Origin of the sequence: Streptomyces sp. NPDC052052, assembly GCF_040680455.1 — a bacterium.
Lineage (GTDB): Bacteria > Actinomycetota > Actinomycetes > Streptomycetales > Streptomycetaceae > Streptomyces.
In genome coordinates, this window is record NZ_JBFAWU010000008.1 from 1 (window position 1) to 57,671 (window position 57,671).

At 70.5% G+C, this 57,671-nt stretch carries 41 protein-coding genes (1 of these 41 running past the window's edge); 16 read left to right on the top strand and 25 right to left on the bottom strand.

Annotation, left to right across the window (positions count from 1 at the left end; genetic code table 11):
- The 7 genes from AB0L71_RS11575 to AB0L71_RS11605 all read right to left on the bottom strand — a co-directional run.
- On the bottom strand, nt 1–1,912 hold a 1,912-nt coding region (locus AB0L71_RS11575; RefSeq protein ID WP_365240997.1), incomplete at its 3' end, for a condensation domain-containing protein.
- A gap of 106 nt (nt 1,913–2,018) precedes the next feature.
- The gene (locus tag AB0L71_RS11580) at nt 2,019–3,023 is read right to left on the bottom strand and encodes a TauD/TfdA family dioxygenase (RefSeq protein ID WP_365240999.1); all 1,005 of its coding nucleotides are present in this window, start codon (nt 3,021–3,023) and stop codon (nt 2,019–2,021) included.
- A 127-nt stretch (nt 3,024–3,150) separates the two neighbouring features.
- Nucleotides 3,151–3,906, bottom strand: a complete 756-nt coding sequence (locus tag AB0L71_RS11585) for an SDR family oxidoreductase (protein WP_365241001.1) — start codon at nt 3,904–3,906, stop codon at nt 3,151–3,153.
- A 112-nt stretch (nt 3,907–4,018) separates the two neighbouring features.
- Complete coding sequence (locus AB0L71_RS11590; RefSeq protein ID WP_365241003.1) at nt 4,019–10,288, bottom strand: amino acid adenylation domain-containing protein; 6,270 nt, start codon at nt 10,286–10,288, stop codon at nt 4,019–4,021.
- Between the two features lie 235 nt (nt 10,289–10,523).
- Nucleotides 10,524–11,303 carry an alpha/beta fold hydrolase gene (locus tag AB0L71_RS11595; RefSeq protein ID WP_365241005.1) on the bottom strand — a complete coding sequence of 260 codons (780 nt, stop codon included), beginning with the start codon at nt 11,301–11,303 and terminating at the stop codon, nt 10,524–10,526.
- A 3-nt stretch (nt 11,304–11,306) separates the two neighbouring features.
- Nucleotides 11,307–15,905 (bottom strand): amino acid adenylation domain-containing protein, encoded by a 4,599-nt coding sequence (locus AB0L71_RS11600; protein WP_365241008.1) that lies wholly within the window; start codon nt 15,903–15,905, stop codon nt 11,307–11,309.
- Nucleotides 15,895–17,199 (bottom strand): cytochrome P450, encoded by a 1,305-nt coding sequence (locus AB0L71_RS11605; RefSeq protein WP_365241011.1) that lies wholly within the window; start codon nt 17,197–17,199, stop codon nt 15,895–15,897. The genes AB0L71_RS11600 and AB0L71_RS11605 overlap by 11 nt, the downstream gene beginning before the upstream one ends.
- Nucleotides 17,200–17,462: 263 nt before the next feature.
- On the opposite strand from AB0L71_RS11605, the gene AB0L71_RS11610 reads away from it, so the two are divergent.
- A complete protein-coding gene (locus AB0L71_RS11610; protein WP_365241014.1) occupies nt 17,463–18,815 on the top strand; it encodes an MFS transporter in 1,353 nt (450 codons plus the stop codon).
- Nucleotides 18,816–18,924: 109 nt separating this feature from the next.
- On the opposite strand, the gene AB0L71_RS11615 is transcribed toward AB0L71_RS11610, so the two are convergent.
- Both AB0L71_RS11615 and AB0L71_RS11620 read right to left on the bottom strand, forming a co-directional pair.
- Nucleotides 18,925–20,163 (bottom strand): helix-turn-helix domain-containing protein, encoded by a 1,239-nt coding sequence (locus AB0L71_RS11615; RefSeq protein ID WP_365241017.1) that lies wholly within the window; start codon nt 20,161–20,163, stop codon nt 18,925–18,927.
- A gap of 206 nt (nt 20,164–20,369) precedes the next feature.
- The gene (locus AB0L71_RS11620; protein WP_365241019.1) at nt 20,370–21,056 is read right to left on the bottom strand and encodes an alpha/beta fold hydrolase; all 687 of its coding nucleotides are present in this window, start codon (nt 21,054–21,056) and stop codon (nt 20,370–20,372) included.
- A 319-nt stretch (nt 21,057–21,375) separates the two neighbouring features.
- Between AB0L71_RS11620 and AB0L71_RS11625 the strand changes: the two genes are divergently transcribed.
- Complete coding sequence (locus AB0L71_RS11625; RefSeq protein ID WP_365241022.1) at nt 21,376–21,768, top strand: hypothetical protein; 393 nt, start codon at nt 21,376–21,378, stop codon at nt 21,766–21,768.
- A 135-nt stretch (nt 21,769–21,903) separates the two neighbouring features.
- The gene (locus tag AB0L71_RS11630; protein ID WP_365241025.1) at nt 21,904–22,056 is read left to right on the top strand and encodes a hypothetical protein; all 153 of its coding nucleotides are present in this window, start codon (nt 21,904–21,906) and stop codon (nt 22,054–22,056) included.
- Between the two features lie 113 nt (nt 22,057–22,169).
- Here AB0L71_RS11630 and AB0L71_RS11635 read toward each other — a convergent pair whose 3' ends face one another.
- Nucleotides 22,170–25,211: a BTAD domain-containing putative transcriptional regulator gene (locus AB0L71_RS11635; RefSeq protein WP_365241027.1), complete on the bottom strand. Its 3,042-nt coding sequence runs from the start codon at nt 25,209–25,211 to the stop codon at nt 22,170–22,172.
- Between the two features lie 529 nt (nt 25,212–25,740).
- On the opposite strand from AB0L71_RS11635, the gene AB0L71_RS11640 reads away from it, so the two are divergent.
- Nucleotides 25,741–27,681 (top strand): multicopper oxidase, encoded by a 1,941-nt coding sequence (locus AB0L71_RS11640; RefSeq protein WP_365241029.1) that lies wholly within the window; start codon nt 25,741–25,743, stop codon nt 27,679–27,681.
- Between the two features lie 56 nt (nt 27,682–27,737).
- Here AB0L71_RS11640 and AB0L71_RS11645 read toward each other — a convergent pair whose 3' ends face one another.
- A complete protein-coding gene (locus AB0L71_RS11645; protein WP_365241031.1) occupies nt 27,738–28,406 on the bottom strand; it encodes a lysophospholipid acyltransferase family protein in 669 nt (222 codons plus the stop codon).
- Between the two features lie 127 nt (nt 28,407–28,533).
- A complete protein-coding gene (locus AB0L71_RS11650; RefSeq protein WP_365241034.1) occupies nt 28,534–31,074 on the bottom strand; it encodes an AAA family ATPase in 2,541 nt (846 codons plus the stop codon).
- 594 nt (nt 31,075–31,668) lie between these two features.
- On the opposite strand from AB0L71_RS11650, the gene AB0L71_RS11655 reads away from it, so the two are divergent.
- Entirely contained in the window at nt 31,669–32,823 is a 1,155-nt protein-coding gene (locus AB0L71_RS11655) for a DUF3103 family protein (RefSeq protein ID WP_365241036.1), read from the top strand.
- 208 nt (nt 32,824–33,031) lie between these two features.
- Here AB0L71_RS11655 and AB0L71_RS11660 read toward each other — a convergent pair whose 3' ends face one another.
- The 10 genes from AB0L71_RS11660 to AB0L71_RS11705 all read right to left on the bottom strand — a co-directional run bounded on the left by AB0L71_RS11660 (nt 33,032) and on the right by AB0L71_RS11705 (nt 44,349).
- A complete protein-coding gene (locus AB0L71_RS11660; protein ID WP_365241039.1) occupies nt 33,032–33,796 on the bottom strand; it encodes an ABC transporter ATP-binding protein in 765 nt (254 codons plus the stop codon).
- On the bottom strand, nt 33,793–34,593 hold the full coding sequence (locus AB0L71_RS11665) for an ABC transporter ATP-binding protein (protein ID WP_365241042.1): 801 nt from the start codon (nt 34,591–34,593) through the stop codon (nt 33,793–33,795). The genes AB0L71_RS11660 and AB0L71_RS11665 overlap by 4 nt, the downstream gene beginning before the upstream one ends.
- Complete coding sequence (locus AB0L71_RS11670; protein ID WP_365241045.1) at nt 34,590–35,453, bottom strand: ABC transporter permease; 864 nt, start codon at nt 35,451–35,453, stop codon at nt 34,590–34,592. Before AB0L71_RS11670 ends, AB0L71_RS11665 begins: the two co-directional genes overlap by 4 nt.
- Nucleotides 35,450–36,415, bottom strand: coding sequence for an ABC transporter permease (locus AB0L71_RS11675; RefSeq protein ID WP_365241047.1), 966 nt, complete (start codon nt 36,413–36,415; stop codon nt 35,450–35,452). The genes AB0L71_RS11670 and AB0L71_RS11675 overlap by 4 nt, the downstream gene beginning before the upstream one ends.
- On the bottom strand, nt 36,415–37,935 hold the full coding sequence (locus AB0L71_RS11680) for an ABC transporter substrate-binding protein (RefSeq protein WP_365241049.1): 1,521 nt from the start codon (nt 37,933–37,935) through the stop codon (nt 36,415–36,417). Before AB0L71_RS11680 ends, AB0L71_RS11675 begins: the two co-directional genes overlap by 1 nt.
- Before the next feature lie 47 nt (nt 37,936–37,982).
- Nucleotides 37,983–38,714: a DUF1684 domain-containing protein gene (locus AB0L71_RS11685; protein WP_365241052.1), complete on the bottom strand. Its 732-nt coding sequence runs from the start codon at nt 38,712–38,714 to the stop codon at nt 37,983–37,985.
- A 231-nt stretch (nt 38,715–38,945) separates the two neighbouring features.
- Entirely contained in the window at nt 38,946–39,128 is a 183-nt protein-coding gene (locus tag AB0L71_RS11690; RefSeq protein ID WP_365241055.1) for a DUF6480 family protein, read from the bottom strand.
- Nucleotides 39,129–39,304: 176 nt separating this feature from the next.
- A complete protein-coding gene (locus AB0L71_RS11695) occupies nt 39,305–42,013 on the bottom strand; it encodes a M4 family metallopeptidase (protein ID WP_365241058.1) in 2,709 nt (902 codons plus the stop codon).
- A gap of 426 nt (nt 42,014–42,439) precedes the next feature.
- Nucleotides 42,440–42,946 carry a DUF6584 family protein gene (locus AB0L71_RS11700; protein WP_365241061.1) on the bottom strand — a complete coding sequence of 169 codons (507 nt, stop codon included), beginning with the start codon at nt 42,944–42,946 and terminating at the stop codon, nt 42,440–42,442.
- A 269-nt stretch (nt 42,947–43,215) separates the two neighbouring features.
- Nucleotides 43,216–44,349: a glutathione-independent formaldehyde dehydrogenase gene (locus tag AB0L71_RS11705; protein ID WP_365241063.1), complete on the bottom strand. Its 1,134-nt coding sequence runs from the start codon at nt 44,347–44,349 to the stop codon at nt 43,216–43,218.
- A gap of 182 nt (nt 44,350–44,531) precedes the next feature.
- Here AB0L71_RS11705 and AB0L71_RS11710 point away from each other — a divergent pair, with 182 nt between their 5' ends.
- The 4 genes from AB0L71_RS11710 to AB0L71_RS11725 all read left to right on the top strand — a co-directional run bounded on the left by AB0L71_RS11710 (nt 44,532) and on the right by AB0L71_RS11725 (nt 48,656).
- Nucleotides 44,532–44,723: a hypothetical protein gene (locus AB0L71_RS11710; RefSeq protein ID WP_365241066.1), complete on the top strand. Its 192-nt coding sequence runs from the start codon at nt 44,532–44,534 to the stop codon at nt 44,721–44,723.
- A 126-nt stretch (nt 44,724–44,849) separates the two neighbouring features.
- Entirely contained in the window at nt 44,850–45,530 is a 681-nt protein-coding gene (locus AB0L71_RS11715; protein WP_365241068.1) for a TetR family transcriptional regulator, read from the top strand.
- Nucleotides 45,527–46,981 (top strand): FAD-dependent monooxygenase, encoded by a 1,455-nt coding sequence (locus AB0L71_RS11720; protein WP_365241070.1) that lies wholly within the window; start codon nt 45,527–45,529, stop codon nt 46,979–46,981. The genes AB0L71_RS11715 and AB0L71_RS11720 overlap by 4 nt, the downstream gene beginning before the upstream one ends.
- A gap of 229 nt (nt 46,982–47,210) precedes the next feature.
- Entirely contained in the window at nt 47,211–48,656 is a 1,446-nt protein-coding gene (locus AB0L71_RS11725) for a glyceraldehyde-3-phosphate dehydrogenase (protein WP_365241072.1), read from the top strand.
- Between the two features lie 167 nt (nt 48,657–48,823).
- Here the strand turns inward: AB0L71_RS11725 and AB0L71_RS11730 are convergent, their stop codons facing one another.
- Complete coding sequence (locus tag AB0L71_RS11730; protein ID WP_365241075.1) at nt 48,824–49,060, bottom strand: hypothetical protein; 237 nt, start codon at nt 49,058–49,060, stop codon at nt 48,824–48,826.
- A 348-nt stretch (nt 49,061–49,408) separates the two neighbouring features.
- Here AB0L71_RS11730 and AB0L71_RS11735 point away from each other — a divergent pair, with 348 nt between their 5' ends.
- The 4 genes from AB0L71_RS11735 to AB0L71_RS11750 all read left to right on the top strand — a co-directional run bounded on the left by AB0L71_RS11735 (nt 49,409) and on the right by AB0L71_RS11750 (nt 52,460).
- A complete protein-coding gene (locus tag AB0L71_RS11735; RefSeq protein WP_365241077.1) occupies nt 49,409–49,615 on the top strand; it encodes a DUF5988 family protein in 207 nt (68 codons plus the stop codon).
- Between the two features lie 488 nt (nt 49,616–50,103).
- Entirely contained in the window at nt 50,104–50,823 is a 720-nt protein-coding gene (locus tag AB0L71_RS11740) for a peptidoglycan recognition protein (protein WP_365241520.1), read from the top strand.
- Nucleotides 50,824–51,204: 381 nt separating this feature from the next.
- Nucleotides 51,205–51,813: a GPP34 family phosphoprotein gene (locus AB0L71_RS11745; RefSeq protein WP_365241080.1), complete on the top strand. Its 609-nt coding sequence runs from the start codon at nt 51,205–51,207 to the stop codon at nt 51,811–51,813.
- Nucleotides 51,814–52,013: 200 nt separating this feature from the next.
- Nucleotides 52,014–52,460 (top strand): MarR family transcriptional regulator, encoded by a 447-nt coding sequence (locus tag AB0L71_RS11750; RefSeq protein WP_365241082.1) that lies wholly within the window; start codon nt 52,014–52,016, stop codon nt 52,458–52,460.
- A 237-nt stretch (nt 52,461–52,697) separates the two neighbouring features.
- On the opposite strand, the gene AB0L71_RS11755 is transcribed toward AB0L71_RS11750, so the two are convergent.
- Entirely contained in the window at nt 52,698–53,333 is a 636-nt protein-coding gene (locus tag AB0L71_RS11755) for a hypothetical protein (protein WP_365241085.1), read from the bottom strand.
- Between the two features lie 584 nt (nt 53,334–53,917).
- The gene (locus AB0L71_RS11760; RefSeq protein WP_365241523.1) at nt 53,918–54,349 is read right to left on the bottom strand and encodes a nuclear transport factor 2 family protein; all 432 of its coding nucleotides are present in this window, start codon (nt 54,347–54,349) and stop codon (nt 53,918–53,920) included.
- Nucleotides 54,350–54,694: 345 nt separating this feature from the next.
- Between AB0L71_RS11760 and AB0L71_RS11765 the strand changes: the two genes are divergently transcribed.
- The 3 genes from AB0L71_RS11765 to AB0L71_RS11775 form a co-directional block, all read left to right on the top strand.
- Complete coding sequence (locus AB0L71_RS11765) at nt 54,695–55,171, top strand: GNAT family N-acetyltransferase (RefSeq protein ID WP_365241087.1); 477 nt, start codon at nt 54,695–54,697, stop codon at nt 55,169–55,171.
- 223 nt (nt 55,172–55,394) lie between these two features.
- A complete protein-coding gene (locus AB0L71_RS11770; RefSeq protein WP_365241090.1) occupies nt 55,395–56,081 on the top strand; it encodes a YoaK family protein in 687 nt (228 codons plus the stop codon).
- Between the two features lie 251 nt (nt 56,082–56,332).
- Nucleotides 56,333–57,671: the 5' portion of a SpoIIE family protein phosphatase gene (locus tag AB0L71_RS11775; protein ID WP_365241093.1), read on the top strand. Its footprint extends 107 nt past the window's final position; only the first 1,339 of its 1,446 coding nucleotides appear in the window; it begins with the start codon at nt 56,333–56,335; the stop codon falls past the right edge of the window.

Consider the following 57,671-nt stretch of genomic DNA (forward strand, 5'->3'; position numbering starts at 1 on the left):
CCACCCCCGCCGCAACCAACTCCCTCGCCCACCGATTCGCCCGCGCATCCAACTCCCCATACGACCAACACACCTCACCATCCACCACCGCCACCACATCAGGAACCCGCGCCACCTGCGCCTCGAACGCCCCCGACACCGTCTCCCCACCAACCACAACACCCGTGTCATTCCACCCCACCAACACCTGCGACCGCTCCACCCCCAACAACACATCCGTCCGACCCACCAACCGACCCGGATCCACCGCCACCACACCCAACAACCCCACCAACCGCTCCACCAACACCCCCACAAACACCGCATCGAACAACTCGGAGCGGTAGCTGATCTCGTAGGAGAGTCCCTCACCGGGGAAGACGGCGAGAGTGAGCGGATAGTGGGCGAAGCCACGGGAGCCGGCCCCCTCGTCGGGCAGCAGGCCGTGGTCACGGCCCTCCAGGAAGGGCGCGTCCCAGAAGTCGTGGGGAGCCTGGTCCTGGGTGTAGTTCTCGAACACCACGGAGGTGTCGAAGAGGTCGCCGAGCCCGGCGCGGCGCTGGATCTGCGCCAGACCGGCGTAGTGGTACGGGGTGAGGGATGCCTGCCGGCGCTGGAGGTCGGCGAGCAGGTCCTCCAGGGGCTGTTCCGGGTCCAGCCGCACCCGCACCGGCACGGTATTGATCAGCAGACCCACGATCTCCTCGACACCCGCCACCTCCGGCGAGCGCCCCGACACCGTCGCACCGAAGACGACATCCTGCCGCCCCGTGAGACTCGACAACAGCAGCGCCCACGCACCCTGCACCACCGTGTTCAGCGTCAGCCCCCGAGCACGCGCCACCGCACTCAGCCGCGCCGTCGTCTCCGCATCGAGCGACCCCAGGACACGGTCCGGGAGGGCGATGGCCGTGGTGGGCGCGCCCGGTGCGACCAGGGTCGGCTCCTCGAAGCCGGCCAGATCCTCGGTCCAGGCGTCCAGGGCGGCGCCCTCGTCCTGCGCGGACAGCCAGGCCAGGTAGTCCCGGAACGGGACCACCGGCGCGAGACCGCTCGCGTCACCACGCGCCGCGTACATCCCGAACACCTCATCCAGCGCCCGGGCCATCGACCAGCCGTCCCACAGGATGTGATGACTCGTCAGCACCACCACATGCCGGTCGGCCGCAAGCCGCACCAGAGCCACCCGCATCAGCGGCGGCACCACCGGATCGAAGCGCAGGGACCGGTCGGCGGTGAGCAGCTCCGCAATGCGGTGCCGCTGCTCGGCGTCCGGGAGGTCACCGAGGTCGATCTCCTGCCACGGCACCGTCGGCTTTTCGCACACCACCTGGAGCGGCTCGCCGGAGCTGCGCACCAGGAAGCCGGCGCGCAGGCTCGCGTGCCGTGCCAGGAGTCCGTCGAACGCCGCCCGCAGTCGCGCCGGCTCCACCTCGCCGGTCAGCACGACAGGGGCCTGGATCAGGTAGGGGTCGGCCTTCTTCTCGTCGTACAGGGCGTGGAAGAGCAGGCCCTCCTGGAGCGGGGTGAGCGGCCACACGTCCTCCACCGGACCGGCCGCAGCGAAGGCGGCGTCAGCCTCCGTGCGGGCCTCGGCGTCGAGTTCCACCAGGGGGCCGGCATCGGCCACGAAGCCGGAGCCGCCCTCCACCTCGGTGGCGGACTCGGCCAGTGCCGCGACCGTCTCGCCCTCGAAGATGTCCTGGTACTCCAGGTGCAGTCCGGCCTTGCGTGCCCGGGTCACGAGCTCGATCGAGGTGACGGAGTCGCCGCCCAGCTCGAAGAAGCTGTCGTGGATGTCGATGTCGGTCTCGTCGAGCACCTCGGCGAAGAGGCGGAGCAGCAGTTCCTGGCGTTCGGTGCGGTACACACGGCCGTCCGCCGTGCCCTGGGGCTCCGGTGCCTGCGTGTTCTGCACGGCGGGCTCATTCATTTCGACTGTGTCCCTCTCATGATCGGCGTGCCGTCGACGTGAAGGTGTCGGCGTGTGTGTGGTGGGGCCGCTGGGCGGCGCGGGGCACGGGGACGTGCCCCGACGGTCAGAACAGGACTCTGCTGAGCGGCTTGAAGCCGTCGGCCGCGAGGCCCTCGCCGACGACGATCTTTCGCAGCCAGCGGTCGGTACCGTCGTAGCGGGCGCTGAAGGAGCCGCGGGCGTGGACGACACTGCGGTTGTCGAGGATGAGCAGGGTTCCCTGGGCGGCGATGAGCGGGCGCTGCACTCGTTCGAGTTCGGTGTGGAGCGTGGTCAGGGCACGGGCCGATTCCGGGTCCTCGCCGACGCATCGCATGAAGGGGATGTCGATGCGGATGCGTGGATTGCGCTCGTCCCCGAACAGCACCGGGACGGGTTCGGGGCGATCGCGCATCTCGATGGCGCGCCGCAGCATCGGTTCGTCGGGCGCCCGCAGTTCGAGCTGCCTGATGTGCTCGTCGTCGGGGAGGATGTGGAAGCGCTTCTCCGACAGCAGCCGGCGGTCCTGCTCGCTGAGCCGGATGTCCCGTACGGCGGCCACGTAGGTGGGGACGACGTCGGGGTTGCGTACGCCGAAGAGCATCAGGTAGTCGGGGGCGTCGGGGCGGAACGCGTCGTCGGTGTGGAACTGGAGGAAGGCGTCGCTGCCGTGGCCGCTCTCCCGGTGCTCGTCGCCCCGGATCGGGAAGATGTCCTGCACCATGCGGCCGTACTGGAGGGTCGCCCAGGCGAACGGCTCGCCGAGCGCCGTGGCGCACATGGCGTGGAAGATGTCGTTCTCCACGGTCGAGTCGTAGCCGTCGGGACGTTCCCAGTGGTCGGGCGTCGGCCCGACGGTGGCCTCGTCGACCGGGAATCCGTGGATCTGGCAGACGGTCGAGCCGGGGTCGTCGCGATAGTCCGTGAGGAAGGTCCGCAGACCGGCCGGCAGCAGATCGTCGCAGTCGGGGAACTTGTCGTAGAACTCCGGCTCCACCGGCGAGGCCCCGGCGCTCCCGAGCTCGGCGACGGCGTCCCTCAGTTCGAGGATCTCGGCTTCGTCCAGCGTGTACGTCTTCAGGTCTTTCATGAAACTCTCCGATCTTCAGGTGCGCCCTGAATTGCGGTCCGGCAGCGGCCGGAGAATTCCTCGTGGCCGTTTCCGGAAAACCCGGGAACGAGGTCGGGGCCAGGCGATGGCGGGGGACGTCTTCCGGTCAGCAGACGGCTTTTTCCGGTACGGTCGCGGTACCGAATTCTGCGGTGGTGGAACCTGCGATCTCGCCACCGTCGATGATGAGTTCCTGGCCGGTGAAGAATCGGGCCGCGGGTGAGGCCAGGTAATGGAACGCCTCGGCGATCTCGGCGGGGTCCGCGTGCCGGCCGGCGGGAATACCGGAATTCACCTCGTCCAGCATCTTCGGCGTGTACTCGGCCAACTGCATCGGTGTCAGCACGGCCCCCGGGGAGACGCAGGCCACCTGGATGTGAGGGCTGAGCTCGAGGGCGAAGGTCCGGCACAGCGCGGCGACCCCGGCCTTGCTGGCGTTGTAGTCGGCGTAGCGGGGGAAGGCGCGGTGGCCATTGACCGAGCCGGTGGCCAGCAGGACTCCCCCGCCGTCGGCGACCATGTACCGGGCGGCCGCCCGCCACAGAGCGAGCACGCCGAGCAGATTGACGTCGAGGATGCGGCGGGCCTCGGCCTCCTGGATGTCGAGGACGCCGTGCCGGACGCTGATGCCCGCGTTCGCGATCACCACGTCCAGCCGGCCCTGCTCGGCATGCACACGGGCCACGGCCTCGTCCACGGCGTCCCAGTCGGACACGTCCGTCTCGTACCAGGTGACGTTCTCCGTGGGCGCCGCCGGCGGGCGGACATCCAGGCCGAAGACCCGGTCACCGGACCCGGCGAAACGCCTCGCTGTCGCCTCACCGATTCCGCTCGACGCTCCGGATATCACGACGGTTCGCATGGCCGGGTTCCTTTCTTCATCGTTCTCCGGTTCCTTCCCGTCAGCTTTCGCATCCATTTCAGAGTGTCATTCGGCCGCATTCCGCAACAGGCAGTACTTCCGGCAAGTCGCATCAGAAAACGACCGGCCCGGAAACACTTTCCGCCTGCCTCGCGATACGGTCGGCAATTCCGGCGACCGTGCGACCGAGGTAGATCTCCCGCACGTCGAGGCGGATTCCGGTCTCCGTGCGCACCCGCCCGGCCAGTCGGAGTGCGCGCAGGGAATCGCCGCCCCGTTGGAAGAAGTCGTCGTCCGGCCCGACCCCGGTGACGCCGAGCACGTCGGCGACGAGCGCCGGGAGCCACGCCGGGCAGGCCGGTGTGCCGGCGGGAAGGGCGGCCGGGAGGGCCGGCTCGGACACCGCGGGCTCCGGCGCGGAACCGAGCAGGCGGTCCAGGGGCGTGCCGGGGTCGGCGGCGAAGGCGGCGAGTGCGGTCCGCAGGTGCGTCAGCGCCTCTCGGGCCCGGGCCACCGGGACGATCTCGGCGCGGTGAGTGATCTCCAGGAACAGCCGGTCGCCGGGGACCGCCATGAGTTTCAGCGGGTAGTGGTAGGCGTCCCGGCCGGAGAAACCGGTGATGCGCGGGGCGGACGTCGGCAGCGGCGACGTGTCCACCGTGCGCGGGAAGTTCTCGAAGACCATCGACGTGTCGTACAGCGGGCCGAGACCGGCGATTCGCTGCACGGCCGCCGGGCCCAGGTGGGCGTGCGGGGCCAGTGCGATCTGCTCGTTCTGCACCCGGCCGAGCAGCGCCGCGAGCGTGTCCGCGGGCTCCAGCCGGACCCGCAGCGGCACCGTACTGAGCAGCAGGCCGACCATCTCCTCCACGCCGGGCAGTTCCGGCGGCCGCACCGAGACCGTCACACCGAACACGACGTCACGGCGGCCGGTGAGCCTGTGCAGGGCCAGCGCCCAGGCGCCCTGCACCACGGTGTTGAGGGTCAGTCCGCAGGCACGGGCCCGGGCGGCCACCGCTGCGGTCAGCTCCTCGGGCAGCTCTTCCACCACCCGCTCCGGCAGGGTCGGGAGAGCCTCCGGGCCGGCGTCGGGCGCCACCAGGGTGGGGCCGGTGAGCCCGTCCAGCGCGCCCCGCCAGGCGTCCTCGGCGGCGGCGGTGTCCTGCGCGGCGAGCCATTCGTAGTAGGGGCGCACCCGCGCCGTCGGCTCCTGAACCGGGCCGGTGTCCTGCTGCGTCCACCGCGTGAACAGGTCCTGGGTGATCAGGGAGACCGACCAGCCGTCGGCCAGCAGGTGGTGGCTGGTGAAGACCAGGGCATGGGTGTCGGGGCCGGTCCGCAGCAGCGTGAAGCGCATCAGCGGCGCGGTCTCCAGGTCGAACCCGCGCCTGCGGTCCTCGTCGAGGAATGTGGTCAGCCGTCGCCGTGTCTCCGCCTCGCCGCCGCGTCCCCCGTCCCACGGGTCGGCCTCCTGCCACGGGACGTGGACGCTGCCCGGGACGAGCTGCACCGGGGTGCCGTTCGCGGTCTGCACGAAGGCGGCCCGCAGCGCGGGATGCCGGTCGGCCAGGGCCTGGCAGGCGGCGCGCAGCCGCTCGGCCCGTACGTCCCCCTCGATCTCCACGACGAGCTGTACGTGGTAGACGTCCACGGCCCGCCGGTCGTAGTGGTGGTGGAAGAACAGCCCCTCCTGCACCGGGGTCAGCGGCAGGACGTCGGTCAGCCCGGCGGGCCCCTGGGCGGACTCCAGCTTCTGCAGTTCCTCCTGGCCGAGGACGACGGGCAGCACGTCCGAGGGGGTCAGACCACCCGCGCCGGGCCGGGCGCCGTGGGCGACCAGCGCGCGGAGCGCCGTCAGCCACGCCTCACCCAGCTCACTCATGTCCGCCTCGCTGAACAGCGCGTCCGGCCAGGTGAGGGAGGCGGCCAGGGACGGGCCCGACGGCAGGTCCTCGGCCACCGCGGTGATCTCCAAAGCGTGCGGCATCGCGAGGCCGGGGTCGGCTCCCAGCGGCAGCACGTCCGACTCGGCGGCCGGCTCCCAGTCACCGTCGGCCGAACCCGCGAAACGGCCAAGGTAGTTGAAGCCGATCTGCGGCACGGGAAGGGGGGCCAGCACGGGGCCCGTGACGGGGTTCAGGTGGCGCAGCATCCCGTGGCCGAGCCCATGGCCGGGGACCGCACGCAGTTGCTCCTTGACGCGTTTCAGTGCGGCGTCCGCACCGGTCGCGTCCAGGTGTCCTGACTCGGCCGGGCCGGGGTCGATCCGTACCGGGTAGAGGCTGGTGAACCAGCCCACGGTGCGGGAGAGGTCCAGGTCGTCGGCGATCTCCTCGCGTCCGTGCCCCTCCAGGTCCACCACGAGACCGGAGCCGGATCCGTGTCCGCGGGTGCGCCGCCAAGCCCCGACCGCCAGGGCCAGTGCGGTCAGCAGCACGTCATCGACGCCCGCCCGGTACGCGGCCGGAACGGTGGTGAGCAGCGGTTCGGTGTCCTCCGGCGCGAGCCGCAGGGTGAGGGAGCGCGCGGTGCCGAACACGTCCCGGGCCGGATCGAGCGACCGTCCGGTCAGAGCGACCTCGGCACCAGGCCGCACCACCTGTTGCCAGTAGGGGAGTTCCGCAACCCTCGCAGGATCGGTGGCGGCCTCGGCGAGCCGGCGGCCCCAGGTGCGCAGGGAGGTCGGTACCGGGTCGAGCACGGGCGTCTCCCCCCGGCCGGCCGCCTCCCAGGCGGTGCGCAGGTCGGGGAGGAGGATCCGCCAGGAGACGCCGTCCACCACCAGGTGGTGCGCCACCAGGAGCAGCCGTCCCGGTTCCCGCGCGCCCGCGTCGAACCACACGAACCGCACCATGTGCCCGTCGTCGGGCCGGAGTTCGCCGACCGCTCGCTCGGCGGCAGCGGCGACCGCGGCGCGCAGCCCGGCCGCGTCGAGGCCCTCGACAGGCACCCGGCGCACGCAGTCCTCGGAGCGCACCTGCCCGCACGGGTCGATCCGGAGCGCCCACGCGCCGTCCCGGGCGGTGCGGCGCATGCGCAGCGCGTCGTGGCGGTCGAGGAGCGCCTGCGCCGCGGCGGCCGCCTGCCCGGGTGCGGCAGCGGGCGGCACCCGGACGAGCGTCGCCTGGTGGAAGGCGTCGCTGGTGCCTTCGAGGGTGCGCAGCCAGTGCGTGATGGGCATGGCGGGCAGTTCCCCGGTGCCGTCGTCGTGACACGGAGCGGAGTGCTCCTCGACCGGCCGGGCGACGCGGGCGAGCGCCGCGACCGTGCGGTGGGTGAACACGTCCTTCGCGGTGAACACCAGCCCGGCGCGGCGGGCCCGCGCGACCAGTTGAATGGAGATGATGGAGTCGCCGCCGAGCTCGAAGAAGCTTTCCGACGCGCCCACTTCGGATACCCCGAGCACCTCGGCGAAGCAGGCGGCGATGCACTCCTCCACCGGCCCCCGCGCGGGCCGCCCGCCCTCGGCACGGGCCTGCACAGGGGCGGGCAGGGCCTTGCGGTCCAGCTTGCCGTTGGGGGTCAGCGGCAGCTCGGGCAGCTGCACCAGGGCGGCCGGCACCATGTACTCGGGCAGTGAACGCGCCGCGTGCTCCAGCAGTTCGGGCGTCCCGGCAGGGGCGCCGGCGGACACCACGTAGGCCACGAGCCGTTGTGTCCCCGGCTGGTCCTCCCGCACCACGACCGCCGCATGCGCGACCGAGGGGTGCCCGGCCAGCGCCGACTCGATCTCGCCCAGCTCGACCCGCTGGCCGCGGATCTTGACCTGGTCGTCGGCCCGGCCCAGGTATTCGAGGTTGCCGTCGCGCGTGTGGCGCACCACGTCCCCGGTTCGGTACATGCGTCTGCCCTCGTCGTCGAACGGGTCGGCCACGAACCGCTCGGCGGTCAGCCCCGGGCGGCCCAGATAGCCGTCGGCGAGCTGCCGGCCGGACAGGTACAGCTCTCCGGGCGCCCCCGGTGCGACCGGGCGCAGGGCGGGGTCGAGGACATAGGTGCGGGTGTTCCACACCGGTCTGCCGATGGGGACCGGTCCGGTCCCTCCGGGCTCGCAGTCCCAGGAGGTGACGTCGACGGCGGCCTCGGTGGGGCCGTACAGGTTGTGCAGGGTCGCGCCGAGCCGTTCGAAGAAGAGCTTCTCGGTCTCCTGCGGCAACGCCTCGCCGCTGGCGAAGACGCGTCGCAGGCTGGTGCAGGCCGACACGTCCGGCTCCTGGAGGAACACCTGGAGCATCGAGGGGACGAAGTGCGCGTCGGTCACCCGCTCCCGCCGGATCAGTCCGGTCAGGTAGGCGGCGTCCTTGTGGCCACCGGGCTCGGCGACGACAAGGGTGGCGCCGGTGTGCAGCGGCCAGAAGAACTCCCAGACCGACACGTCGAACCCGGAGGGCGTCTTCTGCAGGACCCGGCTGCCGGGGCCGATCGGGTAGCGGTCCTGCATCCACAGCAGCCGGTTGGTGATGGCGGCGTGGTTGACGACGACGCCCTTGGGCCGGCCGGTGGAGCCGGACGTGAAGATCACGTACGCCGGGTCGTGCACGGAAGGTTGCGCTGCCGGGCCCCCGTCGCCGCCGGCCGGCAGCGGCTCGTCGAGGTGCAGGCGGGGCAGCGGCCCCGGAGGCAGGCGGTCGGCGACCGCACGGGTGGTCAGCAGCAGGCCCGCTGCCGCGTCCTCCAGGAGCAGGCCGATCCGCTCGGCCGGGTAGTCCGGGTCCACCGGTACGTACGCGGCCCCGGCGGCCACCACCGCGTGCAGCGCCACCACCAGCTCCACCGAGCGCGGCACCGCGACGGCGACGAAGTCGCCCGCGCCGACGCCCCGGCCGCGCAGCACTGCCGTCAGCTCGGTGACCCGATGGGCGAACTCGGCGTAGGTCACGGCGTGTTCGCCGAAGACCACGGCCGTGGCGTCGGGGGTGCGGGCCACCTGTGCCTGGAACATCGCGGGAAGCGTGGTGGCCGGGACCGGCTGCCCGGTGTCGTTCCACTCCCGGATGACGCGCGTCCACTCCTCCCCGGTGAGCAGTCCGACCCGGCCGACGGGGATGGCGGGGGCGTCCAGGTACGTCAGGAACAGCTTCCGCACCCGCGCCATGATCCGGCCGGCCTCGGCGTCGTCGAAGAGGTCGGCGCGGTGGCTGAGGGCCATCCGGAGGGTGCGGCCCGGCTGTACGGACAGGTTGAGCGGGTAGTGCGTCCAGCCCTCCGGCTGGTCCTCCGTCCCGTCGTCGGCGAGCCCGACCCTGAGGCCGCCGTGGACGGTGGTCGCGTCCCAGTCCTGCGGGGCGCTCGCGAAGGCGATGGCGGTGTCGAAGAGGTCACCCAGGCCGGCACTCCGCTGGATCTCCGTCAGGCCGAGGTGGTGGTACGGCTCCAGATCGGCCTGTTCCCGCTGGACCCGTCCGAGCAGCGCGTCCAGCGACTCCTCCGGATCGAGCCGGACCCGGACGGGCGCCGCGTTGATGAACAGTCCGACGATGCTCTCCACGTCCTCCAGCTCGGCCGGCCGGCCGGACACCGTCTGCCCGAACACCACGTCCTGACGGCCGGTGAGGCCGCTGAGGACCAGCGCCCATACGGTCTGCACGACGGTGTTCAGGGTGAGACCGGAGCGGCGTGCGGCCGCGACCAGCCGCTCCGTCGTCTCCTCGGGAAGTTCCGCGGTCAGCAGACGGGGCAGGGCCGCCCGGTCCGGTCCGGTGGCGCCGGCCGCCACCAGCGACGGCTCCTCCAGGCCGTCCAGCGCGGCGGCCCAGGCGTCGCGCGCGGCCTGCCGGTCCTGGCGGCCGAGCCAGGCGAGGTACCGCTCGAAGGGCACCACCCGGACCGGCTCGTCCGGTTCGCCGTCGTGCGCGTAGCGGGTGAACAGGTCGTCGCAGACGATCTGGAAGGACCAGGCGTCGAGCAGGATGTGGTGGTACGTCATGACCAGCACGTGCTCCTCGTCGGCGAGCCGTGCGAGGGTCATCCGGATCAGCGGCGGGGTGGCCATGTCGAAGCCCCGGGCCCGGTCCTCGGCCCGGTGGCGGATCAGCCGCTCGCGCTGCTCCGGGGCGGGCAGCCCCCGCAGGTCGAGCTCGGTCCACGGCACCGTCACGTCACGGCGTACGAGCTGCACCGGCGCACCCGACTTGCGGAGCCGGAACCCGGCGCGCAGGGAGGCGTAGCGGCCGACGACGGTGTCCACCGCCCTGCGCAGGGCGGGCACGGACAGGGGCCCCCGCAGGGCGAAGGCGACCTGGATCGTGTAGACGTCGAGGCCGTCGTCGTCGTAGAGGGCATGGAACAGCATCCCCTCCTGCAAGGGGGCCAGCGGCAGGGCCGCTTCGAGGGACGGCCGCCTCGCCATCGGGCCTGCGGGCGCCTCGTGGCTGATCGACATTCCGTCTCCTTCCTCGGGCTCGGGTCCTTGTCTGGATCGTGCCGAGGCCCGGGCGTCCTCTCCAGGCAGCCGGGCGGCAGCCGGGCGGCCACATCGCCCCCGGGAGTTGCCGGTCTGCCGCCGGGATGCCGGAGTGCGGGGGCGCGGTGAGCGGTCCGGACACGGATACGGCGCGGTGCCGGGTTCCCGTGGGGAACCCGGCACCGCGCCGTAAGTGAAGTGACTCCGGGATCGGTCAGGAGACCAGCTCCGCCGGTGCCGGGGCGCCCGGTCGGGCGTGCTCTCCGGACAGGAAGCCGGCGAGCACGTCGACGACCTCCTGCCGGACAGCCTCGTCGAGGAGGAAGAAGTGGCCGCCTGGGAAGACCCGCACCTCGCAGGGCCCGGTGGTACGGTCCGCCCAGCCCGCCAGGGCGGACACGTCGACGTAGGGGTCCTCGGCGCCGCCGAGAACCAGGACGCGTTCCCGCAGCATCCCCGTAAGGAGGCCGACGGTGCGGACGTCCAGGGCGGTGTCGCTGCGGAACAGCCTCAGGACACGGTCGCGCCAGAACGGGTCACGGACCAGTTCCGGACGGGTGTTGCCCACCTGGGAGAGGAAGCCGACGATCTCCTCGTCACAGAGCCCCTGGAGCGTGTCGTGGGCGACGGAGCCGGGTGGCCGGCCGCTGAGGATCAGCCCCTCGCACGCCCCCGGGTCGGCCAGCGCGAGCGCGGCGGCCAGGCCGGCGCCCATGCTGTGCCCGAGCAGGTGAGTGGGCAGGTCCGGTCGCCCGGCCAGTGCGTCGGCCACCCCGCGTACGATCTCCGCGGAGGTCGTCTCGGGCGGTTCCCCGAACCGGCGTTCACGCCCCGGCAGGGCGACGCCGAGGAGTTCCACGGTTTCGGGCAGCCTGGTGAGCAGCGGGCGCAGGGAGCTGGGCCCGGCGGCGGCGTACGGGAAGACGACCAGTCGCGTGGTGTAGGGCCCGCACGGTCTGCGCAGCGGGTGGATCCACTCCGGTGATCCGGGCACGTTTCAGTTCCCTTCCTTGGGGAGGTGCAGGTCGACGACGACCGGCACGACGGCGCCGGTGCCGCGCGCCGTGAGGGCGGACATGAGTTGCCGGGCGTGGTTCTTCCCCTGGGCGAGCAGGCTCTGCCCCGGAAGCCGCCCGTCACGCAGCTGCCTGCGGGTGATGCTCAGGTACGGGGTGGCGATCTCCCGGACCGTGACGTCGGTGAGGGCCGCGTCGTCGAGCCAGTCGTGCACGACGTCCTCGGCGGTGCGGTCACCGGGTGTCTCGACCACGGTCAGGACGTGGGCGGTGCCGCCGGGCCGCAGCAGATGCGGGGCGCCGGCCGCGGTCGCCCGCAGCACGTCCCGGGCGGTGCTCTGCCCGAACTCCCCGGCGTCGCCGTCGACGCGGGGCATGGTCGGGCTGTTGAAGACCAGGTGGTCGAAGAGGCCGTCGGCCGTTGCCTGGCACGGCATCGGTCGCCCGTGCGGTCCGCCCGGCCCGGCGCCGGCCGCGGCGGCGAAGTCGGCGACCTCGAAGCGGGCCGTGCTGCCGTTGAGGACCGCGTTGGCCCGGGAGAAGTCGACTCCGCGCGGGTTGAGGTCGAACCCGCCGACCCGCTCACAGGCCGGTCCGGCGCTCAGGGCGAGGAACCCGCTGCCGCATCCGGCGTCCAGCAGCGAGCCCTTGACGCCGTCGACGACGTCGAGGGCGAGCAGGCTCGACGCGTGCGGCGGCATGACGAGCTGCGCCGCCTCCCGCTCCACCACCTGTTGCGGGGAGGGGGTGGTGAAGAGCTGGTCGGAGAGGTAGTACCGGTCGCGGTGCGGGGTGATCGAGACGGTGCCGAGGAAGTCGTCGCCGCACCGTTCGAGCAGGGTCAACTCTCTTAGGAGATCTACGAGTTCGACAGGCAGCGCGTCACGGACCCAGGTCTCGGGCACCGGCCTGCCGAGAAGAAAAAGCGAGGTGAGCACCGTGGTCGGCGCGGTCTGCGGGGTGGGGCGGGACCAGTCGCCGAAGAAGGCGAACCGGGCCGGGTTGCTCAGCAGTTGGTCCGTGTTCCTGGCCCGGAGCAGTCGGGCGGCCCGGGTCTCGTCGAAGTCGCAGCTCCGAAGCAGCGCGGCAAGCTCTCGCAGCGCCGGAACGCGGTCCGGCGCTCCGGCGGCGGCCGGGTCGCCGAAGAGGCCCGTCAGGGGTGCCGGAGCCTGCCTGCCCGGGCCGCTCGGGTGTTCTTCGCTCGGTGGTGCGTCGACGCGGCGCTCCTGCGGGGCGGGGTCCGTCGGCGGGAGTGCCGCGGTCACGGCATGGGCGGGAGCCGCCGCCTCCTCGGGTACAGCCGTCGACTCGCGTTCGGCCACGGCTTCGATCCGTTCCGCGGGCGCGGCCCCGCCCTCCCTGGACCGGAACAGCGCGCCCAGGTCGTTGATGGTCGGACAGGCGTAGAGATCCTCGACGGTCAGATGCTGCTCCGGCAGGGCCGCACCGAGAACCGCATGCACCCGCACCAGGCTCAGGGAGTCACCACCGACGTCGAGGAACCAGTCGTCCCGGCCGAAGTCCCCATGTCCCAGGACCTCCTGCCACACACCGGCGACCGTGTCCTCGTAAGGGGCGGACCCGAGCACGCCGGGCGACGGTGCGGAAGCGGGGTCCGGTGCCGACTCCTGCGCAGGGACCGCCGGTTCGGTCCGGCCGGCCGGCACCGCGGACGCGGTGAGCGCGGCGACGTCGAGCTTGCCGTGCTTGAGCAGCGGAAGTTCGTCCACCACCGCCCACAGGTGCGGCAGCGCGTAGGAGGGCAGGCTCCGGGCCATGCTGGCCCGCAGGTCGGCCGGGTGCGGCGGTGTCCCCTCGGGGACGACACCGGCCACGAGCTGCTTGTCCCCGGTGCCACCCGTCACCACGACGGTGGCGTCACGGACCGTCGGCAGGGCGCGCAGCGCGGCGACGATGCTCTCCGTCTCCACCCGGAAGCCGCGGATCTTGACCTGACGGTCCCGGCGGCCGAGGAAGCAGAGGTTGCCCTCGGCGTTCCAGCGCACGAGGTCACCGGTGCGGTAGAACCTCCGCCCGTCGGTGCCGAAGGCCGCGGCCGTCTCCTCGGGCATGCCCGCATATCCCGAGGAGACACCGTCGCCGAACGCGATGAGTTCACCGGTGCCGCCAGGCGGGACCGGGGCGCCGCCGGGGCCGATGACCCGGACGTCCGCGCCGCGGAGGGGGCGGCCGATCGGCAGTGCCCCCTCCCCCATCGCCGCTGAATCGTCCATGTGGTGGGCAAGGATGATGGTGGTGCATTCGGTGGGTCCGTACGCGTTGGTGACGCGCAGTCCGGGGCAGGCCGCCAGCACGGCGGCGACGTGGTCCGGTGAGGTGGTGTCGCCGCCGGTGATGATCTGTACGAGGCCGCCGAAGCCGTCCGGCCGGTAGTCGGCGACGAGACGGAAGAGGCCCGAGGTGAGGAACATTCCGGTCACCTCGTGCCGCTTCAGGAAGGTGGCCAGCTCGTCCGGGGTCACATGGGCGCCGGGGTAGACCTCCACGGTCCCGCCGGACAGCAGCGGCGAGAAGATCTCCAGGGTGGAGGCGTCGAAGGCCAGGGGCGCCAGCCGCAGGAACCGCTTCTGCGCCTCGGGCAGGACCAGCCCGGTGTCCAGGCCGACCCGGACGACTCCGCGGCAGGGGATCATCGCCCCCTTCGGTGTCCCGGTCGTTCCGGAGGTGAAGGCCACATAGGCGGTGCGGTCCGGGTCGGCGGGCGCGGCGGCGGGCACGACGGTGGGCACGGGCAGGGCGAGGACGTCCACCACGGGCAGGGTGAGGCGGTCCCGCGCGCATGCCCCCAGAGCTGCGAGCCGGTCCGGCGTCCCGAGGACCACGCGGGCGTCGACCCGGGTGAGCATCGCGTCGAGCCTCGCGACGGGGCTCTCCACGTCCACCCCGACGTAGGCGGCGCCGGTGCGCAGGACCGCCAACACCGCCACGACCTCCTCGGCCGAGCGCGGGACGGCGAGCGCGACCCGGTCGCCGACGGCGACCCCGGCCTCGGTGAGCAGCGCGGACTGGGCGGTCGCGGCGGCGACCAACTGGCGGTAGGTGAGGGTCCGCCCGCCGTCCCGGTCGCGCACCGCGACGGTGTGCGGGCGGCGGCGGGCGATCTCCTCGACGAGCTGCCACGGTCCGGCGTCGTGGTCGCCCGTCCCCCCGCTCTCCCACCGGTCCAGCAGACGGCCCTGCGGACCGGTGACGGTGGTGAGCGTGGCGAGCGGGGCGCCGGGGGTGGCGGCCATGTCGGCCAGCGCCTGCTCGAAACCGGCGGCGAGGCCGGCCGCCTCGCCGGCGGTCAGCACGTCGGTGGCGTACTCCAGCTCCAGTCGGGGCGTGTCCCCCCACCGCATCACGTGCAGCATCGCGTCGTACATCGTGCCGCCGGTGTAGCCGACGCGGATCTCGAAGCGGAGCCCGTCCGCGGTGAGCTCGGTCGGCACCACCGAGTTGTGCGCGCCGAAGGCGAACTGCACCAGCGGGTTGCGGCTGAGGTCGCCCCCGGCCCCCAGCTCCGCGACGATCTCCTCGAACGGGACGTTGCTGTACTCCAGGATCTCCCGGGAGGCGCGGGCGGTTTGCGCCACGTACTCCTCCACGCTGACGTCGTCCGGGATCTCGCAGGCCACCGCGTCGAGCCCGGTGGCGCCGCCGACGACCTCCATCGCCTCCTCGGAGGTCCGGCCGAGCGTGGGCACCCCCATGATCAGCCGGTTCGTCCCGGCCCGGCGGGCGACCGCGAGGGCCCAGGCGGCGAGCAGGACGACGTTACGGCTCACGCCCAGGTCGCCGACCAGCCGGGTACAGCCCTCGCGTGCCGCCTCACCCAGGGTGAAGGGGAGCCGGGCCCCGGCGAAGGTGCGGCGCGGGGGTCGCCGCAGGTCGCCGGCGATCTCGGTGACGGCGGGCCACTGCGCGAGCAGGGCGGCCCGCGCCTCGACGGCACGCCGGTGGCCGGGTCCCCGTGCGGCGCGTTCCTCCGCGACGAAGACCTCCATACCGGGGGCTTCGCCGTCCTCGGTGCCGCCGCGGACCGACGGACCGCCGACGGCGTACCCGGAGGCGATCTGGTTCCACAACAGTCCCAGGGTCCAGCCGTCCAGGAGGGTGTGGTGACCGAGCAGGGAGAGCACCGACCGGTCCGGGCCGACCGCGGTGACCACGAAGACGATCGGCGGTTCGGCGAACGGCCGCAGCAGCTTGGGGGCCAGCGGTGCGAGGAGCCGGTCGACCGGTTCGATCGCGTCGGCGCCCGGCTCCTGCGCCGGGAGCTCCTGGGAGAGGATCCTCGGCCGGGCCCCGCGCACCACCCGGCTGCCGAGACGCCCGGTCCGCTCATCGCGGAAGAAGACGGTACGGAGGGTCGGGTGACGGCGCACCAGTCCGCCCAGCACGGCAGTGAGCCGGTCGTGGTCGAGCGGGCCGGTGATCTCGGCGCTGCTGAGGACGTGGAAGGGCGAGGGCCTGCCGGAGAGGGTTTCCTCCACGGCGAGCATCCCCTCCTGGGCGCGGGTCACCTCGGAGCCGGCCCCGTCGGGGGCGGCGGAAGACGCGGTCTCGTCATGAAGCATGCTGGCCGTCCTCGGTGGTCTCGTACGTGGACTCGGCAACGGTCTGGGCCAGTCCCGCCTCGTCCGGCGTGAAGCGGACGGGCAGGGAACTGAAACCGGTGAGGAAGTTCGAGTGGAAGCGGTGCGTCTCCCCGACGACCTCGATGTCGGTGACACAGGTCCGCAACGCGTCGAGCAGAGCCGTCACCTCCACCCGGGCCAGATGGGCGCCGAGGCAGAAATGCGGTCCGTAACCGAAGGTGAGGTGCTTGTTCGGGGTACGTCCCAGGTCGAAGGTGTCGGGGTCGGCGAAGACGCTCTCGTCGCGGTTGGCGGAGGAGTGCCACAGCGTGACGATGTCGCCCGCCTCGATCACCTGGCCCGCCAGCTCGACGCGGTTCACGGCAGTGCGGCCGAAGTGCATGGTGGGCGTGGCCCACCGCAGGGCCTCCTCGCACGCCGACTCCAGCGACACGGTGCCCTCGCGCAGCTTCCGCCACTGTTCCTTGTCATGGGCGAGCCGGTGGACGACGTCGTTCATGGTGAGCCGGCTCGTCTCCTCGCCGCCCAGGATGAGGCTGTAGCAGTTGAGCACCACCTCGTCGCGGGCCATGGTCTTTCCGTCGACCACGGTGTTGGTGAGCACGGTGATCACGTCGTCGGTGTCGCGGCCCCGGCGCTGTTCCATGAGGTCGGCGAAGTACAGCAGGATGTCGCTGCGTGCGGCCCAGGCGTCCTGCGCGGACTGTCCTGCCGTGTCCGAGCTGAGCGCGGCCCGGGTCCGTGAGAGCAGGAACTCCCGGTCCCCGTGCGGGACTCCGAGCAGGTCGGAGATGGTGAGGATGGGGATGAACTCGGAGATCTCGGCGGCGAAGTCACCGGTGCCCCTGCGGACCGCGTCGGCGACGAGGCGCCGGGTGTTGGCGCGGATGCCGCGGGCCACTCCCGCCATCGCCCGCGGCGCGAACGCCTTGAGCAGTGCGTTGCGCATCTGCCGGTGCCGGGCGCCGTCGGTCACCGCGCACATCCGGCCGGCGGCGCTGTCCTCGCCGGCGAGCAGGGTGACGAGGACGTTGCCCCGCTCCGAGGTGTAGTTGCGGGCGTCGCGGTACACCGTCATGACGTCCTCGTACCGGCTCACCACCCAGAACCCCGGGCGGCCCTCGGCCTCCGGGTGCCAGTGGACGGGGCGTTCCCGGCGCAGTCGGCGCCAGTACGCGCTCAGGTCCGAGCCGGTGAACGTCCCGGGGGCCACCAGGTCCACCGAGTCGAGGCCCGTGTCGGGCCGCGTGGATACAGGAGCCTCAGCGTGCACGGGTCAGCCTCCAGCACGAGACGGGGAGAGGGACGGGGCCGGCGGGGCCGTCCCCGTGTCGTCGTGGCCGACGACGTCAGCCGATTGGACGCCGCGGTCCGCCACCGGGGCCAGGCATCCCCACCGGCAGGTTTCCGGTCCGGAACTTGCCTTCGGCGTTGCCTGGCACGGCACCCGAGGTGCTGTCAGCTTCACTGCATGCCGCATGCCCTCCGGCTGCGGCACGCCACTCCCGCGGCATCCAGGGGAAGGAAGAGAGCGCAATGCCTCAGCACGACGGCAAGGACCCCACCGCGTCCCTGTGGCGCAACAGCGACTACGTGGGCTGGTGGGCGGGCAACACCTGTTCGGCACTGGGTACGAGCGTGTCGGCCATCTCGTACCCCCTGCTCGTGCTGTCCCTCACGGGTTCGGTCACGCAGGCCGGTCTCATCGGTTCGGCGAACCTGCTGGGCGTCCTCGTCATGACGCTGTGGGGCGGAGCCATCGCGGACCGGGTCTCACGCCGCGGCACGCTGGTGATCGGATCGCTCGTCCAGGCGGCGCTGCTGGGCGCGGTCGCCCTCACGGTGCACGAGGGCTTCGCCCACGTACCCACCCTGGCCGCGGCCTCGCTGCTGAGCGGGCTCTGCTCGGGGATCATCCTCGGCGCGAGCACCCCGGCGCTGCGGCGTCTCGTCCCCAAGGAGCAGCTTGCCACCGCCAACGGGCAGGCGATGGGCCGGGACATGGCCGCCCAGCTCGTGGGTCCGCCGCTCGGCGGTGTGCTGTTCGCGGCCGGGCGCAGCATCCCCTTCCTCTTCGACGCCCTGTCGTTCGTCGTGGCCGCCCTCGGGGCGCTGCGCATCCGCCGGCCCCTGGGCCCGGACCGGGACGACGGGGCGCCGGAGACCTCGATGCTCAAGGACGTCGGGCAGGGCATCGGCTTCGTGGCACGCCAGCCGTTCCTGCGCTTCGTCGTGATCATGGCGTCGTTGCTCAACATGGTCGACCAGGCGTTCATGCTGCTGCTCATCGCCATCGTCCGGGAACGCGGCGGGAACGCGGCGACGATCGGGATCATCACCGGTGTGGCCGTGGCCGGTTCGCTGGTGGGTGCGGTGATCGCCCCCCTCCTCACGAAGCGCATCCCGTCCCGTCGGCTGACGGCCCTGGCGGTCGTGTCGTTCACGGGCGGCCTCGCCCTGACCGCGGTGGTGCCCGAGGTCTGGCAGATCGGTGTGGTGGTCACCCTGGCGGGCCTCGCCGCCGTGCCCCTCAACGTCGTCCTGCAGACGTATGTGATGCACCTGGTCCCCGACCGGCTCCTCGGCCGGGTGGCCGCGGTGAACCGGTTCGGCGCCTACTCGCTGGAGTGGCTCGGCCCGACGCTCGCCGGTGGCCTCGTGATCGTGTTCGGGGTGTCCGGCGGCATTCTGTCGCTGCTCGTCGTCATGGTCCCGCTCTGCGTGGTGGTCCTGGCCTCCCCGGCGCTGAACATCCTGCGCACCCCGATCGAGGAGATCACCGAACTGGCCGACAACCAGGTCGACATGGCGGCGGACGAGCCGGTCGACGAACCGCCGGCCGGGCCCCACGCCGAGCTGGTCGCCGAACCTGCTGCCCACAAGTCGTAGCGAGGAGTGGCGCCATGCCGACTGCGGCGGGCGCCCCCACGGTGCTCTCCCGTGGCCCCGAACGCGCGGGGCGGTCCCGGACGACCGGGACCGCCCCGCGCGCTGTCTCTCAGGCGGACAGCGCGGCCCGCGGTCCGGCCAGAGCCTGCGGCGAGGCCAGAACCGTCCGGACGTGGTGCAGCACCTGGTACTGGTACGCGCCACCGCGCTCCACCTGGACGAGCGAGGAGTCCACGAGCCCGGCGAGCGTGTCCATCGCCTCCACGTCGAGGAGCTCCTCCGGTGCACTCCTCACCCGGTCCGTGCCGGGGTCGTCGCAGGACCGGGTGAGCCGGGCGAGGAGACTCCGGTGGCGGTCCTCCAGCAGCCCCAGGCTCCACTCCACGCTCGCCTCCACCGACCGCTGGTGCGGCAGCAGGGAATGGTCGGTCAGCCCCAGCTGACGTCTGGCCCGGCTGTCCGTCAGCAGCGTCCCCAGCGGCACCACTCTGAGCCGGTGCGCGGCGAACTCCAGCAGCCTGGGCAGCCGGTCCAGCTGGCGGCACAGCTCGTCCAGCCGGGAACGTTCACCGGACAGCTCCAGTCCCGGGCAGACCGTTCTCAGCCGGGTCAGCAGCAGTTCCACCGACGCTTCCGGCGACAGCGGCGGCACCTCCCACACGGCGGCCCCGCTCAGCTCGGGGACCCGCCGCGAGGTGACCAGCAGATGCGTCTCGGCGCACTCCGCCGTCATCCGCTCCACCAGGAGGGCGGTCGTCCGCGGGAGATGCTCGGTGTTGTCGAGAACCAGCAGCGCGCGCCGGCCCGACGGTGCCGGCTCCTCGCCGAACAGATCACGGACCGCCGCCTCCGCGAGCTGCGCCGCTTCCTGCACCGACAAGCAGTTCTCGCCCGGTATCCGTCCCATCTCCAGCACGGCCACCCCGTCGGGGAACGCCGTCCCGGCCAGTTCGGCGGCGGCCTGCGCCATCCGTGACTTGCCGGCCCCGGCCGCCCCCGTGACGGCAACGACCTGCTGGGCGCCGACCAGCTCGGCAAGCCGCAGTGCGTCCGGCTCCCGGCCGATCAACGGCGAGCGGGAGAGCCGCGGGCCACGCCAGACCAGGCGGCCGGGGCCGATCATCTCCGTCCATTCGGCGCCGTGCACGCCGGTGATGCGGGCGACTCGTTCCACGGGTCGCGCCGCCAGCTTCTCCCGCAGTTCGGGGTCGAGGACGGTGAGCAGCATTTCGACGGAACTGCGGCGAGGCTTGTGCACCTGCCCGCGTTCCAGATTCCTGATCGTCCGCACGCTGATGCCGGACAGTTCGGAGAGCTCCTCCTGAGTGAAGCCACGAAGGAGACGCAAGCGGGCAAGCGAATTCTGGACCACGCGACACACACTCCCCTGAGACGGACGATGCCGCTCGCCGGGGATGTCGGGAGCGGCGGCTGGAGGGCACAGTCCCCGCCTCCGTTACCGTCCTCTTCCCGCCCCGGTACCGGACACGTCCTGCCCCCGTCCCCGCGGGAGCGGGAACGGGGGCAGGACGAGCCGGGAAGCGCGGACGGCCGTTACTCGGTCAGGGCGACCCCGGCGAGGGCGGAGGTCACGGCCGCGACGGTCGCCTCGGCGGATGCCTGCGGAAAGTCGTGGTTGCCGGGCACCGTCGTCACGGTGAACCCGGCGGCGGCACACCGCTCCCAGGCCGGCACCGCCTCCGGCGGGGTCACGACGTCGTCCGCGCCCGCGAGACCGTGCAGGGGAACGGTGAGCGGGACGGGTTCCGGGACGAGATACGACTCGGCGATGCGAAGGTCGGTCCGGACCACGCGGAGGATGTCCTGCAGGAAGTCCGGGAACTGGAACAGCTCGGCCGGCAGTCCTCCGCTCCGGGAGAGCCAGTCGAGCAGGACGGATTCCTCGGCGTCCGCGACGAACTGCCGCTGCGGTATGTGCGGCGCGCGCGTCCCGGAGACGAAGACCGCCAACGGCGCGCGTACACCGTCGCGTTGGACCCGTCGGGCGACCTCGTAGGCGAGCATGCCGCCGAAGCTGTGCCCGAACAGCACGTACGGCAGGTCGAACTCGGGACGCAGCCCCTCGTACAAGGCGTCGGCCACCGCGTCGAACCGGGACGGCATGGGCTCCCGGGCGCGGGTGCCGCGGCCGGGCAGTTCCACCGGCGCAAGCTCCATCTCCTGCGGCAGGTGCGCCCGCCACCGGGAGAACGCCCCGGCTGCCGCGCCCGACTGCGGCACGCAGATCAGCCTCGTCCGCGGCAGGCCTCGCGTGTGCCTGCCGGTGATCCATCGATTGCCCCGGTCCGCTGCCACGTCCCACCCCCATGTCCCTCGTCCGGATGCCTCACCGGTCCGCCGGCGACGGCGTGTTGCGCACGGGCAGCCTTTCAGCGATTGCCACGACAACACCAGGGAGGCAAGCGGCAACTGGGCGGCAATTCGGGGTGCTCGCCTTCCCTGACGCGTGGACCCGGGGGGACTCTACGAGGAGTCACCCACGATCGACGGGTGGTAGCTGTCATGGCGCCCGCCCTCCCGACCTTCCGAGGAGCAGTACGTGGCCCTCCCCCCGACCGGTGGAAGTGACCGGCGCCCCGCCGCGTCGCCTCTCCCGCTCCAGGAACTCTCCACGACCGAACGCCTGGTCGGCTCCGACGCCGGCGCGCTGCCTCCCGGGGCCAGGCCCGACGGTCCGGTCTTCGTCGTGGAGACCGAGTCCGACGACGGCATGCACGAGGTCGTGGGCATCCGGCACCCGGACGATGTGCGGCCCTCCGAGGAGAACCGGACGGAGCTGCGGTCGGCGGTCAGGGCCCTGCTCGACCTGATCGGCCACGAGACCGGCCCGGCCCGCACGGAGGTACTGCTCCACGCAGGCGGGCCGCAGGTGCTGTCCTGTTCGCTCGACTCCGGCGGAGCCGCCCCGCGCTCCCTCCCGGGCGGGGAGTGAGGACGGGCTCCCTTCGTCGCTACCGGGCCGGTACCGGGCGCCTCCCGCAAGGCGGGAACGAAGAGGGAATCGTTCGGTAAGCGTCCCCGGGACTCTGTGGTCCACCAGAAACGCACGACCTCGGAGGAGAAGACCATGGGACGCAAGTCGGCCGGATTCGTCGCTCTGTTCGCCATCGCGATCGCTCTCGCGGCGGGCAGTGCGGAAGTGACGTCCCAGCCGCACGGCACGTCCACCGGTCACCAGGTGGTCGCCGAGGACCGCGGCCCCACCCTCATCGGCCGGTGACTCCCGCCCTCCGCCACGGTCCGGTCTCCCGGCCCCCGGTCCTGCCGTCCCGGCCCGACGTGGCCGGGGCAGGAGTACCGGAGGCCAGGACGCCCGGGATCCGCCGACCGCCCTCAGCTCCGGCGACGCTCCGGCGCGACGCCCGCCTCGGTGAACCACCCCTCGGCCGACCGCCGATGACGAGCCGCGGCCTCGTCGTCACCCAGTGCCTGTGCCGCATCGGCCATCCCCAGTAACGCATACGCCTCCTCGACGCGGTATCCCATCGGGGAGGCGATCTCGTACGCCCGGGTGTGCGCTGCCCGCGCCGACTCGTGCCGCCCCTGTCGGCGCAGCAGCCGCCCGGTCAGGTTCTCCCCCTTGGCCCGGCGCAGCGGGGAGACGGTGGTATCCATGAGCGGGCGGGCCTGCTCGGCGTAGGCCGACTCCTGCTCGGTGCGGCCGAGTTGATGCGCGGTCAGCGCGGAGAGCATCAGGGCGAGCGCCCGTTGTCCTGGCTCTCGGGTCTCCTCGCACAGCTCACGGGCGCAGGCGAGCGCGCGATCGGCCTCCTCGAACGCGCTGAGCCCGAAGTGCGCGAAGGCCAGGTCGGTCAGCGCCACCAGCTCGATCTCGTGATGGCCGATCTGCCGGGCGAGTGCCACCGCACGTTGCGCCGAGGTCAGCGCGTCCTCGTAGTGTCCCCATTGCTCGTACAGGGTGCTGAGCAGGGTGAGGCACTCGGCCTCGTCACGGACCGAGCCCAGTTCCCGTCCCGTGGCGATGGCCTGCTCCAGGGAGACCAGCGCCTCGGCGAACCGGCCGTACAGGCTCATGTACCCGCCGAGGATGCTCTCGCTGTGGGCCTCGGTGTGGCGGTCGCCGAGGCGCCGGGCCACGTCCCGCCCCTCCCGGGCGACCTCGATGCCCTCGGTGAGATCCCCGAGCTTCCAGCAGGCGACCCCCAGGTTGGTCAGGCTCACGCCGATCAGGGCGAGATCGTCCAGCCTGCGTGCGGCGGCCACGGCGGTCCGGCTCGCTTCCGCGAACTCCTCCAGATAGCCGTGCGCGTTGAGCTGGAAACTGAAGTTGCGGGCCAGCCAGACCGCATGCCGGTCGTGGCCGTGCGTCACGGCCAGCGCGATCACCGCGAACAGCGTGCTGTGCTCCCGCCGGAACCACGACTCGGCCTGCCCGGCACCTTCGTCGCGGGGGAATTCCACCGGGCTCCGGTCCAGTCCGGTGGGACGGCGCACACGTCCGGGGAAGAGTTGTTCACATGCGGCGTCCGTGCGGGCGAGGTAGTAGTCGAGGAGCAGGGTGACCGCCTGGTCGTCCCGCTCCTGGCTCGACGCACTCCGCAGCCCCCGGGCGAAGGTCCGCACGAGGTCGTGGAAGGAGTAGATGCCGATCTCCGGCTGCTGGAGCAGATGCGCGTCCAGCAGGACCTCCAGGATGTCCTCGGCGTCCCACACCTTCATGCCCAGTAGCGCTCCGGCGGCATACGGGTCGAGGTCGCCTCCCGGGTGCAGCGCGAGCAGCCGGAACGCGGTGCGGCACCGTTCGTCCAGGGCCTGGTAGGACAGGCGGAGGGTGGCGGCGACGCTGCGTTCGCCGAGGGAGAGCTCGTCCATCCGGCGGGTCTCGTCGCGCAGCCGGTCCGCGAGATAACGCATCGTCCACTGCGGGCGGTTGCGGAATCGGGCGGTGGCGATGCGCAGGGCGAGCGGCAGGTGTCCGCAGAGCCGTGCCAGTTCCTCGGCCGCCTCGGGTTCGGCGGCCACCCGCGCGGCGCCCACGGTCCTCGCCACCAGCACGGCGCTCTCCTGTGGTGTCATCACGCCGATCGAGAGCCATGCCGCCCCGTCCAGATCGACCAGCCGCACCCGGCTGGTCACCAGCACCAGGCAGCCCGGGGAGGCGGGCAGCAGCGGGAGGACCGCCGACACGTCCACGGCGTTGTCCAGCAGCAGCAGGACACGCTTGCCGCCCATCGTCGAACGCCACAGCGCGGTGCGTCCCGCGATGTCCTCCGGTATGCGCTCGCCCGGGACTCCCATGGCGCGCAGCAGCACATCGAGCGCGGCCATCGCAGTGACGGACTGCTCCCCCGGGGTGTAACCGCGCAGGTCGACATGGATCTGTCCGTCGGGGTAGTCGACCGCCAGACGGTGGGCGGCGCGCACCACCAGCGAGGTCTTGCCGCTGCCGCCCATCCCGTCGATCGCCACGATCGGCATGCCGCCGTGGCCGTGCGCGACGCGGGCGAGAGCCATCAGCTCCCGCAGCTCGCGCTCGCGCCCGGTGAAGTCCGGCAGGTCGTAGGGCAGATCGTGGGGCGTGGGCCGCTCGGCCTCGGCCGGTCCCTGCACGGTCGGCGCCAACTCCTGCTCGGAGGCAAGGAGTTCCGGACTCTCCCGAAGAATCGCCTCGTAGACCTTGGTGAGATGAGGTCCCGGATCGACCCCGAGCTCCTCGGCGAGCAGCACACGGACCGCCTGGTACTCCTCCAGGGCCTCCGCCCGCCGACCGGTGCGGTACAGCGCCCGCATGAGCTGTCCGCGCAGCGCCTCGCGCAACGGGTAGTGGGCGGCCAACTTGCGGATCTCACCGATGAGTTCCGCGGCGTGACCGAGAGTGAGGCGCAGTTCGATGAGCTGCTCGGACGCCATCAGCCGGCGCTCGTCCAGGGCCACGGCGGCGGCCGCGATCACCGCCCCGCCCTGGCCGGACAGCACCGGCCCGCGCCACAGCGCGAGCGCGGACCCGAGCTTCTCGACCGCCTCCGCGGGCCGGCCGGCCCCTGCGGCCTCCCGGACCGCGGCGTCGAACTCACTCAGGTCGAGCTGCCGTTTCCCCAGAACCGCCCGGTAACCGGGACCGTCCGTCACCAGGACCCCGCCCCCACCGGGTATGCGTCTTCGCAGGTCAGCGATGGTCTTGCGGACCTGGTGGGCGGCCGTCGCGGGGGGCTCCTCGTCCCAGGCGGCAGCGACCAGACGAGAGACCGGCAGCACCCGTCCCGCTTCGAGGAGCAGCATGACGAGCACCCGTTCCTGGATGGCCCCGCCCAGCCGCAGCCGCTCGCCGCCCAGCCATGCCTCCAGTGGACCCAGGACGTTGAAACGTACTCCGGTCTCGTCCGCCCCTGCCCCTTGGACACCCCTCGGTTGCACTGCACCTCCGCAAGAACATCAAGAGCCAGGATCATAGCCAGGGCTCACAGGTTCGTTCCCGTACCGTGACTACCCCTCACCACCCGGAACACGCCCGGCGCGTATGCCCTTTCCTCGTCCGGTCACACCTGTGAAACGGCACGTGTCCAGGGCCCCTCGCGCGTCCGGGCTCCTTCCGCCTCCCACGGGCCGCGGACCGCACCCTCCTCCCGGCGGTACAAGGACGGGTGGCCCCGGCAGTCGCGCGGTACCGCCGGTGATCATGTCGTCGGCGGCGGAGCAGGAGTTCGCGGGACCGGACAGCCCCGACCGCACAGGAGCTCCGCGCCCCGTGCGCCAGGTCCGGTCATCGCCCGTGCGACGGTGCGGCGGTGGCGGCTGGACCACACCTCCGGAGCAGTCCAGCGACGCAGAACCGCGCGATCCGGGGCAACCTGATGTCAGGACGGGGCGAGCATCCGAGAGCCCCCTGGCCAGACTGCGAGGACATCGGCGCCGAAGCCGGTCCGACGAGTACCGGAGAGTACGCATGGTCACCAGGCGTCGTGTCGTTCAGGCGGCGGTCGGAGGAATGGTCGCGCTCGTTCCGGCCGGTTCCGTCGCTCCGCGGCTGTGGGCAGCCTCCGGCGGGGGCGCGCTCGATCCGCACAAGGTGGAGAAGTACGTCGCACCTCTCGTCGTGCCGCCCGTCATGCCCTCCGACCGTGAGGCGGTCGGCGCTTCCGTCGACCACTACACCATCGGGGTCCGGCAGTTCCGGCAGCAGGTACTGCCCCCCGGACTGCCTGCGACGACGGTGTGGGGCTACGGCTCGATCCAGAATCCGAGCACCTTCCACTACCCCGCCTTCACCATCGAGGCCCGGTCCGGAACGCCCGTACGGGTGCGGTGGAGGAACCAGCTGCAGAACCGTCGGGGTGGCTACCTGCCGCACCTGCTGCCGGTCGACCCCACGCTGCACTGGGCGAACCCTCCGGGCGGAATCCGGGGCCGGGACGCGCGTCCCGTGTTCCGCTCGACACCCGGACCGTACACCGGCCCGGTCCCGATCGTGACGCACCTGCACGGCGGGCTGAACTCGGAGGAGAGCGATGGTTACACCGAGGCGTGGTACCTCCCCGACGCACCCGACATCCCCGCGGGATACGCCCAATCCGGTTCCTTCTACGACGAGTTCGGGAGAAAGTTCGCGGACCGCTTCGGCGTGGTGTGGAACCGGGGGGAAGCCGTGTTCCAGTACCCCAATCACGAACGGGCCTCGACCTTCTGGTTCCACGATCACGCCCTGGGCGTCACACGTCTGAACGTCTACGCCGGACTGGCCGGCTTCTACCTGCTGCGGGGCGGCCCCGCGGACCTTCCCGAGGGAGTGCTGCCCGGTCCCGCGCCCCGGCCCGGCGATCCGCCCGGCCGGACGTACTACGAGATCCCCGTCGTCATCCAGGACCGCTCGTTCCACGCCGACGGAAGCCTGTCCTACCCGTCCGGGCGCGCCGACTTCGACGGATTCAAGGGCCCCTACGTCCCGGACAGTGACATCGCCCCGATCTGGAACCCCGAGTTCTTCGGCAACACGATGGTGACCAACGGGAGAACCTGGCCGCACCTGCGGGTCGAACCTCGCCGCTACCGCTTCCGGTTCCTCAACGGATGCAACTCCCGGAGCCTGATCCTGAAGCTCGTCACCCACCCGCTCGCGCGCCGGCCCGCGCACGCCGCTCTGCCCTTCTGGCAGATCGGCAGCGAAGGCGGCTTTCTTCCCTCGCCGGTCCGGCTCGACCAACTGCTCGTCGCACCGGCCGAACGAGCAGACGTGATCGTCGACTTCACCTCGATCGCGGCAGGCACCGAGCTCTACCTCATCAATGAAGGCCCGGACAAGGCGTTCCAGGGCGGGAAGGCCGGCACGGACTTCACCCCCGCCGCCCCGGCCACCACCGGACAGATCATGAAACTCACGGTCGGTGCGCTCACCGCACCGGACCGGACCGTGCCGCCCTCCCAGCTGTCGCTGCCGACATTCGAACCGCTGGGAGAGGCGAGCCGCACCCGGCGGCTTTCCCTCAGCGAGGAGAACTCCGCCTCGCTGCCGCATGTCGGTCCCCGGCACATGCTGCTCGGCACGCTGGACGGGCACGGCGCCGCCGTGCCGATGCACTGGGACGACCCCATCACGGAGCATCCAGCGGTGGGTGCGACCGAGATCTGGGAGATCCACAACTTCACCGCGGACGCCCACCCGATCCATGTCCACGAGGTCCAGTTCCAGGTCGTCGACCGGCAGCAGACCGGCCATCCCGCACGGCCGGCCGAACCCTGGGAGAGCGGGTTCAAGGACACGGCACTCGCCTACCCGAAGGGCGTCACAAGGCTGAAGGCGACCTTCGACCGGCCGGGCCGGTACGTCTGGCACTGCCACATGCTCGAACACGAGGACAACGAGATGATGCGCCCCTACACGGTCGGCTGAGCCCCGGGGGCCGCGAGAAGCACCCCCCGGCCCGCTCACCCGGACGGCACCGCGCTTCAGGCGGCCAGGGCGGCGGGCTCGCACAGGTGGGTGGCGGCCGTCCGCCATGCGGCCGTCACCGCTGTGTGGGCCTGCCGCGTGCGTTCCGCACGGTTACCGGCCGGCCGCACCGGAAGCCCCACGTGCACGTGCAGACGTGGCCGGCGCAGCGGCGCGGTGGCCAGACCGGCGAGTTGCTTACCCGCGTTCCCGGAGCTGATCCGGCGGACCCCGGCCTGTCCGAGGGGGATGACGGGAGCCCCGGTCCGCTCGACCAGTCGGGACAGGCCGCTGCGGAAGCGCCCGGGGGCGGCCTCCGCGGCGTCACGACGGTCCGGGAGGCCGCCTTCGGCGTAGATGAGTACGATCCGCCCCTGCTCCAGGGCCGCCACGGCCAGATCGAGCGCGTGGGCGGCGCGGCGGTCCCCCCGCTGCACGGGGATGTACTCCATGTGGGACAGGACTCGGCCCAGCACCGGTATGCGCCACAGGCCCGCGGCCGCCATCACCGTCGGCCGGACACCGAGGCGGTGCAGTGCGGCGAGGACCACGGCGGGGTCGGCGAGCGAGGTGTGGTTCGCGGCGATGATGCTGCCCGGGGCGAAGCCGGTGTCCCCGTCGCCGTCGCGGGTCACCGTCAGTCGTCCGAACGCGGGCACGAGGATGTCGGCGAGGCGGCTGAGCATGCGTGTCTCCCGGTGTCGAGGATGGTCGTCCCCATCATCCGGGAGTGTGCTGCCGCCGGTATGAGTCCCCCTACTCACTTACCGACGCACGGCGCCCCGCGGAGGTGCGCCGTGCGTCGGTAAGCGCTCACGCGGCTCCGGGAGCCGGTGCCGCCGGCTCCGAGGAGTCCTCGGATCCCTCCGACGGCTCCGCGTGGAGCACCGTGCAGTGGAGGCTGTCGTTCACCACGTCGGCGACGATGGTGTCGCCCGGGTCGGCCTCACCGGAGAGCAGCAGGGAGGCGATGCGGTTGTCCAGTTCGTTCTGGATGGTCCGCCTGAGCGGGCGGGCACCGAACTCGGGCTGATAGCCGTGGGTGACCAGGAGCTTCTTGGCGGCGTCGGTGACGTCGAGCGTCATTCCCTGCGCGCTCACCCGGTGGTTGCTCTGGGCCAGCAGATGCTCCACGATCTCCGCGAGATCGTCCTCGGTGAGGCCGTGGAAGATGATGACCTCGTCGATGCGGTTGAGGAACTCCGGCAGGAACCGCGCCTTGAGCTCCTCCATGAGGTCGTCCTTGATCTCGGACACGTCACCGTGGTGGGCGAGGATCAGGTGCGCGCCGATGTTGGACGTCATGATGACCACGCAGTGGCGGAAGTTCACGGTGCGCCCCTGGGCGTCCGTGAGCCGGCCGTCGTCGAGGATCTGGAGCAGCGTGTTGAAGATGTCGGGGTGCGCCTTCTCGACCTCGTCGAAGAGCAGGACGCTGTACGGCTGCCTGCGTACCTGTTCGGTGAGCTGGCCGGCCTCCTCGTAGCCGACGTATCCGGGAGGTGCTCCGACGAGACGGGCGACGGTGTGCTTCTCCTGGAATTCGCTCATGTCGAAGCGGATCATGCGGTCTTCCTCGCCGAACAGCAGCTCGGCCAGGGTCTTGGCCAGTTCCGTCTTGCCGACCCCGGTCGGGCCCAGGAACAGGAAGGATCCGACGGGCCGCTTGGGGTCGCCCATGCCCGCCCGGCTGCGGCGGACCGCGAGCGAGACCGCGGTGACCGCCTCGTCCTGGCCCACGACCCTTTCGTGCATGGCATCCTCGAGCCGCAGCAGGCGGTCCTTCTCGCTGGCGGTGAGCTGCGAGACGGGGATCCCTGTCCGGCGCGCGACCACATCGGCGATGTCCTTGGCGGTGACGGAGACGACGCCTTCCCGGCGCTCCTCGATCCCGGCGAGTTCCCCCTCGGTCTCGGCGATCTCCGTCTTCAGCTCAGCGGCTCTGTCGAAGTCCTCGGAGGCGACGGCCTGGTCCTTCTCGCGGCGCAGCTTCGCCAGGCGGTCCTCCCGGCTGACAACCTCGGTGGAGCGTCCCGCGCTGCGCAGACGGACCCTGGCCCCGGTCTGGTCCATGACGTCGATGGCCTTGTCCGGCAGGAAGCGGTCGCTGATGTAGCGGTCGGAAAGCTCCGCTGCGGCGGCCAGCGCACCGTCGGCGAACCGGACCTGGTGGTGCGCCTCGTAGGTGTCCCGCAGACCTTCGAGAATGGCGATGGTCTCCTCGACCGTCGGTTCGGGGATGAGTACCGGCTGGAAGCGGCGTTCGAGAGCGGCGTCCTTCTCGATGTGCTTGCGGTATTCGTCGATCGTCGTCGCACCCACGACATGGAGCTCCCCGCGGGCCAGGGCGGGCTTGAGCATGTTGCCGGCGTCCATGGCGCCTTCGCCGGTCGCCCCTGCTCCGACGACCGTGTGCAGTTCGTCGATGAAGAGGATGATGTCGCCCTCGGCCGCCTTCACGTCCTCGATGACCTTCTTGAGTCGCTCCTCGAACTGGCCCCGGTACTGCGCACCCGCCACCAGGCCGGAGAGGTCGAGGGAGATGACCTGCTTCTCCTTGAGGGTGTCGGGTACCTCTCCCGCGACGATGCGCTGGGCGAGTCCTTCGACGATGGCGGTCTTGCCGACTCCGGGTTCCCCGATGAGCACGGGGTTGTTCTTGGTCCGCCGCGAGAGGATCTCGACGGTCTGTTCGATCTCCTCGGAGCGCCCGACGACGGGATCGAGTCTGCCGGCCCTGGCTTCGTCGGTGAGGTTGCGGCCGAACTCCTCCAGGGTGGTGGCGGTCCCTGCTTCGGCCGGCTGCGTGCCGTCGGTCCGCGGGGTCCCGCCCGGGGGCTCCCGCAGCTTGTCCAGTTCGACGCCCTCGGCGCGCAGCACACGGGAGGCCCCCGAGTCGGGGTCGTCCAGGAGGGCGGAGAGGATGTGCTCGGGGCCGATGTAGGAGACGCCCGTTGCCTGCGAGCGTGCGTAGGCGGCGGCGAGTGTCCGCTTGGCCGCGGGGGTGAGGCCGGGCTCGGCGGACGGCTCGCCGGACTCCTTGGGCAGGATCCGGGCGATCCGAGTCGCGAGTTCCCGGGGGGCCACGCCGCCCCGGGCAAGAATCCGCCGGGCGGGATCGACCTGCGTGGCCGCCCACAGCAGATGCTCCGTGTCCAGGTCGGATGTCCCGTCCTCGACCGCGCGCTGCGCGGCAAGGCTCAGCAGTTCGTGCGACGACTCGCTCAGGAGCCGTCCGATCGGTACGCGCTGCACCGCCGGGGGCGATGACGCGGGTGACGTACCGAAGAACCGGCTGAGCAACTCGCCGAACGGGTCCGCGGAACCGAAGGCTGAACCGAAGGGAATCGACATGACAGCTCCTGTGCACGAGACCGATTTCCACTCAAACAACCGCACAGGGGGCACGCAACCGGAGTCGGACTCGTCGGTGCCGTGCGGACCGTGAGCGTCTGTACGCGTCCTGCCACCGGGCTCGTGCGAGCGGACAGAGCGTCGCCGAGATCTCACAGCAAGGCAGCACTGCGCAAGGCGAGTTCACGCCATCCATGTGACCCGCACACGGTGCGTTTCTCGGCGACATCCCGAAAAAAACGGGCCCGCACCGCCAGGAGGGCTGTTTCGGATTCACACATCCGCGACGGGGCGCCATCCCCGACGCGCAACAGCACGGCGTACAAGGCGAATCGGCGCATATCCGCGCGTCGCACGGGCGCGCTGACCGCGCACCGACGGCAACTCCCCACCCAGAGCACCTCGACCCGGTTTCCGGGCGGACGGAGCATGCCGATCACCCTGTCGGACCACACGACCAGGCATAAGAACAGGCCAGAGTTGTGGCGGCGGCGTTTGAGGGCGAATTGTCATGCACAATCTCATCAAGGGTCTACCCGCATAGACAAGACCCCCCACCCTCGTCATGTACGACTGATTGAGCAGGAGACCGCCTTGAGCGCATCCACTCCGCTGCGTACGACCCTCATCGGGGTCGTCCTTGCTGCGACCGCCCTGATCCCCCTTCAGGGCACCGCGCTGGCAGCGCAGACCGGGACCACCGAGTCCGCCACCACCCCGGCGTCCTCGGTCTCGGGCATAGCGGACACAACCGCTCTCGCCCTCGCCAGATCCCTGGCCGATCCCGCATGGAACAACCAGGTCCGCACGGCCCTGCTGGCCTCGGACTCGGTGGATCTGCACGCGCTGACCCGTGCTTCCACCTCCGCCACCGGCAAGAGCCTCGGCGCGAAGGTGACCACCGCCGACCGGGGCGTGGCCACCGCCAAGGGCCTGGGCAGCGACGCGGGTTCGCTGCTCCGCGTGGGTCTGGCGGACGACGCCATGAAGGACCGGCTCGCCGGGGGTGCGGCCCCGCTCGTGGCGGCCGCTCCGTCCGACGACGACGCCTCCACGTTCACCGCGTACGACAGCCGGGGCACCGCTCACACGCTGACCACCGACACCGTCCCCGACCGGCCCGTCTATCTCGTCGACATCGACGGCTCCAAGGCGGTCGCACAGGGCCTGGAGATCGTCGACGCGGCCCTGGCCGAGGCGGGGCTCGATGTCCCGGTCCCGGCCGCCGAGGTGAACTCCTTCTCGACGCTGGCCACCACGGGCATCGACACCACCCTGATCAACTCGGTGCAGGTCTCCGACGTCAAGGAGCCGTGGTTCAAGAGCGATGCCGAGATCTTCACCCTCGTCACCGGCTTCGGTACGAACGGCACGCCGCGGGTCGACACCGTCGAGATGCCGTACCTGAACAAGGCCGCGACCACGTACTACCCGAACCAGGTCCTCGTGAACTGGTCCAACTACAAGTACAACATGGCTGATGCGGTCATGATGGAGGACGACGGCGACACCAACTACCAGGCGCTCGCCAAGGCCATCGTCACGGTCCTGCTCACGATCACCGACCAGGGCGTGTACATCCCCCTGGCCGACGCGGTCCTGGACGCCATCCCCACCTCCTGGTGGACCGACGACCCGGACTACGTCGACTCCTGGTACACGCTGGCCAAGACCACCAAGGGCACGCGCAACGGCGCTGCGGGCAATGGCTGGATGAACGTCTCCCCGTACCACGTGTCGGCGCTCTGAGCCGCATCGCGCTCAGCTCACACGTCCGGACGCCGGTCGGCTCCTCCTCCCCGGGGCCGGCCGGGGCCGGGCTCCACCGGCGGTTCCGCACACGTGGGCCCCTTCCGGTCGTCAACGGCCGGAAGGGGTACGACACCGGCCGCACGGCGTGCCCGCTCCCGGTGCCCGCGGCGCGCCCGAGGTGGACGCCGGACCCGCGTGCGCGGACTCAGACCGGCAGCCGCGGCACGCTGTCGATGAGTCGACGGGTGTACGGGTGCGCGGGGGCGCCCAGTACCTGTGCCGTCTCCCCCTGCTCGACGACGCGACCGCGTTCCAGGACGGCGGTGCGTTCACAGAGGGAGGCGACGACCGACAGGTCGTGGGACACCATGACGAGCGTCAGGCCCCGCTCCTCCTTGAGCTCGGCGAGGAGGTCGACCACCTTGACCCGTGTGGTGACGTCCAGCGCGCTGACGGGTTCGTCCGCGAGCAGCACCCGCGGTTCGCAGACGGTCGCCCGGGCGATCGCGATGCGCTGGCGCTGACCGCCGGAGAACTCGTGCGGATAGCGCTCCGCCGCGTCGGCCGGGAGCCCGACCCGCTCCAGGGCGTCGGTCACCTTGGGAGCAGCCGAGACCCTGGAGTCGATACCGAGCGAGCGGAGCGGCTCGGCCACGATGGCGCCGACCCGACGACGCGGGTCCAGCGACGAGTACGGGTCCTGGAAGACACACTGCACGCTGCGCCGGAACCGGCGCATCTGCGCACGGTCGCGCAGGCCGAGGTCCGCACCGTCGAATCGCACGGTTCCCGAGGTGGGGCGGGCCAGCCCGAGCAGAAGGCGCAGCAGCGTCGTCTTGCCCGCACCCGACTCCCCGACCAGGGCGAGGCTCTGGCCCGTCTCCACGGCCAGCGAGATGTCCTGGACGACAGGGGCGGCGCTCCCCCGGTAGCGCAGCGACGTCTCGGCCAGTTCCAGTACGGGCGTCATCGTGCGCTCCTCAGGTGCAGGGCGGACTCCAGCCGTCGGGCGCTGTCCACCAGCGCCTTCGTGTACTCGGCTCGCGGCTCGCGGACGATCTGCCGGACGCTGCCCTCCTCGACGGCGCGGCCGTCCTTCATCACCAGGGCGCGGTCGGTGATCCTCGACACGACCGCGAGGTCGTGGCTGACGAAGAGGACGGCCATGTCCCGTTCGCGTACGAGTGTGTCGATCAGGTCGAGCATCTCCGACTGCACGGACACGTCCAGGGCCGTGGTCGGTTCATCCGCTATGAGCAGCTTCGGTTCACAGGCCAGTGCCATGGCGAGGGCGACGCGCTGACGCTGGCCACCGGAGATCTCATGAGGGAAGGAGCGCGCGATGCGGTCGGGCTCGGGCAGCCGCACCTGCTCCAGGGCCTCGGTGACGGCACGCTTCAGCCCGGCGCCCTTCAGCCCCTGCCTCCTGCCGAGCGGTTCGGCTATCTGCCGGCCCACCCGCATCAACGGGTCGAGTGCGGTGAGCGGCTCCTGGAAGACGATGGCGGCGTCTCGGCCGCGCACGGTGGTGAGCCGCTTCTCGTCCGCCCCGACGATCTGGGTGCCGCACAGTTCGACACTGCCGGTGGCAGCCATGCCGTCGGGCAGCAGACCGAGCACGGCGAGGGTGGTCAGGGACTTGCCGGAGCCCGATTCGCCGATCAGGCCGAGTCGTTCCCCCGGGGCGAGGGTCAGCGAGAGATCGTCGACCAGAGCGCGGCCGTCCGTGGTGCGGATGGTCAGTCCGCGGACGTCGAGGATGGTCACGCGCGCCTCCGCCGGGTCGCCGGGTCGAGGGTGTCACGCAGGCCGTCGGCGATGAGGTTCACGCCGACGACGAGCAGGACGAGCAGGATGCCGGGGGCGAGCGCGCCCGCCGGTGCCGTGGTGAAGGTGGCCTGTGCCTCCTGGAGCATCCGGCCCCACGAGGCGTTGGGCGGCGGCGCTCCCAGACCCAGGTAGGACAGACCGGCCTCGGCCAGCACCGCGAGCCCGAACTGAAGAGCCAGGTTCACGACGAGGGTCGGCCAGATGTTGGGCAGGACGTGTCCTGCCACGGTGCGCGGCCAGGACGTGCCCGACGTCCGGGCCGCCGTGATGTAGTCCTGTGCCAGTACCCGCTTGACCAGGATGCGGACCAGTCGCGCCACGACCGCGCTCTGCGCGAGGCCGATGGCCAGCACGGCGGAGCCCAGCGTGGCCGAGCGGGCCGCGACGATGAGCATCGCGAGGAGCAGGGTCGGGAAGGCGATCAGGATGTCGAGGAAGGCGGAGAGCGTGTCGTCGAGCCAGCCCTGCGCGAACGCCGCGAGGATGCCGAGCGAGATACCCACGGCGGCCGCGATGAGCACCGATCCCAGTCCGGCCTCGAAGGCGATCCGGGAGCCGGTCATCAACTGGGTGAACAGGTCGCGGCCCAGCTTGTCCGTGCCGAGGAGATGTCCCTGGCCGGGGCCGGTGAGCCGTCCGCCCGAGGTGTCGTCGGAGGCGTAGGGGAGCCAGAAGCACGAGACCAGCGCCAGCAGCGCGATCAGACCGGCCAGGACGCATCCGACGACGAGCGTGTACGAGCGCCGGGCCGACCGCTTCGTGGGCGTCGGGGACGGTGTCTGTGCCGTTTGTGTCATCGGGAGCCTCCGGACAGCCTGCCGCGCAGTCGCGGGTCGACGATCCGCTGGACGAGGTCGGCCGCGAAGCCGATGATCAGGACCGCGAGCGTGGAGACGAACAGCACGCCCTGGATGACGGGGTAGTCGTGCTGGGCGATCCCGGTGGCGAGCATCGAGCCGAGGCCCGGCAGCGCGTACACCGACTCGACGACGACCGCTCCGAGCAGCGTGGACGCCAGCTCGATACCGAGGATGGAGATGACCGGTACGGAGGCGTTGCGCAGACCGTGCCGCCATACGGCCCGCCCGAACGACGAGCCCAGCGCCCGTGCCGTGCGCAGGTAGTCGCTGCCCAGCACATCGAGGGTGGCCGAACGGACGTAGCGGATCAGGGACGCGCTCATGACGAGCGCGATGGTCACGACGGGCAGCACCAGCGAGCGGACCGCCTCACCCGGCTGGTCCCAGCCGTCCGGCGGGAAGCCACCCGCCGGAAGCCAGCCCGCGTTCAGCGCGAAGACGTCGATGAGGATCATGCCGAGCCAGAACACCGGCACGGCGATGCCCAGTTGGGACACTCCGCTCAGCAGCGACCCGTACCAGGTGCGCCGCTTGTACGCGGCGACGAAACCGGTCGGTACGGCGATGACGACGGCGAGCACGAACGCGGCGAGCGTCAGGGGAACCGTGACGTCCAGCCGCGAGGAGACCTCGGGCCCGACCGGCAGCGAGCTGACGAACGACGTACCGAGGTCCCCGCTCGCCAGCTGCCCGATCCAGTGGGTGAACTGCTCGGGCAGCGGCTTGTCGGAGCCGATCGAGTGGCGGGCCGCCGCGATCTGCTCCGGGCTCGCGCCCACCGAGGTGAGCGCGTTGGCGGGGTCGCCGGGCAGCATGCGCAGCAGTGCGAACAGCACCACGCTCGCAAGCGCCAGCGACACCAGCAGGAAGCCGAAGCGGCGCAGCAGATAGCGCGCCATCAGCCCTTCTTCTTGATGTCGTAGGCGTGGAACTGCGAGTTGAGACCGTTGAGCGGGTAGCCGGACAGCTTAGTGTTCGCCACGACGATCTGCGGGTACAGGTACAGCCAGTCGCTGGCCGCGTCCTCGGCGGTCTTCTGGTTGACCTTCTTCAGGAGCTCGGTCTGCTCGGCCGTGCTGGAGGCCGCCTCGGCCTCCTCGACCCACTGGGTGACCTGCTTGTTGTCGTAACCCCAGTAGAAGTCCGGGTTGCCGTACCAGACCAGGTCGCGGTCGTTGACGTGCTCCTGGAGCGTGGCCGTGAAGTCGTGGTTCTTGTAGACCTTCGTGTACCACTCGTCCGGCGTGATCGTGTTGATCTTGACGGTGATGCCGACCTTGGCGAGCTGGGACTTGATGAAGGTCGCGGCGGTCGGGTGCGGGTCGTAGTTCGGGGTGTCGAGGGTGAAGGTGAAGCCGTTCGCGTGACCGGCCTCCTTCAGCAGCTTCTTGGCGCGCGCCGGGTCGTACGCGTTGACGTGGGTCAGGTCCTCGTACCACGGGTCGGTGGGGGGCACCATCGAGCCGATGGACTTGCCGTAGCCGCCCCAGACCGACTCCAGCAGCTTCTTGTCGTCGATCGCGGCGGAAACCGCCTGGCGCACCTTGACGTCGGTGAAGGGCTTGGCCTTGTCGTTGAAGGCGAGCAGCAGCTTGGTCGTCGAGTTGCCGTCGTTGACCTTGTAGTTCTGGTTGCTCTTGAACTGGTCGAGGGCGTCGGGCGACTGCTCGCTCGTGACGATGTCGACGGCGTTGGTGAGCAGCGCGTTGTTGAGCGCCGTGGCGTCCTTGTAGTAGTGGAAGACGACCTGCTTGTTGCTCGCCGCATCGCCCCAGTAGCCCGCGAACCGGTCGAGGGAGAGGGCGGACCCGCGGGTCCACTTGTTCAGCTTGTAAGGCCCGGTGCCGTCCTCGCTCGTCTTCAGGCCCGTCGCCTCGGAGTTGATGATCCAGACGTAGGAGAGGTTGTAGACGAAGGAGATCGACTTCTTCGACAGCGTGACCTTCACGGTCCTCGCGTCCGGCGTGGCGATGTCCTTGATGACTTCGAGGTTGCTCTTGCGCGCGGACTGCGAGTCCTCGGCGATGACCTTCTCCAGGCTGTACTTGACGTCCTGGCTGGTCAGCGTCTTGCCACTGTGGAACTTCACACCGTCGCGGAGGGTGAAGGTGTACGTGAGCCCGTCCTCGCCGACCTTGTGGTCCTGGGCGAGCAGGTTCTCGACCTTGCCGTCGTCGGTGAGCCGGAACAGCCCTTCGTAGACGTTGCCGTTGAGGGCTTCGGTGACGCCCTGGCCGCCGCCCGCGGTGTTGTCGAGGTTCTGCGGCTCGTAGAGCGAGCCGATGTTGACGGTGGCGTTCTTGTCGAACGTCCCGCCCGAGGCGCTGCTCCCGGTCGAGCCTCCGCCGCAGGCGGTGAGGGTGACAGCGAGAACGGCCACGGTCGCGCCGGCGTACAGGGAGGTCTTCTTGATGCTCATGAGGGATACGCGCTTTCGTGCTGCGGTGAGGTGTGGAGCGGGGTGGTTCAGCGCTGCGCCGGGGAGGCGTCGCGGAAGACGGGGCGCTTCTCGCCTGCTTCGACCGGAAGGTGGAAGCGGTTCTGTCGCGGCGGCATCGGACAGTTGTACTGGTCGGAGAATCCGCAGGGCGGCACGAAGGCGCGGTTGAAGTCGAGGACGACGCGGCCGTCGTCGGCGGTGCGCTCGACGAAGAGGAAGCGTCCCGCGCCGTAGGTGGTGTCGCCATTGGTGGGGTCGCCGAAGACGAGCAGCAGGGTTCCCTCGTCGTCGAAGGCGCTCAGCGTGTACGCGCGGCCGTCGACGGTCAGCGTGATGTCGCCCGGTACGACGAGGTCTCGGGTGCCGCCGTTGTCCCGGATGTGTTCGAAGCCGACCCGTCGGGCGCCCGGCACCGGCGTGTACGAGGCCTCCAGGACCCACGACGGGTCGTACGGGAAGACGTCGATGCGCTCGAAGTTCTGGATGGCCGGCGACTGCGCGTCCCAGAAGCGGAGGCCGTGCTCGGGCTCACCGGTGACGCGGTCCGTCCGCTCGACCGTGGTGACGGTCACCTGCTCCGGCTGTCCCGCGCGGGCCGCCTCGACGTCGGGCCGCTCGCCCGCGGGTGACCAGCGGGTCTCGACCAGGGCGAGGTTGCCGGTGGCTGAGGTGACGGAGTTCCGTCGCCCGGCGCACCATGCCGTCCAGCCCTCGACGGGTGCGGCACTCGGCTGGTCGGGGGCAGTGGGGTGAGACACGGTGGAACCCATTCACGTGGACGATCTTCGGCCGGCTACCAGGCCTCGAAAGTCACGCGGAGTGAATCAATGCCCAAAGCACGTCCTTTATCTTCCATAAGACGATCTAATGTCAAATACGGATCAGCACCCGAGACACCTGCGCGGCACCCCGCGCCCCTCTCCTTGCGCGCCCACGCGCACGCGCACGCGCGCGAGGGCCGCGAACGGCCCTCGCGTGTGCGCAGATGATCATCCGTATCCGAAGATCCGCGCGATGAAGAATGCCGCAAAGATGATCGATCCGACCAGGATGATTCCTGCCCACAGGGCAGGGTGTTCCCAGATACCTCCGTCCGCGCGTTCCTCATGGGCTTCACTGGTGGAGCCCTCGGCTGGTGGGGTCTCCCCTGGGGGATGCAGTGTGATAGCCACACCACCATTTTCCCGCGCCCGCACGCCGTTCGCATCGCCCCGCAGCGGCCGCGCCCGCGCCCGTGTCCAGGTGGTCGCGGCGTCGACCGGGAGGCCGAGAAACTGTCCGGCACCCGCACGCGAGGAGGCGGCCACCGGAGATCCGGTGACCGCCTCCGACGCGTGCGTGGCAGGTGTTACTGGCAGGTGCCCGCGAACGTCTCGCGCGTCAGCACGTCCGTCGCAGCGGCCGTGGTGTCCAGCCAGACGATCCGCTGCCCGTCGCCGAGCGACGGAGCCAGCTGCGAACCGGAGGAGCAGGAGACCCGGCTGAAGTTGTTCAGACCGGCCACCACGTCCGCCGTGGTGGAGACCTTCACCTTGGTCGGGCCGTTCCAGGCACCGAGAGCGCCCCACAGGTCGAACGTCGAGTAGGCGAAGTACTCGTCGGTGACCGAGAACTGAGCGGCGTACAGGCTCTTCGGGTAGGTCAGCTTCTTCATCTGGGTCAGGTCACCGGAGGGAGCCGATCCGATGCTGGTGCTCGGGATCAGGAAACCGCCGGTGCTGCGGTAGAAGACGCGGTCCGAGGTGAGCTGGATGTCCGAGATCCAGTCGAAGAGGTAGCCGGTGATGCGACCCCTCTGGGTCTCGCCCGTGGCGATGTCGTAGACGTACAGGTACGTCCCGTCGCCGCCGGCCCAGGCGATCTTCCCGTTCTTCATGGCGAGGTGCGCGGCCGTGGTGCCGGCTTCCGGCGTCACATTGACCGTGGTGCCGTCGGCCTTCTTGAGCATGACGTCCTGCTCGCCGTCGGCGGTGGTGCTGATGTAGGCGAGGGCGCCGTTCTCGGTGACCGGCTCGGTCTCGTCCGCGTCCGGGGCGTCGACCAGCTTCTTGATCGCACCCTGACCCTTGTCACCGGCCTGGTAGATGCCGACGCCGTCCGCGGAGATGCGGGTGAAGACGATGCGCTGGTTGTCGAGGGACGGGTCCATCAGGTAGGCGTCCGACTGGGCCAGCTCGTGCACGGGGTTCTTGCCGAAGCGGCCGACCGTGATCCCGAAGGCGCCACTGCCCTGGTCCCAGGCGATCGCGTCGCCGTGGGCGATGGCGTAGACGTCACCGTTGACCTGCGCGGCCTGCTCGTCGATGCCGCCGTAGACCTCGTAGGCGGGCAGGATGTCCGAGGCGAGGGTCGTGCCGTCGTGCGTGCCGCCCTTCTGCTCCCAGCCCTTCTCGATCCCGTGCTCGTCGAAGGCCCGGTCGATGGCCTCGCGGTCGGCCGCCGAGACCTTCAGGGACTGCGCGGCCAGGGTCACCGCGTTGCGCATGTCGGTGAAGCCGGACAGCGGGGTGAGGTAGTTCTGGGCCGCCCGGTACATGATCCGGTCGGCGAGGTCCGGGTCGATGTTCTTGCGGATGTCCCACAGCGCTCCACCGACGATGGTGGAGTTGTAGTGCACACCACCGTTGTCGATGTCGAGCGGGATGGGCTCGTAGTCCGTCTGCGCGTTACGGCCGTCGTTGAGGTCGCGCAGCGCACACTCCTCCAGCGGCACGGTGCCGTTGCAGAGGTACTCACCGAGGAGGCCGGACTGCGGGTCGCTCATCGCGACGCCCTTGTCGGCGGTCTCCATGGCGTTGCCGAAGTAGTCGGAGATCGCCTCGTTGAGGGCGCCCGACTGGTTCAGGTAGACGAGTCCCGCGGCGTGCTCGGTCACGCCGTGCGTCATCTCGTGGCCGACGACGTCCAGACCCACGGACAGCGGCACGCCGTCCATGTGGCCGTAGACCATCTTGGAGCCGTCCCAGAAGGCGTTGGCGTAGTCCTTGTCGTTGCTCGAGACATTGACGACGGAGTAGACCGTGCCGCCCTTGCCGTCGACACCGTCACGGCCCAGCTTGTCCTTGAGGTACTCGTAGACCTTCGTGGCGTTCAGGTGGGCGTCGACCGCACCGGAGGTGGTGTTGGCGCCGTCGAACCGGTCGCTCGCGGAGGTCCCCAGCGGAATGTCGTCGGTGACCGGGCCGCCCGCCACGAGGGCGTAGCTCTTGCGCTGGGCGTCGTAGGTGCGTATCTGACCGCCCGTGGCCGCGTACATGTCGCGGGTGGAGTCGACGAGCGTGTAGGACCCGTTCGACTCCTTGTTGACGTCCAGCTCCACCTCGGAGCCGTCCACCAGCACGCCCGTGCCCTTGGCGGGCGCGACGTCCACGGCGTCGATGTTGTTGTACGACAGGGCGATGCCGCCGATGTTCGCGTCGACGAACACCTCCTGGCGCACCGGGCTGCCGTTGGCCTCGGCACCCGTGACGGTGAAGTGCCAGGCCAGCTTGCCGCCTCGGGCGTCGGGCAGGACGGTCAGGCCGTGGCCCTCCGTCTCGGCACCCTTGACCCGCGCCAGCTTCCCGTCGAGGGAGAACATCCGCTTCTGCGCGGTGGCTTCGGAGACGCTCGGGGTGGTGGAGACCGACAGGTCCGTGTACAGGGTTCCGGTGGCGGACTCGACACTCTGGCCGCCGTCCGCAGCCTGGGTCTGCACGGCGTATTCGGCTCCGAAGACCGGTACCCCGTTGTGCTTCTGCTGGAAGCGGACGGACGACTGCTTGCCGTCCTTGCTGGTGCTCACGGTCTCGAGGTCCGAGACCGGGACCTTGTACGTGTCCTGGTGGGCCTTCAGGTGTTCCCGTGCGGCCTGGGCCGGTGTGCCCTTGCGGACCGCGTCGTCGAGATGCCGCGTCATGGCAGGCGCGACGGGCACCCGGTCACCGGCCACGGACGTGGCGGCCGGCGCCTCCTCATCGGCCCAGGCCGGCGCCGTCAGCAGCGTCGAACCGGTGGCCGCGACGACCACTGCGGCGGCCAGGACACGGCGGAGCCGTCTTTGTCGTGTCGGGAACACGTGAACCCTCCCATATCGCAAAAATGCGTAAATTCGCCCGACTGCGCTGGTGCGGGAGACCTCGCATGGCCGGTGCCTGGTGAACGGGGCAAAGCTTCCCGGTCACGACACCAGATGTTTCGACACGACCCTTGGGACATACAAGGGAAATCACTGGCGCGAAGGCGCCGAGGCGTAAATACGCCTCAGAAGGCGCCCCCTTTCCGCCAGTTCAGCACCTTTCGCTCTTCGTGGCCGCCCCGCCGACTCCCGCCGACCTCCTGCCATTCGGGCTGGAAACGGGTGGTTGCGGCCGCATCGTCCGTGCGGGAGTACGGGCACCATCGGATCGCGCGGTGGCGATACCGCCCCGGCGTCCTTGCCCCGTCTACGAGCCCCGCCCAACTGCCGGGCCGACACGGCGCCCCCGCGCCCCGGCAAGCCGGGTCAGTCGAAGAGGGCAACGAGCCCGTTCACCCAGATCGCGAGGAACGCAAGGACCCCCACCAGGCATCCGGCCCCTGCCAGGAAGTCGGTGAAGGAGTTCCCCCCGTGGCCTTCCTCCCGGTCGGACGGCACCGCACTCCAGTCGCCGGGGCGCCCCACGACCTCGGAGCAGGCTGCTCGTACTGCTGCCAGCTGTTCTCTGGCAAAGGCCGTTCGGGCGAGCGCCTCAGGCCCCTGCCAGGCCAGTGCCCGCATGCGCTGCGGAGCGGTGCGGTACCTCTTCTCGAAGGCGGAGGTCTCCGCCGCGTCCCGGTCCGGTTCAAGGTACATCCAGCGCCCCGCCTCCGCGGGCTCACCGTACAGCCGGTACACCTCGGCCAGGCGCCGGCGAAGCATCAGGTCATCCGGACAGGACGACACCAGCCCGCGCAGACGCTGGCGCGCGACGGGAACCCGGCCGGCGGCCAGGTCTGCATCGGCTCGGGCAAGGGTGTCTCTCATCGGCATGAACGCATGATCGAGTGCCGCAGTGACCGCCGTCGACCGGGTTTCGTCGCTCACCACGCGCAGGGACGGCCTCACCGGCAGCAGTCCGTTGCGCGGCCATCCCGCGGGTCCCCGGCCCGAGGGATGGCCGCCGACACGGCACACCCGTCGGCCGATCCGCCGCCTCGGACACGCACACAAGGATGCGCGCCCGGCGCATGACGCCGAACGCGCATTCACGGCCAGCCCGCAGTACCGGAGCATCGAGCCGGCCGCCCGGGGGACCGGCCCTACGGATGCAGCACCACCGTCGTGCAGCCCTCGATCCGCTGGTCGAACTTCTCGTACGCCGACGGCGCCTGGTCCAGGGGCAGTTCATGCGAGACGACGAAGCCCGGCTTCGCCCGACCCTCGATGATCAGGTCGCGCAGGAGCCGGTTGTAGCGCTTCACGCTGCACTGCCCCGTACCCAGGCGCAGCCCCTTCTCGAAGAGCTTGCCGATCGAGACGAGGAGCATGCCGTGCTTCGCCTGCTCGTCAGGACCGCCGGGGTCGGTCGGGACGTAGAGCCCGGGCACGCCGAGCGCCCCGGTGGCCCGAACCGTGTCGACCAGCGAGTTGAGGACGGTGGCCGGTTGCTCGCGGTCGGTTTCGCGCCCCCTCGCCTGGTAGCCGACGGCATCCACGCCCTTGTCCGTACCAACGCCCCCGGTCTGCTCCTTGATCTGCTCCACGGCGTCGCCCTCGGAGAAGTCGATCGGCACCGCGCCGATCTCCCGGGCCTTGTCCAGCCGCTCGGTCACCCGGTCCACGACGAACACCTTCTTGGCCCCGCGCAGCAGGGCCGAGTAGGCGGCCATGAGACCGACCGGCCCACCGCCGTACACGGCGACGCTGTCGCCCGGGCGGACCTCGGCGAGTTCACAACCGTGGTAGCCGGTGGGGAAGATGTCGGCGAGCAGCGTGAAGTCGATCTCGTGCTCGTTCCCCGGCGGCAGCTTCAGACAGTTGAAGTCGGCATAGGGGACGCGCAGGTACTCCGCCTGACCGCCCGGCCAGGGCCCCATCGCGACGCCACCGTAAGCTCCGCCCGCGAAGCCGGGGTTGACGGTCTGGCAGAACGCCGTGAAGCCGTCGACACAGTTGGCGCAGAACCCGCAGGCGACATTGAAGGGCATGACCACGCGGTCGCCCTCCTTGAGAAGAGTGACGCCCTGGCCGGTCTCCTCGATGATTCCCATGTTCTCGTGGCCGAAGACGGTGCCCGGCTCGGCTGTGGTCCGGCCTTCGTACATGTGCAGGTCGGAGCCGCAGATCGCGGTGGACGTGACCTTCACGATCACGTCGTTCGGGTGGTGGATCCTGGGCTTTTCGACGTCTTCGACCGCCACCGTGAACGGCCTCTTGTACACGACGGCCTTCATGGCTGCCTCCTCCGCTCGGGAATGCGCGCACGTATTCCGCCCGCGCTGTCCGCCCGTTCCCGCCCGGCTCCCGTGACCCATCTCTCATGATTCTCCGCCCTGAACAATCGGACAACCCGGTAAAATCGGTCTAAATCTTCGCCTTGATTCGCACCCCGAGAATCGGAAAAGGAGCGCACCCAGTGGCCGCGCAACGCCTCGGAACCCTCCTCGTCCCCGTGCCCGGACTGTCCGGCACCACCTACCCGCCCGGGACGACGGTGTCCGTCCGCGGTCGCGGCGCGACCGTCGACGCCTTCGTCAACGGCGACTGGCTGCCGCTCTCCTGGTGGGAATTCTCCGACGGGCTCCGCGAGGACATCGCAGACCGCTGACACAGGGACGCACCCCTTCCCGCATCCCGGCACTCCCCCATTTGCGTGTCACGCATCTTTGCGTGATACGCATCTTTACGTGACACGCATCTTTACGTAGCGCGCAGTATTCACTAGCGTGGATTCATGGGATTGCGAGAGCGGAAGAAGGCCGAGACGCGCGCCGCACTCAGCTGGGCAGCGCTCCGGCTGACTGTCGAACGCGGGCTGGACGACGTCAGGGTGGAGGACATCGCCGAGGCGGCCGGAGTCTCGCCGCGCACGTTCAACAACTACTTCTCCAGCAAGGGCGAGGCGATCGTCGCCCGCCATCTGGACCGGTGTCTGCGCATCGCGGAGGCACTGCGCGAACATCCGGCGGAACCTCTGTGGGAGGCGATCCTCCTTGCGGTGCTGCCGCAGTTCGAGCCGGACGCCGCCGCGACCGCTCCTCCTGGTCACGACGCGGGGCAGTGGGCGACAGGCGTGCGCATGATGCTCGCCGAACCGGCCCTTCAGGGCGAGATGTTGCGGGCCGGAGCGCTCGCCGAGGCCGGGATCGCCGAGGCCGTCGCCGACCGCACCGGCACCGACCCGCGGCAGGACCTGTACCCACACCTCGTTGCGTCCACGGTGCTGGCGGCCACGAACACGGCGATGGCCCACCACCTCCGCACCGATCCCCCGGTGCCGGTCCGGGACTTGCTCGCCGAGGCCCTCACCCGGATCGCGGCGGGCCTGCCCGCGCCCCGGATGTGCACCGCGACCGCCGGGTCCGACAGGACGCCGGGCGCAGGCCACCTGCCCGGAGGGGGAAACCGCTCATGATCGACGTCGTCATCGCAGGTGCCGGGCCCAACGGGCTGATGCTGGCCTGCGAGCTCGCTCTGGCCGGCGCACAACCGCTCGTCCTGGAACGCCTCACCGAACCCACCGGCGAGCAGCGCGCGAACGGCCTGGTCGGCCAGGTCGTCAGCATGCTCGACCGGCGCGGACTCTATGAACGGCTGACCGCACCCGGTGCGACGCCCCAGCCGGTGCCCGCTTTCGTGTTCGGCGCGTTCCCGCTCGGCCTGAGCGACCTGCCGGACAACCCGCTCCACACACTGATGGTTCCGCAGCGTCGGATCGAGCAGATGCTCGCCGAGCGCGCGGCCGAACTGGGTGTCGAGATCCGCCGCGGCCACGAGGTGACCGGCCTGGCCCAGGACGAGCGGTCGGTGCGGATCGCCGTGCGCGGGCGGGAGCCCGTCGAGGCCACGTTCCTGGTCGGTGCCGATGGCGGGCACAGCACGGTCCGCAGGCTCGCCGGCATCGACTTCCCGGGTGTCACCACGGACGACTCGGTGTCACGCACCGGTCATGTGGCGGTGCCGCCGGATCTGCTGGGGGCCGACGGCAGTCTGTCGGTACCCGGCTTCGGCACCGTGCCACCGTTCCAACACGTACGGACCGAACGCGGCCTGATCGCCTGGGCGCCGTTCCCCGGCAAGGATCCACTGATCAGCGTCACGGAATGGCAGCAGCCACCGGAGGGCGAGGGCTCGCTCGACGAGCTTCGGGCCGGCGTCTCCCGGGTCCTCGGCGCGGACGTACCGCTCGGCCCGCCGACCGGCCCGGGGCCGCACCTGCTGAGGCGGCTGTTCGGAGGCAACACCCGGCTCGCGTCGCGCTACCGCGCGGGGCGCGTGTTCCTGCTGGGGGATGCCGCGCATGTGCACTCGGCCATCGGCGGCCCGGGGCTCAACCTGGGTCTGCAGGACGCGGTGAACCTCGGCTGGAAGCTGGCGGCGGAACTCCGCGGCCACGCGCCGGAGGGGCTGCTGGACACCTACGAGTCGGAACGCGCCCCGGCGGCTCGGCGGGTCATCATGCATACGCGGGCGCAGTCCCTCCTGACCAGGCCGGGCGGCGACGTGACGGCGCTGCGCGAACTCCTCGGCGAACTCCTCGTCCATCCCTCCGCGCGGCAGCACATCGCGCAGCTGCTGTCCGGTACGGACATCAGCTACGCCATGGAGCCCGCGAGCGGAACCCATGTCGGCCGGTGGGCGCCGGACGTGCGGGGCCTGCGTGAACTGACCCGCACCGGCCGCCCGGTCCTTCTGGACCCCACCGGCAGTCTCGACACGGGCCCCTGGGCCTCACACGTCGACACGGTGGCCTGCCCCGAACTCGACACCGGGCTGCTGCTGAGGCCCGACTGCTACGTCGCCTGGCAGGGCACCACGGGCGAGGGTCTGTACGAGGCCCTGGGCAGGTGGTTCAAGGCGGCATGAGACCCGGAGGGCCTGGCCCGGGTGACCGCCTATGTCCTGGGGCCGCGGTGTCGTCCACTGCCCCCAGGGCGGGCGGCCGACGGCCGGACGGCCGCATACGGTTCGCGGCGTCCGGGATGCCGCCGCACCGGCCTTCCCGGGCCCTGAATCCCGCCCAGATGACACCGCCCGAACGGTCAGAACGACTGGGGTTACCATATGAGCGCCGCCTAGCTCGAAAGATAATCCTGTGACTGTCAACGAAGACTCGTTCACCAACTGGAAGAACCGCGAAGAAATCGCGGAGTCGATGATCCCGATCGTCGGGAAGCTGCACCGCGAGCGGGACGTCACGGTCCTGCTGCACAGCCGCTCCCTGGTGAACAAGTCAGTGGTCAGCATCCTCAAGACCCATCGTTTCGCCCGGCAGATCGCCGGTGAGGAACTCTCGGTCACTGACACGCTGCCCTTCCTGAAGGCGCTCACCACGCTCGACCTCGGCCCTTCGCAGATCGACATCGGCATGCTCGCCGCGACCTACAAGGCCGACGACCGCGGTCTGTCGGAGGAGGAGTTCACCGCCCAGGCTGTCGCCGGCGCCCTGGGTGCGAACAAGGCCGAGCCCCTTGAGGGACGCGACGTGGTCCTGTACGGCTTCGGCCGCATCGGCCGACTCGTGGCCCGGCTGCTGATCGAGAAGGCCGGCTCCGGCAACGGTCTGCGTCTGCGCGCCATCGTCGTCCGCCAGGGCGGCGACCAGGACATCGTCAAGCGCGCCTCGCTGCTGCGGCGTGACTCGATCCACGGCCAGTTCCAGGGCACGATCACCGTCGACGAGGCGAACAACACGATCATCGCCAACGGCAACGAGATCAAGGTGATCTACGCCGGCGACCCGTCGGAGGTCGACTACACGGCGTACGGCATCAAGGACGCCATCCTCATCGACAACACCGGCAAGTGGCGCGACCGCGAGGGCCTGTCCCAGCACCTCCGCCCCGGTATCGCCAAGGTCGTGCTGACCGCTCCGGGCAAGGGCGACGTCCCCAACATCGTCCACGGCGTCAACCACGACACCATCAAGCCGGACGAGCAGATCCTGTCCTGCGCGTCCTGCACCACCAACGCGATCGTCCCGCCGCTGAAGGCGATGGCGGACGAGTACGGCGTCCTGCGCGGCCACGTGGAGACCGTCCACTCGTTCACCAACGACCAGAACCTGCTGGACAACTACCACAAGGCCGACCGCCGTGGGCGTTCGGCGCCGCTCAACATGGTGATCACCGAGACCGGTGCGGCCTCGGCCGTCGCCAAGGCACTGCCGGACCTCAAGGCGCCGATCACCGGCAGCTCGATCCGTGTCCCGGTGCCGGACGTCTCGATCGCGATCCTCAGCCTGCGGCTCGGGCGCGAAGCCACCCGCGAGGAGGTCCTCGACCACCTCCGCGATGTGTCGCTGACCTCGCCGCTCAAGCGTCAGATCGACTTCATCAGCACCCCCGACGCGGTGTCGAGCGACTTCATCGGTTCGCGTCACGCCTCGATCGTCGACGCCGGTGCCACCAAGGTCGACGGCGACAGCGCGATCCTCTACCTGTGGTACGACAACGAGTTCGGCTACTCGTGCCAGGTCATCCGCGTCGTCCAGTACATCTCCGGAGTGGAGTACCCGACGTACCCCGCCCCGGCGGCCTGACCCGGCGGACCTTCCGCGCCGCCGTCCCGCGCCTCACCTCCGGGACGGCGGTCGACCCCGGTCGGCGACCGGCCGATCCGCCCCGGAGGGGCAGGCGCCGACCCGGAGCACGAGGCGGCTCGGTGGGTTCCCTGTGCACACGCGCCGAGCCCCTTCACCAGGCACACTCAGTGCAGCCTCCAGGTGAGTTTGTCACCGCCCACCCACCGGACCACATCCGGGTCGTCGAGGTCATGGACCGTGATCCCCGCGGCCGAGGCCGCGGCGAGCACGTCCATCATCGATGTCGCCTCGCACACGACCTCCCCGTCGATCTCCACGAGGCGGAAGGGCGGATCACCCGGCTCCACCGCCAGCACGGTGATCCGAGGCGCCGAGATATGAGGGCTTGCACTTTCGGTCATGCGGTGATCCGTTCCACGCCGTAGTCGGCAATATGTCCGGCGGCCGGGTGGGTGACCCGCCTCGACCGTCCGCTGCGACTGCCCGCAGCGCCCCGGATGCCTGACTTCCCGCGCCTCACGGACAGCTCCCGCACCGCGCCGACCCGCATTCGGGTGACGGCCGGAACCTCACTACAGGGCCGGAACGGTCGCAGCACCCAGGTCGCCTCCGCTCAGGCACGGGGGCGTCCGCACCACCCTCACCGAGCGCCAGGGGTGCGCTCCGGAGGCTGCCCGCAGGCCATCCTGCGGGCGATCCTTTCGGCGCGTCACGGAGGAGCCGACCCCGCCTCCGGGGAGACTCTGGCCATGGCCAAAGCAACGAAGGCAGTCCTTGAAGGCGGCCCCGAAGACCTTCCCGAGCGGATCGTTCCCCTCACCCCACCCGGACCGGACATCAAGATCCCGTTCCGCGGAGGATACGAGCACTTCAAGGAAACGGACCGCCAACGAGACACCAAAGAAGGCGAGTTGCCGGTCTACGAGTGGTGGGAACGCACCGAAGTACCGGGGTGAAGGCCACCGGCCCACGCGCCCCGCCGGGAACAAGGGACAGGCACGGGTTCGGTCGAGGCGGCGGGGCCCGGTGGCACCAGCCGGGGAGGAAACCCTCGGCCTCGAAACAACCCCTATGGGACAGTCGGGTTCCGGGGAACCACCGCGACGCCGGTCCGCACCCCGGGCACCCCTGCGCCTCCTCCGCCGTGCGGCTCCCTCGTACGGGGAGACGCTCGCCTGCATGCAGTAACCCGGGGCGCGCACCGAACCTCCCACCGCAAAGCTATGGGATACGCGCTCCCCCGTTCTCTCGGCGAAAGACGAAGAAGGGTTTCTCCGTGCGTTTCTTCCGCATAGCGCTATGGGTCACGGCTCCTGCGGCGGTTTCCCTGCTCGCGGCTCCCCCGGGAAGGGCGCCTTCCGGCGCCGGGGGCGAGACAACTCCGGAAGGCCCGCTCTCCGTATGGCGAGCCGCAGCGGCTCCGGCACTGGCCGCCCAGTCCGCACTGCCCTTCCCGGCCCTCGGGGCGACATCGCTGGCATTCCCCCATGGGGCGCCACGGCCGGCCATCGTGATGCGTAGCCAGTGGCGGGCCGACGAGACCAAGCGCGATCCCCATGCCCACTACGCGCAAGGGGTGAAGGCAGTCTTCATCCATCACACGGACTCCCCCAACAACTACGACTGTGACGACGTCCCGGGTACTGTGCGCAATCTGTACACGGGCCAGACGCGTGACCGGCAATGGGGCGACCTCGGCTACAACTTCCTTGTCGACAAGTGCGGCACCATCTACGAAGGACGCGCCGGCGGCACGGACCGGCCCGTCGTCGGCTCCCACACCCTCGGCTTCAATCAGGACACCACGGGAATCGCCGCGATCGGCACCTTCGACCGAGGCACTCCGGTACCGGCACCCATGGAGCGCGCGATCGCCGCGCTCGCCGCCTGGAAGCTCGGCCTGAGCGGCATCGACCCCACCAGCAAGGTGAGACTCACGTCCACGAGCGACAAGAGCCGTTACCCCGCCGGGACTTCAGCCGCATTCAATGCCATCTCCGGCCACCGCGACGGCTATGCAACCAGCTGTCCCGGCGAAGCACTGTTCGCACGCCTCCCTGCGATCCGGAGCCTTGCCGCCCGCCTCCAGGGCAGGCCCCTCCCCGCACCCGCCGGCGCCACCCTGCCCTCGGACCTGCCGATCCTCCAACACGTCGGTCACTGAAGGCCGGGGGCGCCTCGCTCCACCCATGTCCTCACCGGGACAAGACTGTTCACCCGGCCCCGTCGAGCCCCGCACACGGCGGTGAACCCGCCACCGGAGCCCCGAACCGTCCCGCGCCCAGCACCGCCTCCCCGGCGGGCCGGGGCGATCGGCCGCGGGATGCAGGTGCCGCCCTCGCTCCGTAGGCTGGTGGACGGCATCGACCGGCCGGGCCCCACGCCCACCGCACCCTGCACCTGTCGGCCGCGCGCAGCGATTCCGTTCAGCAGGTGCGGCGATCACCGGGATCGGCAACCGGTCCTGCCGCTCGATGCCGTGACAGGCGCCGGGCCGTCGGCTCGGGAACGGATCGCCCCTTACGCCTCTGACGTGGAGCCCTTCATGAGCACACCGCGGGACCTGTTGATCACAGTCATTGACATGTCGCCCAGTCACTCCGTGGAACGCGGCAACCTGTCCCTCGCGCTCGCGGGAGCCGAGCTGATCGATCTGCTGGCCGCCGAGGCCATCAGGCTGGACGACGACCTGATCGTTCCCACCCATCCGCCGCAGATGTCGGATCGCCTGTTGGACCAGGCCGCCTCCTCGCTCGTCGGCCGGCCTCCGTACGAGACGCTCGACGACTGGCTGTGGCGCAGAGGCCGCGGCCTCTCCACGGCTTATGTGGAAGCCCTCGAAGCGGACGGGCAGTTGATCCGGAAACGGCATCCCCGCTGGATGCCTGCCCGGGCCGACCGGACGACCTTGGCCGATTCAGCAGCTCGCCGCGATGCGGCCGAGCGCTGGGCCTCGGACGAGCCCGTCCTCGCCGCTCTCGTAGCGGCTGCCGGCATCCACGACAGGCCGGCCGGCGAATTCCCCGGCGCGGCCGACGACCCGGTGACGACCGTACTCGCCGCACTCGACGACGCGTTGAAGGATCTGGAGTTCCAGCGACAACGCCGGGCCATCGACCAAGCGGCCTTCGACAACGTGTGGCGAGGCGAGTGACGAGTTCCGCCCCTCCGCGGGCTCATCCCCCGCGCCCTTTCTTGCCCCATCCGGCCCTGGCGAGGCACGGGTCGGGATGTGCATGATGCATCAATCATGGTTCATACACGCTTCATGCATCATGCACACATTCTGTGATATATCTACCGAAGGTGATCTTCCCAAAAGGAAGGCAAGCCCGCACCCAAAGGACGCCTCGCGTGGACATGCCCCTCGACCGGATCGAGTTCGAGACCATGCTTCTCGGCCGGTACATGCATCTGCTCACCCACCGGGGCGACGGGCGACTCGACCGCAGCGCCTACATACTCCTGAGCCGTATCCAGGACGAAGGTCCGCTCTCGATCAGCCAGCTCAGCGAAGCTTTCGGCCTGGACACCTCCACCCTCAACCGGCAGACCGCCGCCATGCTGCGCACCGGTGTCGTCGCGCGCATCCCCGACCCCGAGGGGGGCATCGCCCGCAAGTTCGCCATCACGGCCGAGGGCGAGCGCCGCCTGGACAGGGACCGGACCGCGAACATGAACGGTCTGGCCCGCGTACTGGAGGACTGGACACCCGAGGAAGCAACACAGTTCGCGGACAGCCTCGCCCGATTCAACCGCCACATCGAACGCCTCGACGGCCGCCCCTGGCCCCGCGGCTGAGCCCGCGGCGAGATCGCCGGGAGCCTCACCGCGGGGCGAGTGCCGATGGCCTCGTCCTGCACGGCAGTGCGGGACGAGCCCGCCACCCCTCGCAGTCCGGCTTCAGCAGCGGGACGTCGGCGCACAAGCCAGAACCCCGGCCCGATTCCGGCGGGCCGGGGTTCTGCGTCAGGCGGGTGAGTCGTTCACCAGCCTTGTGTGCGGTGCCAGGTCACCGGCCATCGCGAAGATGTTCGGTCACTTGTCTCCGTAGCCGCCCTCGTCGCCGCCACCGTAGCCGCCCTCGTCGTCGCCGTAGCCACCTTCCTCGCCGCCGCCGTAGCCGCCGCCGTGGTGACGCTCGATCACACGGAAGCTGCCGACCACGCCGTTGCGGACCTTCACGCCGCCCTTGACACGGCCCGGGTGAACGCCATCGCTGGAGCTCCACGGTCCGACAACCGCGAGCGGGGCGCCGTTGTCGCAGGTCGCGCCACGGAAGACCTCGACGGTCTTGCGGCTGTCGTTGCGGATGTTGAGGGTCTTGGAGCCGAGGCCGCTGACCACCGTCACGCAGCCGAGGCCGTCGGCGGTGTAGGTGCGCTCGTTGATCTGGATGCGGCCCTTGTAGTAGTGCCGCTTGCGCTCCTTGTTCTCCTTGTTGTAGCCCTTGTTGCCCTTCTCGTAGCCACCCTTGCCCTCGTTGCCCTTGCCCTCTTCACCATTGCCGGTGTCGCCACCGTTGAGGGAGGAGAGGGGGGTGGTGGCCTGCTGGACGACAGGGGCTGCCTGGGCCGGCTCCGTGGAAGCGGCCGAGGCGTACGTGATGCCGGTCGCGGCCAGAGCCGCGGCAGCCGCGACAGCGGCAGTAACGACGGTGGAACGGGTAACCATGTCACTTCTCCTGTCTCAGAGAGGTCGGCTGAGCAGTCGACCCGAGATTGAACGTACTGAGACTCCCAACAACTGTCATATCGGACATATTGAATTACTGGCCCGAGGGCGCCGATCGAGGTACAGGAGACACCCGGATGCCAGGTCCGGTTTTTCCGGCGACAGATCAAGTCGGCTTGTTCAAAGGGTGGTTGAAATGCGCCTAGACCGTCCGGGCGACTTGCTGACACCTGCTCACCCCCGGTGACGGCGTGTCTGCGTTGACACGGCCTCGGTTCGCGAGCGCACGCCACATCCCGAAGGGCGGCCATCACCGCTCCACAACCTTCTGACCAGCAGTGACTCCCAAAGAGCCACGTCCGGCCCCTGGCGCACAACCGGGGGCGCGGCGCCCTGCGGGCCATGAGGGGCCGGCAAGGGCGGCCGACGGGACACGGGCGGCGAGCACGTTCGGCCCGGCACCCCAGGAAGCGCCTTCGCCGGGCGCCCCGTACGAGGGCGACCACCTCGGCACACGCCGCAGAGGCGTCGACAGCGACAGAACGGCCCCTCCGGCACGGGGGCCAAGAACCGGTGGCGCCGGATCAGGCGGCGCCCGGCGCCGGCACGAGCCCGTCCTCCACCAGCCCCTTCAGCACGGCTGCCCCCAGGGCCTGCACCGCCGACTGCGGGCGGACCATCACAGTGAACTCCTTGATCAGGCCCTCCTCGTCGAACTGGAGCAGATCCATTCCATGGATCTGCTTGCCGTTCACACGGGCCCGGAAGATCAGGATCTCGGAGGGTGCCTGCACCCCATCCGCACCCATCTCGGCCGATCCGTCGAAATGGCCGACGTAGCGGAAGTCCTCGAACGTCCTCAGCAGGACCCCGAAGAGTCCCAGCACCATGGGAAGCCCTTCGAACGGAGTGAACTTCACCGGGCTGTACAGGCGCACGTCTTCGGTGAACAGACCGTCCAGCGCGGCGAGATCACGCTTCTCGACGGCGGCGCGGAAACGGTCCGCAGTGTCGATGGACATCCTTGTCCTCCCCACCCATCCATAGGACTACGTACGTTGATGAGTATCACCGAAGGAGGGGCGGCGAAAAGGGTAACGGATCATTTCAGAGCACGAAGGTTGGCAGGCCTGAGAGTTGGGTGTCGAGTCAGCAGGTATCTGCGGGACGTCGGGAAATCCAACGGCTTGTGGGCGTTCCTGCTGGACGAACTCCCCGGCCGGCCAGGCACGTTGCGACACCACTCGGCCCACACCGTTGCCCTGACGCCTTGCCCCGTGGGTTCGCGGCTCCGGGGAGTGGGACGTGGTGCAGTCGCTGAAACGGCCACCTCGCAGGCGGGCCCGAGCCAGGATGGATACGTGAACGACATCGCGATCCGACCCGCCCGTATCAGTGAGTTGGCCGCCGTCGCCGAGCTCCGATGGTGGTGGACGCAGGAGATCCATGGAACGCCGGACGCCCCACTGGAGGAGTTCGTGCCCCGGTTCGTGGCCTGGGCACGGCAGAACGAGTCCTCGCACCGGTGCATGGTGCTGGTCCGCAGCGAGGTGGTCATCGGCATGGCCTGGCTGGCGACCACGGAACGCGTGCCGCATCCGCGCGCGTTCGAACGGATGTCGGGCGATGTGCAGTGCGTGTACGTGAAGCCGGACGAGCGTGACCGCGGTCTGGGTGGCGAGCTGATCAAGGCGGTCATGGCATGGGCAGATGAACTGGGTCTGGAGCGGGTGACGGTCCATTCCAGCGACCGGGCCGTCCCGGCGTACTGCCGTCAGGGCTTTGCTGCCTCACCGGCTCTGCTCCAGTTCAGCGTGGGGCAGGACCCTGCAGAGTGACGCACCAGCACAGCGCTGCGACGGACGCACGTGCCCGCCCGGAGAGCCGGGGCAGGGCTTGGTCGAACGGCGCATGGCCCCGGGTCGGTACAGCTCACCACGGCACCGGTCGTCCCGGCCGCCAAGGAACGGCAGCGGCCCGGCGCGAGGCTGCGGCCGGTCCGGCGCGCCGGACCGGCCGCAGGTCGGCGCCATCGGCGGAGCCCGGCCCGAAAATGCAGGCGTGTCTACTCCTGATCTCCCTCCCGGACGCGCCCCGCGGAGCGAATGGGCGCTGCTGCTGTTGTCAGCCGCCTCCGGGGCTGCCGACGCGTTCGTCTTCGTCTGCGTCGGACAGGTCTTCGCCGGGGTGATGACCGGCAACCTGGTACTGCTGGGCGCCTCTGCCGTCGGGGTCGGGGAGCAGGGGGTGGCCCTTCGCGTGATCACCTCGCTCGGTTCCTACGGCGTCGGGGTCGCATGCAGCGCGTGGATGGGCGAACGATTGCGGTGGCCCCTTCCGGTGATGTTGCTGATCGAGGTGACGCTCCTCGCGGCGGGTGCCGTGCTGTGGGCCCTGGAGCCGGTCGACGGCGGCGTCAGACTGGGACTGTTGTCGCTCTTTGCCCTGGCCATGGGGATTCAGTCCCGCCTTCGCGCGACGCCCACCAATTACTTCACGGGCACGCTCACCTCTCTCGTGAGCCGGGTGACGCTGCGCTCGCAGAGTCGGGAGGACCGTTGGGTGGCCGGCCGGCTGATCGCGGTCGTGGCGGGGGCAGCGGTGACGGCGCTGGTCGTACGGGTCTGGCCGGGAGCCGCCGCCTCGGTGGCTGTGGCTCCGGTGTTGGGTGCACTGCTGATCGAGTCGGCGCCCCGGTGGTCCTCCGGGGGCCGATCGCACCAGTCCCGTCGGACGCGTGCCCGGTAGAGCGGGGCCCGGCCGGTAGAGCGGGGCTCGGCCGGATCAGAGGTCCGGACCCACCGGTCTGCTTGCGCCAACGTCCGTCAGTAGCAAGATTGTTCGGAGGATCGACACCCTCATGCCGCCTGCGACATATGCCAGAAGCAACAAGTCATCGAGTGTTGCCAATTCCCTCACAGCGTCCCGCAGCCTGTGCAACAGTCGTCTACGGTCCACCTTCCCGACCTGGCAGTGCAGCGCCTGTATCGGAGTACGAGATGCCGTCCCCCTTGTCCGCGGACCACCCCGCCCCCCAGCCGCCGGAGCGCGATGCGGTCGACGCTTGGATCGACCGGACCCGTCGGCTCCGCGGCGACGTGGACGCGGTGCGCCGGGACACGGTGCTGATCGACGAGGAGGACCCGCAGCTCCGCTGGCAACGCGCACTCTGCGATCTGGCGGTCCATCACCTCGATGATCTCGGCACACACCTCGGACAACTCCGGGACGGCATGGCGCCGGCGATGCCGGAACAGCCCGCGGCTGCTTCCACGCAGGACATCGGGCAGGAGGACGTCGACGCACCGCAGCCCCCATCGCCGATCACCCGTGTGGGCAGCGCCGAGTGGAATCTGCTGACCGACGGGGTCACCTGGTCGGAGGAGCTGTTCCAGATCTTCGGCAGGTCCCCCGAAGCGGGCCCGCTCTCCCTGGACGACCTCCCGTCCCTGCTCCTCCCCGAAGACCAGCCCCTGCTCACGGCTCTGGTGACGGACTGCCTGATCGACGGCAGGCCGATAGACGGCGAGTTCCGCATCGTGCGGGGCGATGGCCGGACGCGCACCCTGCACATGAGGGGAGAACCCGTCCTCGACACGGACGGATGCACGGCCTCCATGTGGGCGGTACTCCGGGATGTCAGCGAACTACGACGCAGCCAGCAGGCGGTCCGCACGACCCATGACTCGCTCCAGCGCCGACAGCAGATGGCACGTACCGAGCAACGGGTGGCAGTGGAGCTCCAGCAGGCCGTGCTTCCGCCCTGGCGTGGTTCACTCCGGCTCCCCCCACAGGGACCGGGTGCGCTGGACATCGCGGCCCACTACCTTCCGTCGGAATCGAGCTCGCTGATCGGCGGAGACTGGTACGACGCACTGGAACTGCCGGACGGCAGGACCGTCCTCACCGTGGGTGAGCTGACCGGTCACGGAATCCAGGCCACCTCGGCCATGGCGATGCTGCTGGGGGCCCTGCGCGGAATGACCGTGGCCGGTATCGAGCCGGGGGCCCTGATGGGTCATCTCAACCAACTGCTGGACTCCTCCGTCCAGCCCGCTCTCGGCAGTGCGGTCTACTGCCGCTACGACCGGTCCACCGGCACCCTTGCCTGGGCACAGGCGGGGCACCCCGCACCGCTGCTGTTCCGCAACGGCGAGGGGCGCCCCCTGATGCCACCGGACGGCGTGCTTCTCGGCGCGGCTTCCGGGGTCACGTACGAGCAGGACGAAGTACGGCTGCTGCCCGGCGATGTGCTGGTACTGCACACCGATGGACTGACCCCTCGCAGCGACCGGGGTGCGGGCCCGGACGCGCTGCTCGCTCTCGCACCGGACTTCG

Excerpts from the sequence above, each read along its gene's own strand:
- AB0L71_RS11580 (WP_365240999.1), bottom strand. The coding sequence starts at position 3,023 with ATGAAAGACCTGAAGACGTACACGCTGGACGAAGCCGAGATCCTCGAA.
- AB0L71_RS11585 (WP_365241001.1), bottom strand. The coding sequence starts at position 3,906 with ATGCGAACCGTCGTGATATCCGGAGCGTCGAGCGGAATCGGTGAGGCG.
- AB0L71_RS11590 (WP_365241003.1), bottom strand. The coding sequence starts at position 10,288 with ATGTCGATCAGCCACGAGGCGCCCGCAGGCCCGATGGCGAGGCGGCCG.
- AB0L71_RS11600 (WP_365241008.1), bottom strand. The coding sequence starts at position 15,905 with ATGCTTCATGACGAGACCGCGTCTTCCGCCGCCCCCGACGGGGCCGGC.
- AB0L71_RS11610 (WP_365241014.1), top strand. The coding sequence starts at position 17,463 with ATGCCTCAGCACGACGGCAAGGACCCCACCGCGTCCCTGTGGCGCAAC.
- AB0L71_RS11630 (WP_365241025.1), top strand. The coding sequence starts at position 21,904 with ATGGGACGCAAGTCGGCCGGATTCGTCGCTCTGTTCGCCATCGCGATC.
- AB0L71_RS11640 (WP_365241029.1), top strand. The coding sequence starts at position 25,741 with ATGGTCACCAGGCGTCGTGTCGTTCAGGCGGCGGTCGGAGGAATGGTC.
- AB0L71_RS11645 (WP_365241031.1), bottom strand. The coding sequence starts at position 28,406 with ATGCTCAGCCGCCTCGCCGACATCCTCGTGCCCGCGTTCGGACGACTG.
- AB0L71_RS11650 (WP_365241034.1), bottom strand. The coding sequence starts at position 31,074 with ATGTCGATTCCCTTCGGTTCAGCCTTCGGTTCCGCGGACCCGTTCGGC.
- AB0L71_RS11660 (WP_365241039.1), bottom strand. The coding sequence starts at position 33,796 with ATGACGCCCGTACTGGAACTGGCCGAGACGTCGCTGCGCTACCGGGGG.
- AB0L71_RS11670 (WP_365241045.1), bottom strand. The coding sequence starts at position 35,453 with ATGACACAAACGGCACAGACACCGTCCCCGACGCCCACGAAGCGGTCG.
- AB0L71_RS11675 (WP_365241047.1), bottom strand. The coding sequence starts at position 36,415 with ATGGCGCGCTATCTGCTGCGCCGCTTCGGCTTCCTGCTGGTGTCGCTG.
- AB0L71_RS11680 (WP_365241049.1), bottom strand. The coding sequence starts at position 37,935 with ATGAGCATCAAGAAGACCTCCCTGTACGCCGGCGCGACCGTGGCCGTT.
- AB0L71_RS11700 (WP_365241061.1), bottom strand. The coding sequence starts at position 42,946 with ATGCCGATGAGAGACACCCTTGCCCGAGCCGATGCAGACCTGGCCGCC.
- AB0L71_RS11705 (WP_365241063.1), bottom strand. The coding sequence starts at position 44,349 with ATGAAGGCCGTCGTGTACAAGAGGCCGTTCACGGTGGCGGTCGAAGAC.
- AB0L71_RS11715 (WP_365241068.1), top strand. The coding sequence starts at position 44,850 with ATGGGATTGCGAGAGCGGAAGAAGGCCGAGACGCGCGCCGCACTCAGC.
- AB0L71_RS11720 (WP_365241070.1), top strand. The coding sequence starts at position 45,527 with ATGATCGACGTCGTCATCGCAGGTGCCGGGCCCAACGGGCTGATGCTG.
- AB0L71_RS11730 (WP_365241075.1), bottom strand. The coding sequence starts at position 49,060 with ATGACCGAAAGTGCAAGCCCTCATATCTCGGCGCCTCGGATCACCGTG.
- AB0L71_RS11735 (WP_365241077.1), top strand. The coding sequence starts at position 49,409 with ATGGCCAAAGCAACGAAGGCAGTCCTTGAAGGCGGCCCCGAAGACCTT.
- AB0L71_RS11745 (WP_365241080.1), top strand. The coding sequence starts at position 51,205 with ATGAGCACACCGCGGGACCTGTTGATCACAGTCATTGACATGTCGCCC.
- AB0L71_RS11755 (WP_365241085.1), bottom strand. The coding sequence starts at position 53,333 with ATGGTTACCCGTTCCACCGTCGTTACTGCCGCTGTCGCGGCTGCCGCG.